The following is a 57,671-nucleotide window of genomic DNA, read 5'->3' as shown; positions in this document are numbered from 1 at the left end:
GCGGCACCGTCGACGCGTACTGCGAGACGTCGAACCGCGCCTCCTCGCTGCCGGCGACGGCCATTTCAGGCGCCGGTGCGGTGCGCATCGGCATGCCCGGCGCCTCCAGCGCATCGAGCTGGTCCAGGCTCAGTTCGGGCGGCAGTTCATCCCAGCGCAGCTGCTCGGCCGTAGGATAGGCGGCGGCGCGCACGGTCACGCGCCAGTTGTCGATGGCGCCGGTGGGACAAGGCGGAATGCAGGCAGCGCAGAAGTTGCACTTGCCCGGATCGACCACGTAGTTGCGGCCGTCGTGCGTGATCGCGCCGATCGGGCAGGTCGCCTCGCAGGTGTTGCAGCGGATGCAGACCTCGGGGTCGATCAGGTGCTGGCGGAACAGCTCCAGCGAGGCTGCTGCCGTGTCCATGGCCCGAATCAGTTGAAGCGCACGTAGGCGAAATCCACCGGCTGGCGGTTGATGCCCACCACCGGCGGCGCGATCCAGTTGGCGAAGCGGCCCGGCTCGGCCACCCGGCCCATGAGCGAGGTGACATAGGCGCGGTCGATCTCCGTGGGCAGCCACTCGGGGCTGCGGCGCGCCCACTCCCCGGCAGCAGTCACCTGACCCTCGGGCATGACGCTGGCGTCGGCGAACACGCCGATCTTGCGATGAAAGCCCTTGTGCGGCAGCTTGAAGCGGAAGGGGATGCCTGCCTTGGCCGGGATGCGGTTCCAGCGCTCCACCCCCGCGGCGACATCGGCGATCCAGTCGTCGCGCAGGCGCTCGTTCAGCGCGGTGAGCGCCGGCACGTCCACGCTGCCGATGCGCCCGCCTTCCAGCGTGGGCACCGGGTAGGTCGAGGCGCCGAGCCTGTGGTCATCGGCGATCCTTGTCTCCTCGAAGCGGCCCTTCAGGCCGCCGCTGTAGTAGTTGGCGGCGTTGGACGACACCTCCGAGCCGTACAGGTCGCTGGTCACGCTGAAGTGGAAGTTCAGGTAGCGCTGGACGGTGGGCAGGTCGATCACGCCCAGGGCGCGCAACCGCGCCGGATCGTCGGTCTTGTGTTCGACCATCGCGTCACAGGTGCGCTGTATCACGCGTGCCACGCCCGACTCGCCGACGAACAGGTGATGCGCCTCCTCGGTCAGCATGAACCTGCAGGTGCGCGACAGCGGATCGAAGCCGCTTTCGGCCAGCGCCGCGAGCTGGTACTTGCCGTCGCGGTCGGTAATGAAGGTGAACATGAAGAAGGACAGCCAGTCCGGCGTCTTCTCGTTGAAGGCGCTGAGGATGCGCGGGTTGTCCTGGTCGCCGCTGCGCCGCTCGAGCAGCGCTTCGCCCTCCTCGCGGCCGTCGCGGCCGAAGTAGCGGTGCAGCAGGTACACCATGGCCCAGAGGTGCCGGCCCTCCTCCACGTTGACCTGGAACAGGTTGCGCATGTCGTACAGGCTGGGCGCGGTGAGGCCCAGGTGGCGCTGCTGCTCGACCGAGGCCGGCTCGGTGTCGCCCTGGGTGACGATGATGCGGCGCAGCGTCGAGCGGTATTCGCCGGGCACCTCCTGCCACGCGGCCTCGCCCTTGTGCTCGCCGAAGTTCACCTGCCGGCCGGATTCGGGCGGGGCCAGGAAGATGCCCCAGCGGTAGTCCGGCATCTTGACGTAGTCGAAGTGCGCCCAGCCCTGCGGATCGACGCTTACCGCCGTGCGCAGGTACACGTCGTAGTCGGGCGAGCCTTCCGGGCCCATGTCCTGCCACCACTGGAGGTAGTTGGGCTGCCAATGCTCGAGCGCGCGCTGCAGGGTGCGGTCCTCGCTGAGATTGACGTTGTTGGGGATCTTCTGGCTGTAGTCGATGGACATGCCCGGCTCCTGGATGGGGAAAGCCCCAAGGCAAATGCAATAAATTGCAGCAGAAATCCTTGTGGCAGGTCCATATTCTGTCGCTCAATCTAACGTCAACAAGCAGTAAACTGCATTTTGCTGACTCAGATCAAATAGCGCCCGGCGGCTCCTTTCGCTGGAGCCGGGGCGCGGCGGGGAGCGGGCCGGGGGGCCTCAGGTGTCCTTGGAGACCGTGATGGTCGGAAACTTGGCGCTGAAGTCCTTGGCCTTGGTGGCGATCTTGATCGCCACCTGGCGCGCGACGGCCTTGTAGATGGCAGCCGCTTCGCTGTCCGGCTCCGCCACCACGGTCGGCTTGCCGCTGTCGGCCTGCAGTCGGATCTTGATGTCCAGCGGCAGGGCGCCGAGGTGGTCGGTGCCGTACTGCTCGGCGAGCCGGCGTCCGCCGCCTTCGCCGAAGATTGGCTCGGCATGGCCGCAATTGCTGCACACGTGCATCGCCATGTTCTCGACGATGCCCAAGATGGGCACGCCGACCTTCTCGAACATCTTGATGCCCTTGCGCGCGTCCAGCAGGGCGATGTCCTGCGGGGTGGTGACGATCACCGCGCCGGTCATGGGAACGCGCTGCGACAGCGTGAGCTGGATGTCGCCGGTGCCCGGCGGCAGGTCGACGATGAGGTAGTCGAGGTCGCGCCAGTTGGTCTGGCGCAGCAGCTGCTCCAGCGCCTGGGTGGCCATTGGGCCGCGCCAGATCATGGCGTCGTCCGCGTTCACCAGGAAGCCGATCGACATGACCTGCACGCCGTAGTTCTCCAGCGGCTCCATGGTCTTGCCGTCCTCGCTCTCGGGACGCGCTTCGATGCCCATCATCATCGGCTGGCTGGGGCCGTAGATGTCGGCATCCAGCAGGCCGACCGTCGCGCCTTCGGCCGCGAGCGCCAGCGCCAGGTTCACCGCCGTGGTGCTCTTGCCCACGCCGCCCTTGCCCGAGGCGACCGCCACGATGTTCTTCACGTTGGGCATCAGCTGCACGCCGCGCTGCACCGCGTGCGCGATGACCTTGGTGTTGACGGTGACCGACACGTTCTGCACCCCCGGGACCGCCTTGGCCGCGGCGACGAGCGCGCTGCGCAATTGCGGCACCTGGCTCTTGGCCGGGTAGCCCAGCTCCACGTCGAAGGAGACATCGCCGCCGTGCACCTGCAGGTTCTTCAGCTGCCGGGTGCTCACGAAATCGCGGCCGGTGTTGGGATCGGTCACGGCCGCCAGCGCAGCCGTCAATTGCTCAGTGTTGGGCATAGGGGGTAGGAGTCTTCAGGCGAGTGTACCGAGCGCCGGTGCCCGCGGACGCGAGCGACCCTTGGGGCAGCAGGCTGCTCCTTGCGCAAGCTCAGCTTTTGTGCGCAGGCCGATAAAATGCCGGGTTCCCCTCGAGAAACCGCTCATGCCCCAGCGCAAGCTTTTTGTCACCACCGCCCTGCCGTACGCCAACGCCAGGTTCCACATCGGCCACATCATGGAGTACATCCAGGCCGACGTCTGGGTGCGGCACCAGCGAATGCAGGGGCACATGGTGCACTTCGTGGGCGCGGACGACGCCCACGGCGCGCCGATCATGATCGCCGCCGAGAAGGCCGGCAAGACGCCGCATGAGTTCGTGGCGGAGATTGCCGCTAGCCGAAAGCAGTACCTGGACGGCTTTTTCATCCGCTTCGACAACTGGCACTCCACCGACAGCCCGGAAAACACCGAGCTGGCCCAGGGCATCTACAGGAAGCTGAAAGCCAACGGCTTGGTCACCAGCCGCACCATCGAGCAGTTCTACGACCCGGTCAAGGGCATGTTCCTGCCCGACCGCTACATCAAGGGCGAGTGCCCGAACTGCCATTCCAAGGACCAGTACGGCGACTCCTGCGAGGTGTGCAGCAGCGTCTATTCGCCCACCGACCTGATCCAGCCGTACTCCACGCTCACCGGGGCGACGCCGGAGCTGCGTAGCTCCGAGCACTTCTTCTTCAAGCTGTCGGACCCCAAGGTGGTCGACTTCCTGAAGGCCTGGACGCAGGACGGCAAGTTGCAGCCCGAGATGGCGCGCAAGGCCAGCGAATGGTTCGAGGCCGGCATGGCCGACTGGGACATCAGCCGCGACGCGCCCTACTTCGGCATCGAGATCCCGGACACGCCGGGCAAGTACTTCTACGTCTGGCTGGACGCGCCGATCGGCTACCTGGCCAGCCTGAAGAACCATTTCGACAAGGGGCAGGCGCGCGAGCACTGGCATGCGCCCTCGCGCACCTCCGCCAGCTTCGAGCAGTTCATCGAGGACCCTCAGGTCGAGCAGGTGCACTTCATCGGGAAGGACATCGTGTACTTCCACACCCTGTTCTGGCCCGCCATGCTGCAGTTCTCGGGCCGCAAGACGCCCAGCCAGGTCAATGTGCACGGCTTCCTCACGGTCAGCGGCGAGAAGATGAGCAAGAGCCGCGGCACCGGCATCGACCCGCTGAAGTACCTGGCGATCGGCATGAACCCCGAGTGGCTGCGCTACTACATCGCCGCCAAGCTCAATGGCAAGGTCGAGGACCTGGACTTCAACCCCGACGATTTCGTGGCGCGCGTCAACGCCGACCTGATCGGCAAGTACGTCAACATCGCCAGCCGCGCGGTGAAGTTCATCCCGGGCGGCAAGCTGGCCCGCGCCGACCTGTCGGCCCTGAATCCGGCGCGCCTGGTCGAGAGCGTGCAGCATTTGTACGAGACGCGCGAGTACGGCAAGGCGCTGCGCGAGGTCATGGCCTTCGCCGACGAAGTGAACCTGCGCTTCGATTCGGCCGCGCCCTGGAAGCTGGTCAAGGAGGGCACGGGCGCGGAAGCCGCCCTGGTGTGCTCGGAGTGCATCGAGGCCTTCAAGGTGCTGACCGCCTGCCTCAAGCCCGTGCTGCCGCAGCTCGTGGCTCAGGCCGAGGCCTTCCTGAACTGCGCGCCGCTGGACTGGTCCACCGCCGCCGCGCCGCTGGGCGAGGGCCACCAGGTGCTGGAGTACAAGCACCTGATGCAGCGGGTGGACGTGAAGCTGCTGGACCAGTTGTTCGAGCCGGCCGCAGAGCCGGCGCCCCAGGCGACGGTGCCGGGTGGCGAGGAGATCGCGCCCACCATCTCCATCGACGACTTCGCCAGGATCGACCTGCGTATCGCGAAGATCGTGAATGCGGAAGCCGTGGACGGCTCGACCAAGTTGCTGCGCCTGACGCTGGACCTGGGCGAAGGCCGGCACCGCACCGTGTTCTCCGGCATCGCCTCGGCCTACCAGCCCGCTGACCTGGTCGGCAAGTTCACCGTGGCGGTGGCCAACCTGGCGCCGCGCAAGATGAAGTTCGGCGTGAGCGAAGGCATGGTGCTGGCCGCCAGCCACGCCGACGAAAAATCCCAGCCGGGCATCTACGTGCTGCACCCCGATTCGGGCACGCAGCCCGGCATGCGGGTGCGCTGAGCCGGAGTTACGCCGGCGCCTGGGCCTGCTCCAGCACCCAGGCGCTGAACAGCTCCGCTGCCGGATGCGCCCCCAGCGCCCGCCGGCGGCACAGGTAGTAGCCGCGTCCGGTCGATGCCGATCCGGGCACCGGCATCGCCAGCCGTCCTTCCGCCAGGTCGGCTTCCACCATGCACATCTGCACCATCGCCACGCCCATGCCGGCGCGGGCAGCTTCCACCAGGTTCGTCACCAGGTCAAAGCCGGTGCCGCGCCAACGAGCGGGCAGCTCGCCGCCCACGGCCTCGGCCCAGAGCGACCAGTTGTCCGGATAGTTGGAGTGGTACAGCAGGGTCTTGGCCAGCAACTGCGGCGGCGTGCGCACGCCCTTCGCCAGCTTCGGTGCGCACACCGCCACGATCTCCCGCCCCACCAGGTACTGCGCCGCAACCTGCCGTGGCCACTGCTGCTTCACAGCGATCCACAGTTCCACGTCCTCCCGGAGGAAATCCTCGTCGTGGTGGTACTGACGGAACTCCAGTTCCACCTCGGGGTGGCGCACGCGAAAGCCCTCCAGCCGCGGCAGCAGCCACAGTGTCCCCAGGCTGGGGACCACGGACAGGCGCAGGCGCATGCGTTCGGACTGGCGACGCAGGTGCAGGGCGGCTTCTTCCAACGCCGCGACCGGCTTCTCGGTGCGGCGCTTCAGTTCCGCGCCGGCCGGCGTGAGCCGCACGCCGGCGCCCGAGCGCGCCAGCACGTCGACGCCCAGTTCCTGCTCCAGCCGCAGCACGGCGCGGCTGACGGCGGCCTGGGTGACGCACAGTTCTTCCGCGGCCTTGCGGAAGCTGCCGTTGCGAGCCACCGCCAGGAAGGCATGCAGCTCCACCAGCGAAGGGCTGCGGATGGGCATACAGCGATTACATCACGTCATCACCCCGGGCAAAAATGTCGTTGGACCGCCGAAGGGGGGAACCCTAAGCTGCCCGGCTGCACCAACCCGCTTCCATGAGCCGAATGAACACCCGCCACTTCCTCCGGGCCCTCGCCTGCGCGGCCGCACTGGCCGCTGCCGGTGCCGCCGTCGCCCAGCCTGCCTTTCCCGAGAAGCCGATCAAGCTGATCGTCCCCTTCGCGCCCGGCGGCTCCACCGACCTGGCCGCCCGCCTGGTGGCCGAATTCGCCAGCCGCGAATTGGGCCAGTCCATCGTGGTGGAGAACAAGCCCGGCGCGGGCGGGTCCACCGGCATGGAGTTCGTCGCCAAGCAGCCCGCCGACGGCTACACCCTGGGCATGGCGACCGTCAGCACCCACGGCGCCAATCCCGCTGTCTACGGCAGCCGCCTGAAGTACGACCCGGTGAAGGACTTCACGCCGGTCACCAATGTGGCCACCACGCCCAGCGTGTTCGCCGTCAATCCGGGCAAGGTTCCCGCCAGGGACATGAAGGAATTCATCGCCCTGGCCAAGGCCAACCCGAACAAGTTCAGCTTCGGCTCGCCCGGCACCGGCTCGCTGGGCCACGCCAACATCTCCCACTTCACGGCGCTGGCGCAGATCCAGCTGCTGCACGTGCCGTACAAGGGCGGCGGCCAGGCCATGAACGACGCCGTCGCCGGCCAGGTGGACGCGATCACCGACAACCTGCCTTCCGCGCTGCCGCACATCAAGGCCGGCAAGCTGCGCGCGCTGGCGGTGCTGTCCGAGAAGCGCTCGCCCGCCCTGCCCGACGTGCCGACCTACGGCGAACTCGGCTTTCCCCAGATGGGCGGCGGCGGCTGGTTCGGCATCGTGGCACCCGCCGGCACGCCGGCGCCGGTGGTGGCCAAGTTGAACGCGGCCATCCACAAGGCCATGAAGCAACCGGAGTTCGCCAGGAAGATGGACGAGTCGGGCGCGACCCTGATCCCCAGCACGCCGGCCGAATTCGGCCAGCAGATCCAGCAGGCCATGGACCGCTACCAGCGCGTCTCCAAGATCGCCAAGATCCAGGTCGACTGAGCGATGACACGGCCCTTCACGCTGACGCCACCCACCGCGCCGGCGGTGGCGCTGGTGTGCGACTCGCCGCACAGCGGCACCAGCTACCCGGAGGACTTCGGGCACGCGGTGCCGCGCGAGCTGCTGCGGCGCGGCGAGGACACCCACGTCGAGGCGCTGTGGGAAGCGGTGCCCGCCGCCGGCGGCACCCTGCTGGCCGCCCACTTCCCGCGCACCTACATCGATGCCAACCGCACGCTGGAAGACCTCGACCCCGCGCTGCTGGACGGGCCGTGGCCAACCCCGCTGGACCCCGGCGAGAAGACCCGTCTGGGCTTCGGCCTGGTGTGGCGCAATGTCAGTGCCGGCGTCCCCATCTACGACCGGGCGCTGACCGTCGCCGAGGTGCGCCATCGCATCGACCGCTACTACCTGCCCTACCACGCGGCGCTGAACGCCAGCATCGAGCAGTGCGCGGCCCGCTTCGGCGGCGTCTGGCACCTGAACCTGCATTCCATGCCGAACGACGCCTACCAGCGGCTGCAGATCGCCAGCCCGACGCCGCTGGCGGACTTCGTGCTCGGGGATCGCGACGGCAGCACCTGCGAGCCGGCATTCGTGGATCTGGTGGAGCGCGAACTGCGCGCGTGCGGCTACACCGTCGCCCGTAACGATCCGTACAAGGGCGTGCAGCTGATCGCCCGCATCGGCCAGCCGGCGCGCAATCGTCACAGCCTGCAGATCGAGATCCGGCGCCCGATCTACATGGACGAAGCCACCCGCGAGCGCCATGCCGGCTTCGCCGCCGTGCAGCGCGACCTCGCTCGCCTGGCGCAAACGCTGGCCGCGTACGTGAAAGATCGCTCAGCGTAAGCAAGTGCACCGCGGCGGCGCCGGCGGCCCTGCCCTGCTACAGTCGGGCAGATGTCAAGCAGTACCACGACATCCATCCGCCGCACGGGACTGGCCCTCCTTCTTGTCCTCTCCACCACCTTCGGCGGTTGCGCCGTGGTCACCGTTGCGGGCGCGGCGGTGAGCGTGGCCGCCACGGGCGCCAGCTTGGCCGTCGATGCCGCCGTGGGCACGGCCAAAGTGGTGGGTTCGGCCGCAGGCGCGCTGATTCCGGACTCGGACGACAAGGACAAGTAGTCACCCCGGCTTCGGGCGTACACTGCGCCCCATGGCCCCCGCGCCTGCCCTGCCCCTCTCGCGCCGCAGACGATTCATCACGCGGCTGCATCACTGCGGGCCCCCGGAGTCGGACTGAACGCCTTGCGTTTCCGTCCAACTTCCGGAGCTCTCATTGAACCTGTCCTTCGCTTTTAGGCCGCGCCTGCTCGACGCCCTGCGCGGCTACGACCGCGACCGCTTCGTGCACGACCTGGGCGCCGGGGTGACCGTTGGCATCGTGGCGCTGCCGCTGGCCATGGCCTTCGCGATCGCCTCCGGGCTGAAGCCGGAAGCGGGCCTGTGGACCGCCATCATCGCGGGCCTGGTGATCGCCACGCTCGGCGGCTCGAACGTGCAGATCGGCGGGCCGGCCGGCGCCTTCATCGTCATCGTCTATGGCATCGTCGAGCAGTACGGTCTGGCCAACCTGCTGATCTCCACCGCCTGCGCGGGCGTGCTGCTGTTCGCCCTGGGGCTGCTGCGGCTCGGACGCATGGTGCGCTACGTGCCGGTCAGCATCGTGATCGGTTTCACCAACGGCATCGCGGTGCTGATCGCCTGCTCGCAGCTCAAGGACTGGCTGGGCCTGTCGATCGCGAAGATGCCGGCCGACTTCTTCACCCAGCTGAAGGTCATCGCGCTGCACATCGGCAGCTTCAACCTCTACGCGTTCGCGCTCGGCGTTGCCTGCGTCGGGGGCCTGTTCCTGTGGCCGCGCCTGTGGGGCGAGCGCTCGCCGATCCAGGCCGCGATCGAGCTGCCCGGCATGCGCAGCACCGCGCAATTGAACCGGCGCGTGCCCGCGCCCGTGGTGGCCCTGGTCACGCTCACCTGGGTGGCCTGGTACTTCGAGCTGCCGGTGGAAACCATCGGCAAGCGCTTCGGCGACATCCCGCGCGGGCTGCCGCCCCTGGTGCTGCCCGAGTTCTCGTGGGCCACGGTCAAGCTGCTGGTGACGCCCACCATCACCATTGCGCTGCTGGGCGCGATCGAATCGCTGCTGTGCGCGCGCGTGGCCGACCAGCTGAGCACCTTGCCGCGCCACGACCCGAACCAGGAACTGATGGCGCAGGGCGTCGCCAATTTCGTTTCGCCCTTCTTCGGCGGCATGCCGGCCACCGGCACCATCGCCCGCACCGTCACCAACATCCGCGCCGGCGCGACCTCGCCGCTGGCGGGGGTCGTCCACTCGGTCACGCTGGCCGTGATCGTGCTGGCCGCGGCGCCGCTGGCGCTGCTGGTGCCGCTGCCGGTGCTGGCCGGCATCCTGCTGTTCGTGGCCTGGAACATGGGCGAGTGGCGCGAATTCGCCCACCTCGGGAAATACAGCGCGCACTACCGCCTGCTGATGCTGGGCACCTTCTTCCTGACGGTGGTGTTCGACCTCACCGTGGCGGTGCAGGCGGGGCTGGTGATGGCCTGCGCCCTGTTCGTGCGCAAGATGAGTTCCCTGTTCAGCGTGGAACTGGTGCGCCGTGAAGGCGCCATCATCCAGTACCGGCTGTACGGGTCGCTGTTCTTCGGGGCGGTCGCCCGGATCGACGAGGTCGTGCAGGCGGTGGAAAGCGGCCCCATGCAGCCGGTGGTGATCCTGGACGCCCTGCAACTGGTGCACCTGGACACCTCCGGGCTCGATTCGCTGCGCCAGTTGCACAAGGCCGTGCTCCTGCGCGGCGGCACCCTGCACCTCGAGAACCTGCAGCAGCAGCCACGCGAGGTGATCGAGCGCTCGGGCTTCGGGGCGGAACTGGTGGCCAGCCGGCCCTCCCCAGAAGTGTCGGCCTGAGCCCACGGGCCATCCGGGGGGCATGCATGAGGCGGCGGTAAAATTGCGCCAAACAAGGTTCAACCGCCATGTCCCTGCTCCTGCGCATCTTCCGCCGCCCCGACTACAACTCGGACATCACGCAGTTCATTTCCGAGCTGAAGGCCAGCAAGCCCGACCTCGAGGCCCAGCAGCGCGCCGGCCGCGCCCTGCTGTGGGACAAGCACGTCAGCCGCGAGGCCTGGGACGAATTCCGGGCCGCCCAGGTGCGGCAGAAACCCTACGTCTACCAGACCGACACACAATGAACCGCCACCGGGCCGCCCCAAGGCGCGAAGGCCCCCTTGGGGGGCAGCGCAGTACACGAAGTGACGAGCGTGGGGGCCAACAATGAGCCGCCGCCGGGCCGCCCCAAGGCGCGAAACCCCCCTTGGGGGGCAGCGCAGTACACGAAGTGACAAGCGTGGGGGCCAACAATGACCGAACCGGGTGAAGCGACGCTGCCCGAAGCGGCAGCGCCCGCCCTCGAAGGGATGCCGGAAGTGGTCGACCAAGTGGCACTGGCACGGCTTTACGGCGAACCGCTGTTCGCCATGCCCACCGACCTGTACATCCCGCCCGATGCGCTGGAGGTGTTCCTCGAGGCCTTCGAAGGGCCGCTGGACCTGCTGCTGTACCTGATCCGCAAGCAGAACTTCAATATCCTCGACATCCCGATGGCGGGCGTGACGCGGCAGTACCTCGCGTACGTGGACGAGATCCGCAGCCGCAACCTCGAGCTGGCGGCCGAGTACCTCCTCATGGCTGCGATGCTGATCGAGATCAAGTCTCGCATGCTGCTGCCGCCCAAGAAGACCGCCGAGGGCGAGGAGCCGGAAGACCCGCGGGCCGAACTGGTGCGCCGCCTGCTCGAGTACGAGCAAATGAAGATGGCCGCCGCCCGCCTGAACGAGGTGCCGCAGATGGGGCGCGACGTGCTGCGCGCCCAGGTCTACATCGAGCAGGCGCTGCAGCCGCGCTTTCCCGACGTCAACGTGATCGACCTGCAGGAAGCCTGGCGCGACATCGTCAAGCGCGCCAAGCTCGTGCAGCACCACAAGATCACGCGCGAGGAGCTCTCCGTGCGCGAGCACATGAGCATCGTGCTGCGCAAGCTCCAGGGCCGCAAGTTCATCGAGTTCGAGCAGCTGTTTGACCTGGGGCGCGGCGTGCCGGTCCTGGTCGTGACCTTCATCGCGATGCTGGAACTGGCCAAGGAAACGCTGATCGAGGTGACCCAGGCCGAGGCCTACGCGCCGATCTACGTGCGGCTTGCCTACCAGCCGGCATGAGCCGCACGGCCGTTCCGGGTTAGTCAACCAATGAGCGCCACCATCATGGACTTCGACGTCCTCATCGTCGGCAGCGGCCTGGCGGGCCTGTCGGCGGCCATGCACCTGGCGCCGACGCACCGCGTGGCGGTGCTGACCAAGCGCTCCATGAGCGACGGCTCCAGCGGCTGGGCCCAGGGCGGCATCGCCGCCGTGATGGCCGAGGACGACAGCTTCCAGGCTCACGTCGACGACACGCTGGTCGCCGGCGCGGGACTGTCCGACCCGACCGCGACGCGATTCGTCGTTGAGCACGCACCGGAGAGCGTGGCCTGGCTGCGCTCGCTGGGCGTGCCGTTCTCGCTGGAAAACGGCAACCTGCACCTGACGCGCGAAGGCGGCCACAGCGCGCGCCGCATCGTGCATGTGACCGACGCCACCGGCGCGGCCGTGCAGCAGACCATGATCGAGCACGTGCGCCGCACGCCCAACATCACCGTGTTCGAGCGGCACACGCTGGTGGACCTGATCACCAACCGCAAGATCGGCCTCCCGCCGGGCGAGCCCGCCACCTGCCTGGGCCTGTATGCCCTGGACGAGGAGCGCGACGAGGTGATCACCTTCCGCGCGCCGCAGACCATCCTGGCCACCGGCGGCGCGGGCAAGGTGTACCTGTACACCACCAATCCCGACACGGCCACCGGCGACGGCATCGCCGCCGCCTGGCGCGCAGGCTGCCGGGTGACGAACATGGAGTTCATCCAGTTCCACCCGACCTGCCTCTACCACCCGCACGTCAAGTCCTTCCTGATCTCCGAGGCGGTGCGCGGCGAAGGCGGCAAGCTGCAGTTGCCCGACGGCACGCGCTTCATGCCGCAGCACGACCCGCGTGCCGAACTGGCGCCGCGCGACGTGGTGGCCCGCGCCATCGACTTCGAGATGAAGAAGCACGGCCTGGATTGCGTGTACCTGGACATCTCGCACCAGCCCGCCGAGTTCATCCGCGAGCACTTCCCGAACATCCACGCGCGCTGCCTGGAGCTGGGGATCGACATCACGCGCCAGCCGATTCCCGTGGTGCCTGCCGCCCACTACACCTGCGGCGGCATCCACACCGACCTGACGGGCCGCACCGACCTGCGCGGCCTGCACGCCATCGGCGAGACCGCCTACACCGGCCTGCATGGCGCCAACCGGCTGGCAAGCAACTCCCTGGTCGAGTGCATGGTGTTCGCGCGCTCGGCGTCCGGGGACATCCTCGCCAATTCGCTGCCGGTGCCGCCGGCCCTGCCGGCCTGGGACGAGAGCCGGGTCACCGATGCCGACGAGGCGGTGGTGATCTCGCACAACTGGGACGAGCTGCGCCGCTTCATGTGGGACTATGTCGGCATCGTCCGCACCAACAAGCGGCTGGAGCGCGCCGCGCACCGCATCCGGCTGCTGCAGGGCGAGATCCAGGACTTCTACACCAACTTCCACGTCACGCGCGACCTGCTGGAGCTGCGCAACCTGGTGACGGTCGCCGACCTCATCGTGCGCTCGGCGCAGGCCCGGCACGAAAGCCGCGGGCTGCACTTCAGCCGCGACTACCCGGCGACGGCCGACGGGCCGCGCCCGACCATCCTGGCGCCCTGACCGGCCGCCGCCTGCGGCCTCCGTGCGGGCTGCGGCGGCACCTGCCGGCGGCCCGGCCCTGCGCCGGCCGAGTCTGCCTGCAGGGGCCGTCACCCCCTCAATTCGGGTAGGGGGCAATCGCATTCGCAGGAACGATCATGTACCTGCGTGTTGCCACAATCCACGCTCCTCCTTAGGAAGAACCCGTGTTCCGCACCCTGCTGAAATCCAAGATCCACCGCGTGGCCGTGACGCACTGCGAACTGCACTACGAGGGGTCCTGCGCGATCGACGAAAACCTGCTGGAAGCAGCCAACATCGCCGAGAACGAACAGATCCACATCTGGAACATCGACAACGGCGAGCGCTTCGTCACCTACGCCATCAAGGGCCAGCGCGGCACCGGGATGATCTCGGTCAACGGCTCGGCCGCGCGGCGCGCCGCGGTGGGCGACCTGGTCATCATCGCCGCCTTCGCGCAGGTGCACGAGGACCAGGTGTCGGCGCACGAACCCCAGCTCGTGTTCGTCGACGAAGCCAACCGCCGGGTGGACACCCGGCACGCGGTGCCGACGCAGCAGCTGGTCGAAGCAACCTCATGAGCGCGACCGCGCGCAAGCCGCTCACGCTGCACCGCCTGCGCGAGATGCATGCGGCCGGCGAGAAGATCGCCATGCTGACCTGCTACGACGCCGCGTTTGCGCGCGTGCTCGATGACGCCGGCGTGGATTGCATGCTGGTGGGCGATTCGCTCGGCATGGTGCTCCAGGGCCAGGCCAGCACGGTGCCGGTGACGCTGGAGCAGATGGTCTACCACACCCGGTGCGTGGCCGCGGGCAACCGTAGCGCCTGGCTGATCGGCGACCTGCCCTTCGGCAGCTACCAGGAAGGCAACGCACAGGCGCTGCGCAGCGCCACCGCACTGATGCAGGCCGGCGCGCACATGATCAAGCTGGAAGGCGGCGGCTGGACCGCCGACACGGTGCGCTTCCTGGTCGAACGCGGCATCCCGGTGTGTGCGCACCTGGGCCTCACGCCGCAATCGGTGCACGCCCTTGGCGGCTGGCGCGTGCAGGGCCGCGGCGAAGAAGCCGCGGCGACCCTGCAGCGGCATGCCAAGGAACTGGCCGACGCCGGCGCCGCGATGCTGGTGCTGGAACTGATGCCCAACGCGCTGGCGGCGGCCATCTCGCAGGCCTTGACCATCCCGGTGATCGGCATCGGCGCCGGGCCGCAGTGCGGCGGCCAGGTGCTGGTGCTGCATGACATGCTGGGCCTGGCGCCGGGCAAGCCCGCGCGCTTCGTGCGCGACTTCATGGAAGGCGCGGATGGCATCGCGCATGCGGTGCGACGCTACGTCGGGGCCGTGAAGGCTGGCAGCTTCCCCGATCCCGAATTGCATTGCTACTGAGGCCGAACCGCCATGTACATCGCCCGCACCCTCCAGGAGCTGCGCACCCACCTTGCGCAGCATCGCCATCCCGCCTTCGTGCCGACCATGGGCAACCTGCACGAGGGCCACCTGGCCCTGGTGCGCCGCGCCAAACCGCTGGGCGACGTGACGGTGGCCAGCATCTTCGTCAACCGCCTGCAGTTCCTGCCGCACGAGGATTTCGACAGCTATCCGCGCACCTTCGCGGACGACTGCGCCAGGCTCGAGGCGGCCGGCTGCGACCTGGTGTTCGCGCCGGCCGAACAGGAGCTCTACCCGCTGCCGCAAACCTACAAGGTTCATCCGCCGGGCGCCTTGGCCGACATGCTGGAGGGCGAGTTCCGGCCGGGCTTCTTCACCGGTGTGTGCACCGTGGTGCTGAAGCTGTTCGCCTGCGTGCAGCCGAGCGCCGCGGTGTTCGGCAAGAAGGACTACCAGCAGCTGATGGTGATCCGCGGCATGGTGCAGCAATTCGCGCTGCCGATCGAGATCGTGGCCGGCGAGACCCAGCGGGCTGCGGACGGCCTGGCGCTGTCGTCCCGCAATGGCTACCTGTCGGCCGCGCAGCGGGATGAAGCCGTGCAGTTGCCGCTCGCGCTCCAGCACATGGCGCGGCAGGTCAGCGAAGGCATGGAGATCGCGCGCGCCGAAGCGCAGGCCATGGCGGCGTTGCAGGCGCGCGGCTGGCAGCCCGACTACATGACGGTGCGGCGGCGCAGCGACCTGCAGGCACCGCAGGCGGGCGACTCGCGGGTCGCGCTCGGCGCGGCCAGGCTGGGAACCACCCGCTTGATCGACAACCTGGAGTTTTGACGGTTCACAGCAGCGCAGCGCGCTGCTGCAGGAAGCGGCGCACCGCCTCGTCGCGCTCCAGCCCGATCGCGCGTTCATACGCGGCGCGCGCCTGCGCGGCGTGCCCGGCGCGCGCCAGCAGTTCGGCCCGCGCCGCCCAGTACGGCTGGTAGTCGCGCAGCCGCGCGTCGCTGCCCAGCGCATCGAGCGCGGCCAGCGCCGCGGCCGGGCCTTGAACCTCGGCCGAAGCCACCGCGCGGTTCAGCGCCGTCACCGGCGACGGCGAGAGGGCCTGCAGCGCGTCGTACAGCCCCACGATCGCCGCCCAGGGCACAGGCGCGCCCGCGCGCCGCACGCTGTGCGCCGACTGCAGGGCGGCCTCGAGCTGGTAGCGGCCCGGCGATGCGAAGGCATTGGCACGGTGCAGCAGCCCTTCGGCCTCGTCGATCATCGCGGCGTCCCAGCGGGAGACCTCCTGCGCCGCGATCGGCACGTACTCGCCCCGCGCATCGCGCCGGGCGGCGCGCCGGGCATGGGCATGCAGCATGAGCGCCAGCAGGCCGAGCGCTTCGGCTTCGCCGGGCAGCAGCGCGGCGACCAGGCGCCCGAGCCAGATCGCCTCCTCGGCGAGGTTGCGGCGCCGCGGGTCCGCGCCCCCGCCATCGGTCCAGCCTTCGGCATAGGCGGCATAGATCGCCTCGAGCACGCTGTCGAGGCGCGGGGGCAGTTCGGCCGGCCCGGGCACGCGGAATCCGATGCCGGCCTGGCGTATCTTGGCCTTGGCCCGCACCAGCCGCTGGCCCATCGCCGCCGGCGCGACGAGGAAAGCCGAGGCGATCGTCCCGGCGTCGAAGCCGAGCACGGTCTGCAGCATCAGCGGTGCATGTGCCTGGCGGTCGATGCCGGGATGCGCGCAGGCGAACAGCAGCTCGAGCCGGCGGTCAGGCAGCGCGTTCGCATCGGCCGGCTCGGCGAGCTCCTCCAGCAACGCGAAATGCCGTGAAGCATCGTCGTCCTGCTGCCTGCGCCGCACCGCGTCGACGATGCGGCGGCGGGCCACGGTGAGCAGCCAGGCCTCCGCAGTGGCGGGCACGCCGCGCACCGGCCAATCGGCCAGCGCCGCGCCGAAAGCCTCCGACAGCGCGTCCTCCGCCCCGGCGACGTCGCCCGTGCGCGCCGCGAGGATGGCGACCAGCTTGCCGTAGCTGCGCCGCGCGGCCGCCTCCGCCGCTTCGGCCGCGGACGTCACATCGCCCACACCGGCCGCACTTCGACCGAGCCGTGGCTCGCGCCGGGGCAGCGCGCCGCCCAGCCGAGCGCGGCGTCCAGGTCAGTCACGTCGATCAGGTAGTAGCCGCCCAGCTGCTCGCGTGTCTCGATGAACGGGCCGTTCAGCACTTCGGTCTTGCCCTCGCGCACGCGCACGGTGGTCGAGGCGTCGGCCGGGCGCAGCCGGTTCGAGCCGCGCAGCACCTCGGCCTTGCGCAGCGCTTCGGTGTACGCGCCGTAGGCGGCCAGGCCCTGCGCGCGCTGGGTTTCGGTCAGCGACGCCCAGCCGGTGGGGTCGGAGTGGATCAGCAGCATGTATTCCATCGAAATCTCCTGGTGGATAACCATTGCGGCGCGCCCCCATGGCGCACCCGGACAATGTCGTTCGGCGCGGAACGATTTCGACAGACTGCGGCTGCAAGTGACAGGACACTAGGCCGCGCCGATGTTCGGTACGAGGCTGCCGGCCGGCTGCCCGGCCTTCAGCGCCGCCGTGAACGCGAGCATGCGCTCGATCGGCATGCGGGCGCGATCGATGATGGTCTCGTCCACGAAGATCTCGTTGGCCCCGGATTCCAGCACCTGCGCCAGCCCCGCCAGGCCGTTCATGGCCATCCAGGGGCAGTGCGCGCAACTCTTGCAGGTCGCGCTGTTGCCGGCCGTGGGCGCTTCGATGAACACCTTGCCCGGGTTGAGCGTTCGCAGCTTGTGCATCATGCCGTTGTCGGTGGCGACGATGAACTCGGTCGCGTCCATCTCGCGCGCAGCCTTCAGGATGCCCGAGGTGGAGCCGACCGCGTCCGCCAGCGCGATCACATCGGCCGGCGATTCCGGGTGAACCAGCACCTTGGCCGCGGGATGATCCTTCTTGAGGGCTTCCAGCTCGAAGCCCTTGAACTCGTCGTGCACGATGCACGAGCCGTTCCAGAACACCATGTCGGCGCCGGTCTCGCGCTGGATGTAGTGCCCCAGGTGCTTGTCGGGCGCCCACAGGATCTTGTGCCCCTTCTCGGCCAGCGCCCGCACGATGTCCACCGCGCAGCTGGAGGTGACCAGCCAGTCGGACCGGGCCTTCACCGCCGCGCTGGTGTTGGCGTAGACCACCACCGTGCGATCCGGATGCGCGTCGCAGAAGGCGCTGAACTCGTCGGCCGGGCAGCCCAGGTCGAGCGAGCAGGTGGCGTCCAGGTCGGGCATCAGCACGCGCTTGTGCGGCGACAGGATCTTGGAGGTTTCGCCCATGAAGCGCACGCCGGACACCACCAGCGTGCCGGCCGCATGGTCGCGGCCGAAGCGTGCCATCTCGAGCGAATCGCTCACGATGCCGCCGGTCTCCTCGGCCAGGTCCTGCAGGTCGGGGTGCACGTAGTAGTGCGAGACCATCACCGCATTGCGCTCCTTCAGCAGGCGGCGGATCCTGTCTTTGAGCGCGGCGCGCTCGGCGGCGGACGGCTCGACCGGCACGCGCGCCCAGGCATGCCGGGTATCGCAGGTATTGCCGGGCAGCGGGTGCTCGTACTCGACGTCCTTGATGGGAATGACAACTGCTGACATCGTTCGTCCGTGGTTCAGTTCGCGGCCTCGCTGAGGCGCATCGAGAAGTCGGTCGCCTTCACGTCCTTGGTGAGCGCGCCGATGGAGATGCGGTCGACACCGGTTTCGGCAAGGGCCCGCACGCTGTCGAGCGTGACGCCCCCGGAGATTTCGAGGATGGCGCGGCCGCGGTTGATCGCTACCGCCTCGCGCAACGTTGCCTGCGGCATGTTGTCCAGCAACACCATGGTCGCCCCGGCGGCCAGGGCTTCGTCCAGCTGGGCCAGCGTCTCGACTTCGATCTCGATGAACTTGGCGCCCGCCGCCGCCTGGGCCGCCGCGCGCAGCACCGCTGTCACGCCGCCGGCCGCCGCAATGTGGTTTTCCTTGATCAGCACCGCGTCGAACAGCCCGATGCGGTGATTGGTGCCGCCGCCGGTTCGCACCGCGTACTTCTGCGCCAGGCGAAGACCCGGCAGCGTTTTGCGGGTGTCCACGATATGGGCCCGCGTGCCGCGCACCGCGTCCGCGTAGACGGCCGTCTTGGTCGCCACCGCGCTCAGCAACTGCAGGAAGTTCAAGGCGGTTCGCTCGGCCGTCAGCAAGGCGCGGGCGCTGCCTTCGATTTCAAGCACGACCTGGTCGGCCGCGCAGCGTTCGCCTTCCCCGACCAGCCAGCGCACGCGCAGGCCCGGGTCCACCTGGCGCAAGGCGGCTTCCACCCAGGGGGCGCCGCAGATGACCGCGGCCTCGCGCGCCAGCACCCGCGCCTTGGCGCGCCGCGCCGGCTCCACCAGGGCGGCGGTCAAATCTCCAGGGCCGACATCCTCGGCCAACGCCCGGGCAGCATCCTGCTCTGCGATTCGCGCGATGGCTTCGCGCGTGAGTTCCGAATCTGTTTCCACCCGTGAAGCATAGCCAATGCGGCAAGTGCCCGACGACGCAAGGGAATCGCCTCTCTCCCACATGGCAGCGGGCCCCGGGCACAATGGCTGGGTGAATGCTTCTGCAAGCTTTGAAGAACCCAGCCGCGCGCAGGTCGATGCGCTCGCGGGTGCGGCCGTGCTCGAGTTCGGCACCTCCTGGTGCGGTTGGTGCCGTCGCGCCCAGCCGCTGATCCAATCGGCCCTTGCCGCACACCCCCTGGTGCGTCACATCAAGGTCGAGGACGGCCCGGGCCGTCCGCTTGGACGCTCGTTTCGCGTGAAGCTGTGGCCGACCCTGGTCTTCCTCAGGGACGGTCAGGAAGTTGACCGCGTCGTTCGGCCTGCCGACGAGGCGGCCGTGGCCGCCCCGCTCGAACAGATCACGGCCGGCTAGTTGGCGGCGAAGCAGTAGAAGAAGCCCGCGCTGCCGGTTCGCGCCAGCGCTTCGGTGCTGCACCCCGTGCGGTGCGACGAATTCCAGGAGACGTTGGCGACCGGGTCGGGGTTCGTGCCCCTGCCATCGTGGTGGCCCACCATGACCGCGCCCGCGCTGCTGGACGTCCAGTTGCTGCAGGTGGCATCGCCCGCCACCCGGCCGTCCGGGGTGGAGCCCGTCATGATGTCGTGCATGTTGGGCGTATCACCGGCGCCATTGACCACCGCGCCCTTCTCGTTGATGTTGGTCTCCTTGGTGAGCTTGTTCTTGCCATGGAGCTCGTCGAGGTTGGCGGCGATCTGCACGCCCTTGGCGTTGACCCACGGACCCTTGCCGATACGATCGCGCGCGTCCACGGCCGGCTGTCCGCCCGCTGCAGTGGTGCTGAGGTAGGCGCGCCAGTTCTTGTTGCCGGCGCCAACGTCGGTGGCCAGCTTCTTGCACCAGGCATCAGCCCCGGACAAGCCGCCCAGGTCCGCACCCTTGCCCGGGTTGGCGCTGGTGATGAAGAAGGACATGGGGTTGCCGGCCGGCTGCGACGAAGCGCAGGCGGCCACAAACGCGGCGGCAGCAGTGGCGGCAACGAGGTAGCGGGTACGCATGGTGCTTGTCTCCTTCGTGTTGTTGAAGGGGCCCACACTACCATCGACCGCGCTGCCCGCGCAGCAGGGAAACTTCTCAGCGCACCTCAGGCGCAGGGTCGCGGGCCATCAGCTCAGCCACGGCCGCGCGCGGCTTCAGTTCACCGCCGAGCAGGCGGGACACAGCACGTGAGATCGGCATCTCCACGCCGAGCCGCTCGGCGCGGGCCACCACGGCCCGGGCACACAGCACGCCCTCTGCCACATGCCCGAGCGAACCCGTCGCGTCCTGGACGGAACTGCCCCGGGCCAGCAGCAGCCCGACGCGCCGGTTACGGCTCAGGTCGCCGGTGGCGGTGAGCACGAGGTCGCCCAGCCCGGACAGGCCCATGAAGGTCTCGGCGCGCGCGCCCAGCGCCACGCCCAGCCGCGTCATCTCGGCGAGGCCGCGCGTGATCAGCGCAGCCCGCGCGTTCAGACCCAGTTCCAGGCCGTCGCACAGGCCGCAGGCGATGGCCAGCACGTTCTTGATTGCGCCGCCCACTTCGACGCCGGTGATGTCGTCGTTGGCATAGACGCGCAGCAGCTCGCCATGGAAGGCGCCCACCAACGCCTCGCGCACGGCCGGATGGCCGCTGGCCGCGACCAGCGCCGCCGGCCGGCCTTGGGCGAGCTCCAGCGCGAAGCTCGGCCCGCTCAGGATGCCGGCGCGCAGTGCGGGCGCCACCTGCGCCTGGATCTCGTGGCCAAGCAGCCCCTCCGAGCCCGTCGCTTCGAAGCCCTTGCACAGCCAGGCCACCGGCCGTTCGCAGGACGCGAGGCTGTGGAGCATGGGACGCAGGCCCGCCATCGGCGTGGCGATGATCGCCAGGTCGCAGCGGGCGGCCAGCTCGGGCACGGGCGTGCCCGAGGCGATCGCCAGCGACGGCGGCAAGGCAATGCCCGGCAGGTAGCGCCGGTTCTCGCGTTCGGCCTGAATGAGCGCGGCCTGCGCCGGGTCGCGCGCCCACAGCACGACCTCGTGCCGGGTTGCCGCGCTGGCGGCCAGGGCCGTGCCCCAGGCGCCCGCCCCGAACACGGCCAGCTTCATGGGTGCGCTCCGCTGAGCGGACTCAGGCGGAGGTGACGATCGGCGACGGGGCGGCGGCGCCGTCTTGTTGCAGCTGGATCTGCTGCTGCTCGTACATCGCCTGGAAGTTGATCTCGGCCAGGTGCACCGGCGGGAAGCCGGCGCGGTTGACCAGGTCGGCCACGTTGCCGCGCAGGTACGGGTAGACGATCTGCGGGCAGGCGATGCCCAGGATCGGGTTCACCTGGTCTTGCGGCACGTTGCGGATCTCGAAGATGCCGGCCTGCTTGGCCTCGACCAGGAACACCGTCTTGTCCTTCACCTTGGTGGTGACGGTGGCGGTGACGCACACTTCGAAGACGCCGTCAGCGGCCGGTGCGGCTTCGATGCCGAGCTGGATGTCGACGGAAGGCTGCTCCTGCTCCAACAGGATGGCGGGCGAATTGGGTTGCTCCAGCGAAGCTTCCTTCAGGTACACGCGCTGGATCTGGAATACGGGGGCGGCTTGCTGCTGTTCGGCCATGGCTTTCTCTCGGGTCAATGCAAAAGCCCGCCCGGCGTGAACCGAAGCGGGCTGGGATTCGGAAGCTGCCGATTATCCCTGAAGCAGCGGGACCAGCCCACCGCGGGCGTCCAAGGCCATCAGGTCGTCGCAGCCGCCCACGTGGGTGTCGCCGATGAAAATCTGCGGCACCGTGCGCCGGCCGGTGATTTCCATCATCCTCATCCGCTCCTGGGGATTGCGGTCGACGCGGACCTCATCGATGGCCTGGACGCCCTTGGCGACCAGGATCTGCTTGGCGCGCACGCAGTAGGGACAAACCGCGCTGGTGTACATCTTGACAGGCTGCATGAATCCTCAGGCTTTCTCAACCGGAAGATTAGCCTCTTTCCAGGACTTGAGCCCGCCCGCCAGAGCTTGAGCCTTCTCGTAACCCAGTCTTTTGGCTGTGGCGGCGGCGCGGCCGGCGCGCGCGCCGGTGGCGCACACCAGGATCACCGGCAGGGTCTTGTTCTTCACCACCTCCGGCAGCCGCTGCTCGAGTTGCGAGAGCGGCACGTTGCGGGCGCCGCCGATGTGGCCCTGGGCAAACTCTTCGGGTTCGCTGATGTCCACGACCACCGCGCGCTCGCGGTTGATCAGCTGCACCGCCAAAGCGCTGGTCAGGGCCCCTGCGCCCCCGCCCTGGATGGTGGGCCACAGCAGCATCCCGCCGGAGGCCAGCGCCACGCTGATCAGCATCCAGTTATCGATCAAGAATTTCACGTCGTTCCTTGTTAAACCCATGCCGGGTATGGGCCGGATTTTAAAATGCCGGGTTTTTTCCCATCTCCCGCAAGGCCAAGCCTCATGTTCAAACTCGTGCTGATCCGCCACGGCGAATCGACCTGGAACCTCGAAAACCGCTTCACCGGCTGGACCGACGTGCCCCTCACGCCCACCGGCATCGAGCAGGCGCGGGCTTCCGGCAGGCTGCTGAGGCAGGAAGGCTGGGAGTTCGACCTCTGCTACACCAGCGTCCTCAAGCGCGCCACCCACACCCTGTGGCATTGCCTGGACGAGATGGACCGCACCTGGCTGCCGGTGGTGCATTCCTGGCGCCTGAACGAGCGGCACTACGGCGCGCTGCAGGGCCTGAACAAGGCCGAGACGGCCAAGAAGTTCGGCGAGGACCAGGTGCTCATCTGGCGCCGCAGCTACGACGTGCCGCCGCCGCCGCTGGAGCCGGGCGACCCGCGCAGCGAACGCGGCGACGTGCGCTACGCCAACGTGCCGGAGCGCGAGGTCCCGCTGACCGAATGCCTGAAGGACACCGTGGACCGCGTGCTGCCCTTCTGGAACGAATCGATGGCGCCGGCCATCCGCGCCGGGCGCCGGGTGCTGGTCGCCGCGCACGGCAACTCCATCCGCGCGCTGGTCAAGTACCTGGACGGGATTTCCGACAGCGACATCGTCGGACTGAACATTCCGAACGGCATCCCCCTGGTCTATGAGCTCGATGCGGCCCTCAAGCCGCTGCGCCGCTACTACCTGGGCGACCAGGAAGCCATTGCCAAGGCCGCCGCCGCGGTGGCCAACCAGGGCAAGGCCTGACCGTCTGGAAGGCGCCTGCGGTCTCGGTGCCGGGCCGCAGGCAGCGCCCAGTCCGGGACTTTTTCCACGCGCCCAGCCAAACACGCGGGGAACCCCCAGGTAACGATTGCGTCATATCGTGGTCGCGGGTGTATATTTTCGAAGACTAGGATTGGATTCCCCTCAATGAGCCACAAACTCAAGATTGCCGGCTGGATTTCCGTGGGCGCATTGGCTGGCGCGCTGACGACGGTGTCGTTGCAGACGGTGGCCCGGGGATCGCTGGCGCCCCTGCCCCTGGAGGAACTGCAGCAACTGGCAGCCGTCTTCGGCATGGTCAAGAGCGACTACGTCGAACCGGTCGACGAGAAAAAACTCATCCAGGATGCGATCGCGGGCATGGTCTCCAGCCTCGATCCGCACTCGCAGTACTTCGACAAGAAGTCGTTCAAGGAATTCCGCGAAGGCACCTCGGGGCGCTTCGTCGGCGTGGGCATCGAGATCTCGCAGGAAGACGGCCTGGTGAAGGTGGTCTCCCCGATCGAAGGCTCCCCCGCGTTCCGCGCCGGGCTCAAGCCAAATGACCTGATCACCAAGATCGACGACACCGCGGTGAAGGGCCTGACGCTCAATGAAGCCGTCAAGCGCATGCGCGGCGAGCCGAACACCCGGGTGATGCTCACGATCTTCCGCAAGGAGGAGAACCGCACCTTCCCGGTGACCATCACCCGCGAGGAAATCAAGACCCAGTCGGTCAAGGGCAAGGTGATCGAGCCGGGTTATGCCTGGATCCGGCTGACGCAGTTCCAGGAGCGCACCGTCGATGACTTCGTCCGGAAGATGGAGGAAATCTACAAGCAGGAACCCCACCTGCGCGGCCTGGTGCTGGACCTGCGCAACGACCCGGGCGGTTTGCTCGATGCGGCCGTGGCAGTCTCGGCGGCCTTCCTGCCGGAGAACGTGGTGGTGGTCTCCACCAACGGCCAGCTGGCCGAAAGCAAGTTCATCTACCGCGCCGCGCCCGAGTACTACCAGCGCCGCGCCGGCTCCGACCCGCTGCGCCGCCTGCCGGCCGAACTCAAGACGGTGCCCCTGGTGGTGCTGGTCAATGAAGGCTCCGCATCGGCCAGCGAGATTGTGGCCGGGGCGCTGCAGGACCATCACCGCGCCACCGTGTTGGGCAGCCAGACCTTCGGCAAGGGCTCAGTGCAGACGGTGCGTCCGCTCGGCCCCGACACCGGCCTGAAGCTCACCACGGCACGCTACTACACGCCCACCGGCAAGTCGATCCAGGCGCGCGGCATCGTGCCCGACGTGCTGGTCGACGAAGCGGAAGAAGGCAACGTCTTCTCGATGCTGCGCACACGCGAGGCCGACCTCGAAAAGCACCTGTCCAGCGGCCAGGGCCCCGAGGTCAAGGACCCGGCACGCGAGAAGGCGCGCGACGAGGCGCGCAAGCGGGCCGAGGAAGAAGCCAAGAAGGGCCCGGTGGAGCGCAAGATCCCCGAATACGGCACCGACAAGGACTTCCAGCTGGTGCAGGCGCTGAACCAGCTCAAGGGCCGTCCGGTCCTGGTCAGCAAGACGCAGGTCATCGAAGACAAGAGCGACAAGAAGGAAAACTGATTTCCTTCTCGCGCTGACGAAGGCCGGCAAAACGCCGGCCTTTTTCTTTCGTGCAGCACAATCTGGTGCTTATTTGTGGGACAGGACACTAGGCCATGACGGACGACCAGTTGCTGCGCTACTCGCGCCACATCCTGCTCGAGGAAATCGGCGTCGAAGGCCAGGAGCGCATCATGGCGGGGCACGCGCTGGTGATCGGCGCCGGCGGCTTGGGCTCGCCCGTGGCGCTGTACCTGGGCACCGCCGGCGTGGGCTGGATCACCCTGGTCGACCACGACCACGTGGACCTGACGAATCTGCAGCGCCAGATCGCGCACGACATGGCGCGCATCGGCCAGCCCAAGGCCGAATCGGCCCGCCTCGGCATCGCCGCGATCAATCCGGAGCCGCGCGTGACCGCGATCACCGAGCGCATGGACGCGCAAGGGCTCGACCGGCTCGTGCCCGGGGCCGACGTGGTCATCGACTGCACCGACAACTTCTCCACCCGCCACGCGATCAACGCCGCCTGCGTGCGGCATGCCAAGCCGCTGGTCTCGGGCGCCGCCATCCGCTTCGACGGCCAGATCTCGGTGTACGACGTGCGCGATGGCGCCTCGCCCTGCTACGCCTGCGTGTTTCCGCAGGGCGACGACTTCGAGGAAACGCGCTGCGCCACCCTCGGGGTGTTCGCGCCGCTGGTGGGCATCGTCGGCGCGACGCAGGCGGCCGAAGCGCTCAAGCTGCTCAGCGGCACCGGGGCGTCGCTGGCAGGGCGGCTGTTGATGCTCGATGGCCGTTCGATGTCGTGGACCGAGATGCGCGTGCCGCGCAACCCGCATTGCACGGTCTGCGGCTCGCGCCCGCATCACCGGGCCTAGGGCCTGCCGGTAGCAGCGGACGCTGGCCGCTTGGCGGGTTTCGCGGCATCCGGCTGCGGGTGGGCACGCTCCCTCTCGGCCAAGGACTTCCCTTCCAGCCCCAGCAGCGAGCCCGCCGTGGCGCCCGGCCCGCCTGTGCCCCGTTTCGCCTGGTCTTCGCGCGCCTGCTGGCTGGCGCGCGCAGCCGCCGGCGACACGCGCGGGGAGGCGGCGCGGCGCAGGACCTCGCTGCAATTCGCATCGTGGCCCGGCCCGGTTTCGATGGTGGCGGCCAGTGCGAGCAAGGGATTGACCGCCGCCAGTGCCGCCGCCAGGGCAGCGCGGCCGCCCAGCACCGTCTTGTCGGGACCGGCCTGTGGCGCGCCGAGCGTGCCGCCCATCTGGATCGGGGCGCGCAGGCTCAGGATGCTGGTGTCCTTGGGATAGGGGCGCAGGTACAGGTCCAGCGCCTCGGTGCCGAAGTTCACGTGGCCGTCGCCCCAGATGACGGTGTCGACCGTGTCCAGCAGGAGGGCGCGGCTCGTCATCACGCCCTGCTTCACATCGAACGCGGTCGCCGCGCAGCGCACCGAGATGTTGCGGTCGCCGCCGATGAGGAACTTCAGGATTTCGCCGCCATCCAGGCCCGCGAACTCGAGCAGCAGGTTGCTGATCTGGCCCGGCCCCATCAGCAGCGACATGCTGCCGCTGGCGCTCGCCAGCATCTGCGCGGCCGAGTTTCCGCGCCCGGTCAGGTCGACGTCGGCGTGGATCCGGCCGAAGCTCGACTTGATCAGCTGCTCGTTGCGCATGAGCTTACGCAGCTCCAGGGACCTTCCGTCCAGATGCGCCTCGACCACCGCCGGGTCGGCATGGCTGTCGATCCGCATCCGCCCCGCCAGCGTGCCGCCCGCCATCCCCAGGTCCAACGGGTCCAGGTTCAGCACCCCTGACTGCAGGCGCGCCCGCACGGCGATCCGCTCCAGGGGCAACTGCCGGACATTGGTGACCCGCGCGGCGCTGTAGGTCACGTCCGCATTCATGGCCTTGAGGCGGCCGAGGTCAAGGGCCGCCTGTGGCAGGACCTTGCGCATCGGCTCGCGCGGCGGCTTGGGCGCGCGCGCCCTCCCGTCCGCCCGGCCCTGCGCCTGCTCCGCTCGTGGACCGCGCGGCCTGTCCTGCAGCCCGACCAGCGGCGCCAGGTCGTTGAAGTCCAGCCACCGGGACACGAGATAGCCGGCCAGGTGCGGGACTTCGCCCGTGGGGTCGAACGAGAGCTCGCCCGCCACGTCGGTGTTGCCGAGCTTGCCGGCCAGCCCCCGCACCTGCCACATGGCGCCGGCCCTGGAGACGCGGCCGCGCACGCTGTACTGGGGCGTTTCGGGCAGCACCACGCCGATGAGCTTGTACAGCTCGGCAAGGTTCCTGCCTTGCAGGTCGACGTCGGCATGGGCGCCGTCCAGCGTCTTCAGGCTGCCGATTGCGCCCCGCGCGGTCAGGCGGGTGGCGCCGGCCGCCGCGTCGATCTCCATGGGGAAGGCCTCGTGCCTGCCCGCGCTCAGCTGCAGCACGTTGCCGGTGCGGCCCTTCGCGGTGAACGGCTCGTTCCGCCATGTGCCACGGGCGTTGAAGCGCAGCGGCAGGGACTGCGGCGCCAACCCTGGCTCCTGCGGGCCTGCCGCCGGGTCCTCGATCGCGAAGTCGGCCCGGACGTCCACGGCATGCGCGGCCGCCACGAAATGCGCGATCCCCTGGTCGACTGCGAGGGCGCCGATGTCGGGAACCTTGCCCGGATCGCCGGTGTTGCGCGCGAGCGCCCAGGTACGCCGGCCATCGGCTTCCATCTGCAAGCCCAGTTGTGGTTTGCGCAAGGCCACCAGTGGGAGTTCGACGCGCCGGTACAGCAGCAATGGCAGCAGGCGCACCTCAATCTCCGCCGCCTCAGCCCGCACCAGGTAGCGGTCGCGCGCCCAGTCCGGGTTCGCCAAGGCCACGCCCTGCAGCAGGATGCGTGTGGTGCGCCCGATCCTCACGTCCAGCGCCGTGGTCGAGAACTCGCGGCCGGTGCGCTCGCTCACATACCGGTTGAGCGGCTCGCGCACGGCATTCCAGGGAAACAGGGCAATGATGAGCATCGCCACCGATACGAGCAGTACCAAGCCCGCCAGTGCCAATTGCCAGGGCGGCCTGCCGGCGATGCTTCGGCGCGCAGGATCCATGTGTCCCAGTGTGCGGAGCGTCTCCCTCGAGGCCCGGTCAGTGCCTCTTGCGAAACCCTGCGGGGCCGGGGGGTTCGGGCCGGTAGGAAACATCCTACGAATTGCGGACTCGACCGCTGGCAGAATCCAGCCGGAATGGGCGGGGACTCAACACTGGACGCACGGGCTCGGCCCGGATCGTGTGAACGTGTCCGGCACTGCAGACTGCCGTGGAACTGAAAACCTACATCGTCGAAGACAACGCCACGATCCGTGACAACCTGATCGGCGCCCTGGAAGAGCTCGCGCGCGTCAAGGCCCTGGGCTGGTCCGAATCGGAGAACGAAGCCAAGGCCTGGCTTGCGGGCAATGAGGGCCATTGGGACCTGGCCATCGTCGACCTGTTCCTCAAGCAAGGCAGCGGCCTCGGCGTGCTCGAGGCCTGCCGGTCACGCCCGCAGGGACGCCTGGTGGTGGTCCTGAGCAACTATGCGACGTCCGACGTGCGCAGGCGCTGCATGGAGCTCGGCGCCGACGCCGTTTTCGATAAGTCCAACGAGATCGATGCCCTGGTCGAGTACTGCATGGCGCACAACCCTGCGCTTCAGGGGCCGTGAATTCCGGGCACGCCGGATGCTGCGGCCGGCAGTGAACGCTGCGCGTTTCCCGGCGTTCTAATCGACTAGTCGATCAACTTGTTCTTCAGCGCGTAGTACGTCAGGTCGCTGTTGGAAGCGAGGCTCATCTTTTCCATGAGCCTGGTGCGGTAAGTACTGACGGTCTTCACACTCAGGGAGAGTGCCTTGGCAATGTCGCCCGCCGTTTCGCCCTTGGCGAGTTTGAGGAATACCTGGAACTCGCGTTCGGAGAGCTGCTCGTGAGGAGCGCCGCCCTCCTTCCGGTTAAGCTGTTGTGCCAGCAACTCGGCCACCGCCGGGGAGATGTAGCGCCGCCCGAGCGCGATGGTGCGGATCGCGTTGACGATCTCCATCGGCTCGCACTCCTTGTTGAGGTAGCCGCTTGCGCCCTGGCGGATGAGGTTCATGGCATAGTGCTCCTCGGGATAGCCCGAGAGGATCAGGATCCCGACGTCCGGCGCCTTGGCGCGGATCATGCCGAGGGCGTCGATGCCGCTTTGCCCCGGCATCGACAGGTCCATCACCAGCACGTCGAGCTCGGTGGTGCGTACCAGGTCGATCGCCTCGCGGCCACTGGCGGCCTCTCCGACTACACGCAAATCCACCTGCTCGGAAAAGAACTGCTTGAGTCCCGAACGCACAATGGCATGGTCATCCACAATGCCGACTCTGATCATGTCTGGCCTTCCTCGGTGTCAAGTTGCGGGTTCATTGTGCCCCACCAGCGCCTGCGTCACTAGCCGCGATTCTAGGCGCGACAAGAAAAGACAGGAGTGATGTCCATATGCGTTCATTCTCGATGTCAAGGACGACGGTCAACCTCGCGCTGGCGCTGCTGGCCGCCCTGTTCTTGATTGGCATCAACGAGACCGGTTTCGTCCAGTCCACGCAATCGCTCGATAGCATCGTCGAAGCCTCGCGCCAGCGCGCCTCGCTCAATCGGGTGCTGCAGCACATGCTCGATGCCGAAACCGGCTCGCGCGGCTTCCTGCTCACGGGCGATCCGCGCTACCTGGAGCCGTACAACGCAGCCATCTCCGACATCAGCCAGCAGCTCGATGGACTGCGCACGGCCTACCCCGCCGATTCCGAGGAGTCCGTCGTGCTGAGCCAGCTCACGCGCAACGTGCAGCGCAAGCTCACCGAGATGGACATGTCGGTGCGCATGCGCAAGCAGGGCAACGAGGACGTCTGGAAGTTCATCCTCACGACCGACGTCGGCAAGGAAGACATGGACGCGATCCGCACCCAGGCGTCCAAGCTCATCAGCGTATCCAGCGCCCGCATGGATGCGGGCCAGTCGCAGGTGCGCCGCTCCCTGATCCTCTCGCGCATCGGCATCGCCGCAGTGACCATGGCCGCACTGCTGGCCTTCTGGCTGTACCTGCGGCAATCGACCGCGCTCAAGGCCGCCGGCGAGCGGCAGCAGCAGGAGCTGGAGCGGGAACGCGACCTGCTGGAGCGGCAAGTTCGCGAACGGACCGCCTCGCTCACCGAGCTGGCGACGCATCTGCAGAATGTGCGGGAAGAGGAGCGCGGCCACCTGGCACGCGAGCTGCACGACGAACTCGGCGCCTTGCTGACTGCCGCCAAGCTCGACGTCGCGCGGCTCAAGTCGCGCCTCGGCCCCCAGACTGCGCCGGAGATGGCTCAGCGCCTGCAGCACCTCACCGACTCGCTGAACAGCGGCATCGCGCTGAAGCGTCGCATCATCGAGGACCTGCGTCCCTCGTCGCTGTCCAACCTGGGCCTGACCGCCTCGCTGGAGATCCTGGCACGCGAGTTCTCCGAACGCTCCGGCATCGAGGTCACCACCTTGCTGGAATCGGCCGAACTGGACGAGCCGCGCCAGCTCACCGTCTACCGGTTGGTGCAGGAGTCGCTCACCAACGTGGGCAAGTACGCCGAGGCCAAGCAGGTGGAGATCAGCATGCGCAACTACGGGGCGCACGTCGAGGTCGACATCCGGGACGACGGCAAGGGCTTCGACGTCTCCAGGACGCGCGGATCCACGCACGGCCTGGCCGGCATGCGCCACCGCGTGGAGGCGGCCGGCGGACGGCTCACCGTGTCATCCATGCCGGGCCGGGGCACACGCATTGCCGCTGTGCTGCCCAAGGTCCAGGCGCCTGCCGGCGCCTCGCCGGCGGCCGTGACCGCCTGACGGCGGTTCGCCCACAGCGGAGGCTTAGGCCGCGCTTTGGTGGTCCCGCTGGCCGCAGGCTTTCCGAAATTTCCTCTCCGAAGGTCGGCCGGGTCCTACATGGGGCGATCACGCCTGCCGACAGATTGACAGGCCGACCGCCGATCAACAGCGCGCGTGGCCCCCGTCTAACCTAGCCGCAGGTGACCCCTCGCGCAGGGCGCCCTGTCAACCGGAGGGCATGTGTGCATGGCATGCGTGCCCATAGCACCGAACGTCACGAGAGGACAACGAGATGAACATCATCAGATCGCTTCGCAGCGGAGACCCCACCTACGCCGAGGACCCGCGCGGAATGGCCACGCAGGCCTTGGACAGCACCCGTGAATTTGCGGGGACGGCGCTGGAGCGCGCAGGCGAGCGGATGCGCGACCTGCGCTATGGCGTCAGGGACATGGCCAACCGCGGGGCCAGCAGCATGGGCGAATACGCGCACGCCACTTCGCGCTACGTTTCCGACCAGCCGGTGCGCTCGGCGCTGATCGCCGCGGCGATCGGCGCGGCAGTGGCGGGCTTGGTGCTCGCGCTGCGCCGCAACCATCGCCAATACTGACTCCGACCGGACGCAGGGCGAAAGCCATGGCCATCGTCCATCCCATCTTCACGGTGCTCGTCAGCCGTCCCGAACTGGTGATGGACCATATCGCCGGCTACGCCGCGCTGGCGCAGGAAGAGGCGAGCGGCCTGGGCGTCCAGGTGAAGCGGCGCGCCGCCGCGTGGGGCGCCGTCGCGATCGGTGGCCTGGTGTTCCTGATCCTGGCCGGCGTGGCGGCGATGCTGGGCGCGCTGTTGCATGAATTCCACTGGGCGCTGGTCGTGGTCCCGGCGATTCCGCTGGTCATCGTGGTGGTCGGATGGATGATCGCCCGCCAGCCGATGCCTGCATCCGCCTTTACCGAACTTCGGGCGCAACTCGACGCCGACGCGCAGACGCTGCGAACGATAGGGGCCAAGTCATGACGCGCCAGGCGCTGGTGGGGGTGAGGGCCGCATGAGCGACGCGGCCGACAAACTGGCGCGCACCCGCCTGGCCATCATCGAACATGTCTATCGGAAGGAAATGCGCCGGGAACGGCAGGCGTTTGCTTCGGAACAGCAGAAGTCCGCGGAACAGCAGAAGGCAGAACGGCGACAGGCGTCGGGACAGCGGCAGGCGCCGGGAGAGCGTGGCGCCCAGGGTCCACGCGAGAAGCCTGCAGCGGCCGGCTCCGCGGGTGGGCGGCGGTTCCGGCGCGTGCGGAGCGCTGCGCGCAGCTATTGGCGGCATCACCCCGCGCGCATGGGGCTGCAGATGGCGACGCCGCTGCTGTCCCAGTATGCGCGTCGCCATCCTCTGGCCTACCTCGGGATTGCCGCCGCCGCCGGGGCGCTGCTGACGATCGCGCGGCCCTGGCGCCTGATCTCGGTCACCGGCATCCTGGTCGGGCTGGTGAAGTCGCCGCAGCTGGCCGGATTGCTGATGTCGGCCATGTCGGATGTCGACGACGACGAGGAGGATGCAGCGGCATAGCCCCTGCGCAACCCGGGCGTCGGTCCAAATGCGAACCGGAGTGTGGTGCCTCGCTCCGGGGCGCGCTTCAAGGGAGTGAGGCACCGCAAGAATGGGAGAAATGCCATGAACGTCAAAAGAACTTTCGTGATCGCGGCTATCGCCGCCGCCACCGCGGCCGCAACCGGCTGCTCGGTGATACGCGGACAGGAAACGGCCGGGGGCTACGTCGACGACGCCGCCATCACCACCTCGGTGAAGTCCAAGTTCGTGGAGGACAAGACCGTGGACGCCGGTGCCATCAAGGTCGAAACCCTCAACGGGACCGTGCAGCTTTCCGGTTTTGCGAAGACGTCGCAGGAACGCGCGGCGGCAGAGAAGCTCGCGCGGGACACCAAGGGTGTCAAGTCGGTGCAGAACAACGTGACGGTGCGTCCGTAAGCGGCCCGCGTTTCCGGCAGCGTCACCGGCAGGCATGGAGGCACACGGCCTCCTGCCTGCCTTCTTGCTATCCTGCCATCGATGAAAACCTTCCACTGCGATGTCTGCGGCCATGCGCTGTTCTTCGAGAACGTGCGTTGCCTGCGCTGCGGCAGTGAACTGGCATTCCTGCCGGACCGGCTGGCCCTGTGCGCGATCGAGCCGGAGGAAGACACGGCCCTGTTCCGTCGCAAGGCCAGGGACGACGGCGATGCCGCCAATGCAGCCTATCGCCTGTGCATCAACCACACCGAGCACCAGGCCTGCAACTTCGCCGTGCCGGCGTCCGATCCCAATCCGCTGTGCGTGTCCTGCCGGCTCACGCGCGTGCTGCCTGACCTGTCGATTCCCGAGAACCACGTGCGCTGGTACCGCATCGAAGTGGCCAAGCGGCGCCTGTTCTACACCTTGGCCAAGCTGGCCCTGGTCTCGGTGAATCCGCCGGCAGGCGGGCGCGATGGCCCGGTGTTCGAGTTCCTTGCCGACTTGCCCGGACAACAGGTGTTCACCGGCCATGCCGAGGGCCTGATCACGCTCAACATCGCCGAAGCCGATGACGAAGAAAGGGTGCGGCGCCGCGTGGCGCTGCACGAACCCTACCGCACGTTGCTCGGGCACCTGCGCCACGAATCCGGCCACTACTACTGGGATCGGCTGATCCGCGACGAGGGCCGCATCGACGAATTCCGAGCGGTCTTCGGCGACGAGCAGCAGCCCTATGGCGAGGCGCTCGATCGCTACTACGCCGCCGGGGGCGCCGAGCCCGGCTGGCAGGCCCGCCACGTGAGCGCCTACGCCACCTCGCACCCGTGGGAGGACTGGGCGGAAACCTGGGCGCACTACCTGCACATGGTGGACCTGCTCGAAACCGCGGCCTCGTACAACACGCGGCTGGCGGTGCCTGGCAGCAAGCAGGGCATCGAGGGCGTCATCGATCCCTTCGACGGCGGGGCGGGCGAGTTTCGCGCGCTGGTCCGCCAGTGGGTCCCGCTCACCCTGCTGCTCAACAGCCTGAACCGCAGCCTGGGCCAGGACGATGCCTACCCCTTTGCGCTGGCCGGTCAGTCGCTGGAAAAGCTTCGCTTCGTGCACGACGTGATCCAGCGCAAGCGGCGCTGAACCGCCAAGCCTTGTTCGAACCCGCCGTAGCGTGCAACATCACGTGGCCTTGATTTGACGCCACCACCTCGCCCGACAAGCCGCTCCGCCGCGGCTCAAAAAAATATCCGCCTGATGCGGGCCATCTCTCCGGGCGCACTCAATCAATGCTTGGCCAAGGGTTTGCGCATCGCGTCGAGAAATTCGAACGGAAGATCGAAGTTCGCTGCCACGTCGCATAGAAGCTCGATCATCACCGAGCGGAACTCTTCCGTGAGAGTGTTGAGATCCAGCTTCTCAAGGCGCTTAGCATCCAATTCCACTGCAACTGGCAAGGCGCTGCGACGAGCATCCACGTCGCCAATGTCCGGATTTAGGTTGTCGCGATCACCGTACCGCAGGATCAAGCTTACCGTCCTAAAGGGCGCGTCCTTTAAGAAGCCGTTGGCTTCAAGCGCCGGCTCAAGCGAGTTCCTTGCCGCAAGGGCCGCGCGGCCGTGATCCTTGATTCGACACTTGACGAGTGAGACTGCACCCACTACAAGATTTCTGACTTCGGTCATGGCTATCGGTTGGTTAAGTTCCCAGGCAACACGTCTTGACCAAACATAGAACGGTACCGCTCTATGAAGCGAGTCTCATGTGCGCGACCGCTCGCCTTGTCGGGCTGCCAGGCACGGACCTCGCTACTGAAGAACTTGTCGGGATATAGCAAGTTTAGTTCACGAACCTGCTGCTCTGCCCGCAACGACAGCCCCTGGCCATTCAAGCCACGAGCACTCTCGCCAATTTTCCACGCAGCGCCCGTTTCGTCTCGGATTGCGTAAACGTGTGTGGGATTCGGGTTCTTGAGGCTGTTGCCATGCACTGATGGCGCCGGATCGATTCGTCCCGTGCGCATCCACCTCAATGGACCAGCACCTTCATTGGAAGGCATCAAGGCGTAGAGGCGGTCGCCTTGGAATTTGAGCGGCGTGAAATCCCCGGCTACTTCTGCTTCAATATTTCCGGCTACCGCATTGATGCTCGGCGCACGTAAGCCCAACCCTGCGTTGATGCGGCTACGAGCAGCATGGATGACGGCAGGCCCAGCGGCACTGCCAGCCGTGATGTACATCTCCACCCAGGCGGCTTCGGACGGTGAGAGTCCGAAGCCAGCTTGCAGTCCTTGATTCAGAAGGGTAGGCGAGGTCTCGCCAGTGGCAGTCAACTTCGCATTGGCGAAGATCTGATCGACGGACAGTGTCACGAGCGCTGGAGACAACGTGGCAACGCCTGCGGCAACACCGTAGCCACTGAGCACCGTACCAGCGAGGCCCAAGGAACGAGGGCCCAGGTTATAGTCGATGATCGTCTTGCCAATCCGTGCGCCGATCCTCCCCTCGATGCCTGACAGACCAGACCCCACGTACGGATCTTCAATACTGCCTAGAGTGTCGATCGGCCCACCTGCTCCCGAGGTAACGGCAATGGACTGCGCCGTCCGGGCTGCTGCCCGGGCCTTCTCTATATCTGCAAAGATGTTAGGGAACGGGCCCACATCACCATCGTCATCAAGCAGCGAGGAGCCGCCTCCAGCGTCGCTCGTCGCCCGGATTCCAGAGTCACCGGCTTTGTTCTCCGCCACAACCCACACTGCATCGCGCCGCATGTTGTTGCCCAAGATCCAGTTAACCTGCTCGTCGCTAAGCTGATCATTGCCGCGATCCGGCAAATTCACAGCATCCACAATCCCCTGCCCCAACGCATTGCCAAACGCATCCACGGCAATCTGTGCTGCTTCAATATGCCCGCCGCGGACCACAGAACTCGCCAGACCCCCACCCGCGGTGACGAGTGCGGTTTTCATCAAGTTCGCCGCGCTGTATGACATGTTGCCCGCAGTTCCGGAGCTGTAGTAGCGCTGTCCGTCTTGCTCAGCCGATCCCGGCATGCGGTTGCCCTCGTCGTCGAATCGAGGCGAGTTCTCGGTACCTTTGACGCCGAGGTTGCCAAACGCTTCGCCGACAACGACCCCGATGCCTGCTCCAACCGCGGCTGCGGCAACGCTTCTCCAATCGAAACGCTTCTGAAGGCCGGTCGCGACCCCTATGCCTTGCGTCAGTGCAGCGGTTATCAAAGCACGCGCGATGATGTTTCCTGGGCTCGAGCCTGCCAGCGACGAGCCCGCTAGCCCGCCGCCAATCGCACCGCCTATCGCGCCGACTGCAACGCCCTTCCAGCTGAAGCTCTCCTGCACTCCAAGGGCCATGCCGGCTAGCTGACCCGCAATCGACCCGGCGGCACCGGAAAGAGCGCCAGCGGCGATTGACGCAAACTGCCCGAGACCTCCCATATGCGGCGCCAGCGCCCCATATGAGAGGACCGATACAACAATCGCCACGATGATGACGATCAGTTGCTTCCACCAACTTGCTTTCTTTGGCTTGGGTGCCGGCAGATTCGGCGTAGTGTCGCCCACTACCTTGCTCGGGTCGTACGGCTGGAAGGTGCCGCTCGCGTTCGACGCGCCGCTGACAATGTTCGGCAGCGAGAGCGTCTGCCCCGCCCTCAAGTCGGCATCGCCCTCCAGCCCGTTGGCCTCGGCGATCCTGAACCACAGGCGCACGTCGCCATAGGCGGTCTGCGCAATGCTCCGGAGCGTGTCGCCGCTCTTGACGGTGTACGCGCCCGGTGCCGCGGTGGGAAACTCCGGATTGATCGGGCGGTAGCCAAACAGGAACTCGTTGGTGTCCACCATGTTGGGGTCACCCTGCTTCGTCTTGGGCTGCAGCTCGCTCGGGGCCATGCCGTAGCGGGCCAACACTTCGCCATTGACGATCAGCTGGCGCAACACATTCCCGCCCTGGTTCACCGCCAGCACCTGGCCGCCCAGGTCGTTAACGAACCTGCGGTCGTAGCTGTCCTTGGTGCTGTCGTCCACCTTGACCAGGAAGCCGTTGGCGTCGTAGCTGTTGGTAGTGGTGCCCGGCTGCATCTTGTTGCTGGTGCCGCGCACCACGCCTTCCTTGTAGCCGTCGAACTTGGCGAGGTCGTAGGTGTAGGTGTTGACGGCGCCGCTGGCGGCGTCGTTCATCACGTACCTCAACAGGTTGCCGGCTGCGTCGAACTCCTGGTAGTCGACCGTGTACTTGTCGGTGAGGTGGCCCGCATCGTCGTTTTTCTGAGCTCGCGTGTAGCGCAGTCGCCCTTGCGCGTCGTAGTGATTGATGCGGCTTTCGGTGCCGGTGCCGGGCAGCGGCTGGCCGTCATCCTCGCCGCTGGCCATCTGGAAATACGACTTGGGCAGGGCGTCCTTGGGGCCGGTGTGGATGAGGCGGCCGGCCGCGTCGTACAGGCGCAGGTCGGTCTGGATGCCGTCGCGCACGATGGATTTGAGGCGCCCCATGCCGTCGTACCCGTATTCCTCGGTGACCAGGCCCAGGCCGGCGTTGTGGTAGACGGTGTGTTCGTGGCCGTAGATAACCTCGCCAGAGGACTCGTCGTAGCCGAGGACGTCCTGCACTCCGTCCTCGGGCAGGATCTTGGTGCCCTGGAAGGTGTCCGATGTCCGATTGCCGTTCTTGTCGTATCCGACGATGTGGCCGCGCGCGCGCAGATCATTGCCCGCGGCATCATACGAATCGACCAGCACCTGGCGATTCAAGGCGTCGTAGGCGTAGTAGCGCTCGTCGTTGTGATCGGTTTCCCCGTTCATCAGGTGCGTGAAGACATGGGTGCGGTTGCCCACCGCGTCGTAGTCGAACAGCGCGTAGGCACGCGTGTCGCCTACCCAGCGCACCCGTCCCAAGGCGTCATAGGCGATGTGGTTGTCCTGGTAGGTGACGCCGTCCTGGACGGTGTTCTCCAGGATCTTGTGGCCGGCCCGGTCGTACGCGTACCTGGTGGTCTTGCTCGAATAGGCGCCGCCGGCCGGCTGGCTGTCCACGATGCGCGTCACCTGGCCCGCGGCGTCGTAGCTGTAAGTGATGCTTTGGCCGCCCCCGGTCTGGCTGACCAGCTGCTGTGCGGCATCGTAACCATACTCATACACCGTCCCGCCGATCGTGCCGTGGCTCTTCAAGCGGCCGAAGTAGTCATAAGACCAGCTGCTCGCATTGCCCAGGCCGTCGACCTCAGCGATCTTGCGGCCCTGGTTGTCGTAGGCGGCCGACTGCTGCCGCTGGCCGCCGACGGTCACCGAGCTGACGTTGCCATGCAGGTCGTAGGTGTACTCGGTGACTTCGCCGTTGCCATTGGTCTGAGTGAGCTTGCGACCCGCCTGGTCGTACGTCGCCCTTTCCACGATGGCTCCGGTGCGCTCGAGGCGATATCCCAGTTTGCCGGATTCCGCGAACCAGCCTTCGCCGAAGCCGGAGCTGTAGATGACGAAGGCCGTGTCGCCGGCGCCCAGACGCGTGATCTCGGTCTGCTGGCCGAGCTTGTTGTAGGCGTAGGCGGTCTCGTGGCCCATCGCGTCACGCATCTGCGTGCGCTCGCCGAACACGTTGTAGTTGTAGCGAACCACCCCACCATCGGCGTGCAGTTCCTGTACGAGGTTCCCCGCGGCGTCGTATACCTCGCCGTTGAAGTGGTTCATCGCATCGAGCACGCCGACCTGATTGCCGAGGCGGTCGAAGAACACCCGCGTGACCGGCCCGCCGGCGTTGCCGTCTTCGTCCGGCTGATGCTGCTCGACCATGTGGTTGCTGGCGTCGTAGCGGTATGTCGTGACCCAGGACGATTGGCGTGGGTCGGTGATGCTCGTGACGTTGCCCCAGCGGTCGGCTGTCTGAAAGATCCTGGGCCGCTCGATACGGCTGGCACCATCCTGGCCTCGCGTTTGCGTGAGCACGGTACGCTGCGGGCCGCCGCTGATGGCCGCCGTGTCGGGCTGGGTGCTGCCTGTCGCGCTGTACTGGCCCGGCACACCGGGGACGGTGTAGCCGGGCTTGTATTCCGGGCTCTGGTCCACCAGGGTGGGCGTGGGACTTCCGTCTTCGACCCAAACTTGCACCTCGGTGTAGGTCGTCTGCGCCGTGTCGTAGTCGTAGGTGCGCACCTGGCCGTCGGACCCCATCTCGTAGCCCAGGCCATAGATGGGCGCGCCGCTTTCGTCGTAGCCGGTCACGACCGGGGCACCGTAGATCTTCGCGCCCGGCTCGCCACCGATGATGAAGTGCGACGGGTCTTCGGGAACCGTCAGGAAGTCGTCATCGACCTCCGTCGTGACGGTGTAGGGCACGGCCACAATGTTGCCGTGATCATCATAGGCATAGTGCTCGCCGAGGATGGGATTGCCCGTTTCGTCGTAGCCGACCACCACCGGCGAACCATAGACGATGGTTCCGCCGGTGATGAAGTGCGATGAATCTTCCGGCACGATGGTGCGAGTCACCTCTTCGGTGGCGGTTTCCGTCACCATGAACGGCACCGCTACGATCTTGCCGCTCGCGTCGTAGGCGTAGTGCTCGCCGAGAATGGCGTTGCCCGCTTCGTCGTAACCCACGACCACCGGCGCGCCGTAGACAATGGCGCTGCCGGTGATGAAGTGCGAAGGGTCCTCCGGCACCACGGTACGTGTGCTCGTCTCCGTGACGATTTCGGTGACGGTGTACGGCACTGCCACGATCTCCCCGCTCGCGTTGTATGCGTAGTGCTCGCCGAGGATGTGGTTGCCGGCTTCGTCATAGCCCACGACCACCGGCGCGCCATAGGTGACACGGCCGCCGATCACGTACATGGACGGCGGGTCGGGGTAGACGGTGCGGGGCACCGATTCCGTGGTCGTCCTGGTTTCGTATTGGGTTTCGTACTGCGTCTCGTAGTGATCGTCGTAGCCGACCAGGGTGCTCACGGTGCGCGTGCCCACCTGGACTTCGTGGGTGTAGGTCTCTTCGCGGTAGCGCGTCTCGTACACGTCCTCGTAGAGCGGGTTGCCGTTTTCGTCCGTGACCTGAAAGGGATTTCCGGCCTCGTCGTACGCGATGACCGGGGTGCGACCCACCAGTTCCTCGTAAGCCACCTGGCGCGTCTCGGTGCGCGTTTCGAACACGGGCTCAGTGGTTTCCGAGTAGATCGGCTCGTGGACCAGGAACTGCACCGGCACCTGCACGGCCACCTCCTCGGTGTGCGTCACGGTGTCGAACACGATGTACGGCACGGCGACGATCTCGCCAGCCGCGAAGGCGTAGTGCTCGCCGAGGATGGGCGCACCCGCTTCGTCGTAGCCCACGACCACCGGTGCGCCGTAGATCGGCTGGCTGCTGATGACAAAGTCGGCCGGGTCCGGCGGCTGCACCGTGTGCTGGACGGGGCGGGTGCTCACGTCCGTCACGGTGTAGGGCACACCGACGATCGCGCCACTCGGCCCGTAGGCGTAGTGTTCGCCCAGGATGGCGTTGCCCGGCTCGTCGTAGCCCACGACCACCGGCGCGCCGTAAGTGACCTGGCTGCTGACGATGAAACCAACCGGGTCCGGCGGCTGCACCGCGTGCTCGATCTGGCGAGAGATGGTTTCCGTCTCGGTGTACGGCACCGCGACCACGGTTCCGTTCGGCAGGCGCTCATAGTGCGCGCCCAGGATGGGCTGGCCGGATGGATCCGTGCCAACCACCACCGGAAAACCGTAGTTGAGCGTGCTCGAGATGATGAAGTTCGACGGAGGGGGCGGCGTGACCTCGTCCGTGACCGTGTGCGTGCCGCGGTACGGCAGCCCAACCACCTGACCGCTCGCATTGCGGCCGTAGTAGTGCCCGAAGATCGGTTGCCCGTTTTCGTCGGTTCCAATCACAACCGGTGGACCGTAGGTGAGCGTGCCCTGGGCGTAGCCGATGACGAAGTGCTCGGGATCCTCCGGATGCACGGTGACCGTTTCGGTATGCGAATCAAGGCGCAGCTCGTAGTGGCCCGTTCCCGCCTGCAGCGTGAGCTCGCCGATCGATTGGGCCGCGAGCGACGCTTCGCCCGGCACGGTGAGAGTGATCCAGTATTGGTAGTGTCCGGCGGGCATGCCCTCGAGCGAAGCACTTTGCAGCACGGCGCCAGATTCGTCGGCCCCGCCGCTCACCGGCAACGTAGACCAGCTGCCGGTGGCTCCGTAGGGACGATAGCGAACCTCGGCGTTCATCCTTGGTAGGCCGCTCCACGCGACGGCGTAGTGGCCCCCGCCCGACTCTTCCGACAGCGCGACGATGCCGACGCCTTCGATGTGCGGAATCCCCACGGGCGGGACCGGCTTCGGCGGGATCGCCGCGACCAGCGTCATCTGACCCGTCGCGTGCGCGTAAGGGAACGGGTCACCCGCCATGCACCACAAGAGCTCGTATTCGTAGTCGCCGCTCGGGTAGGGCGTGAGGTCGATGCCGCTGAACCCCGGGCCGGCAGTAGTAACAGACTTCGACGTCCAGTCCGTGCCGCCGGCCGTACGGCTGCGGAAGATCTGCGTGACGCCGTTGCCGGGGTCCTGCCAGGACAGCGTTCCTGCCGGCAAACCGGCTCGGCCGGCCGTGAGCGGCAAGCCGATCACGGCGAGCGATGCGTGTGCAATGTTCAAGGCGCCTGTGGCGGTCGTTCGCTCCTCTTCGCCGACATTGGCCACACGCACCTGGTACTCGTAGTCGCCGATCGCCAGGTCCGTCGTGTCGTAGCGAAAGGCATCGCCGAAGTTCACCAAGGACACATCGGCCCAGGCGCCGCCCAGCGGCCGGACCTGCAGGCGCACGGTCGCCGACTGATCGGGCGGTGCGGCGATTTCCACTGCGTTGGCTCCCGCCTGGCCAAGTACCTGCTGGTAGGCGCCCTGGACGTCCTTTTTCCAGACCTTGACACTGACCACGCGCAGGATGCCGCCAAAGTCGCCTATCGTCGGGTCGGACCACGACACGTCGGCACCGGAGGCGCCTTGCTCAGATGACAGCAGCACGGTGCGGGTCGCAATCGGCCCGTCCTGCGTGACGGCCGTGGCTTCGCTCTCGTCGCCGACCATCGTCACCGCACCGATCTGCACGTACTGGATCTCGACGCGGATGTCCCCGCTTCCCAGATCAGCGAGCGAATTCCACACCAGCTTAACGGAGTTGACCCCGTCCCAGGATCGGGCGCTTTCCGTTTCGGCCGGCAAGGCGGAGGACAAGACTGCGTTTTGCAGGAACGTGCGATGAATCGTCACCCCGCCCTGCACTTCCGCGCGCTCGGGCAGGATCTGTTCGATCACGTGCCCCGCAAGGTCGAACTTCTGGTCAGTGCGACGAATGCCGGCGCCGCCCATCTGCACGGCCTCCTCCGCGCTCTGGATCATGTCGATGCGCACGCCGCCCTGGCTGCGCAGGTCGGCGGTGGCATTGCCTTGCAGGTCGTACAGCGTGATGCGGCCGATGCCGTCGCCGGTGTTGGTGTTCCAGAGGCGCCCGGCGTTGTCGTACCTGAAGTACTCGACCTCCTCGCCGTTCACCGCTCGGGAGGTCACTTCGCCGAACGCGTTGTAGTTGGTGGCCGTACTCACCCACTGCGGCGCCGCACTCATGGTGTCCGGGTCGACCACATGGGTCTGCTGGCCGAGCGCGTCGTACTCAAAGATCCGGAACAGCGTGCGCGTGATGTCGTCGCTGCCGGTGACGCCCTGCCACTGCTTGGCCAGGTGGCCGAACGCGTCGAACGACGCGTAGTGTTCGTTACCGCCGGCGTCCCTGCTGACGATCGCTCGGCCCGCCTTGTCGTAGGCGGTGAGCGTGATCCGGTCCTCGGTATCGACGTTCGCGACATAGCTTGTCGCCGTCGCGGTCGCCGCGCCCTTGGCACGCTGCATCGAAACGATCACATTGCCGTAGGCGTCGCGCAGGAACTCGGTCAGCGGAGTCACCGTCGAGCCGCCCGTGGCGCCGCCGCGGGTGGGCTCGGCCACCGCCAGCACGCGGCCGAGCGCGTCGTAGTAGCTGCGAGTGACGGCGCCGGCGGCGTCCGTCGTCGCCGTGAGATTGCCGACCGCGTCGTACTCGTAGAACGTCGACAGGTTGCCACGCGTGCTCGTCGCGGAGCCCGGGTCGGCGTACACGACGTTGACGCGCGTTTCGCATTTTTTTCGTCCCAGTTTGTCATATTGGGCCGTCACCGTGCGGTCGTTCGGGTCCGTTCCCGCTAGAGGCGGCGAAGCGGGACGCTGGCTGCCGGTCCAGCCGGTCAGCGCGTTCGCATACTCGGTGCGAACCAGCAGGTTGCCGTAGTCGTCGAAATCCTGGCTGGTGACGAAGCCGGCGGCGTCGATCACCGTGCGCAGGCGTCCGGCCGCATCGTAGTAGCGGTTCTCGTACTGCCACGTGCCTGCCGCCGAGTTTTTCAGCTGGTTGACCTGGATGAGGTCGCCGAAGGCGTCGTAGGTGTTGTGGGTGGTGCGGCCCACGGTGAAGTACTGGTGCAGCGCATCGGCGGCACTGGAGTCGTAGTTGTAGACACCCGATTCGGTCACGTGGATGGCGCGGCCGACATGGTCGAATGTCGACTCCAGGAAACGGTCGCTCGCATGGCTGCCGGGAGCATTCACCACCGCAGCGATCTGGTCCGCCGAGAGTTCACCCGCGCGACCACCCATAGTGGTGGGCATTGCGTAACGGGTGAACCGCTCCACGTCGCCAAACACGTTGCGTTGGTAGCCCGTCACGTACCCCGCCGCGTCCACCTCCCAGATCAGGCGCCCGAGCTTGTCGTAAGTCTTGTGGCTGTTGTTGCCGGCGACATCCTGATTGGCCACCGCCTCGCCGAAAGCGTTGTAAGCGGTAACGGTGACGAGGTTGCGCCGGGTCTCGGTGCGCGTCGCCACGCTCCTGGCGCCGTTGGCGGCCGAGTCGGCCGTCCTGCTGTAGACGCCGACTTCAGGATGCACCACTCGCACTTGCCGGCCGGCGCCGTCGTACTGGTACTCGGTGGTGCGCTCTTCGGGCCGGCCCAGTGCCTCGGTGCGGAAGCGCAGGTTTCCGACTGCGTCGTAGGCCAGCCGGGTCACGACAGCAGCGGCGCCGGTAGATCCTTGGGAAATATGCTCGATCCCGTCCGCTCCGACCGTGATGTTGCTGACGGTCAGCTGCACTTCGGGCGACGTTTCCTTAACAACACGGCCCGCAGCGTCGTACTCATAGGTCCAGACGGCGCCCTTCTTGTTCCTGAAGCTGATGCGGTTGCCGACGCCGTCGTACTCGTAGTGCTCAGTGCCGGCGAGAGCGTCGGTGCTGTCGGTCATGCGTCCCGCCGCGTCGTATTCAAAGCTGCTGGAGCGATCGACGCCGCCACCGTAGGAGAACTCGGCCGTCCCGTCGATCCGACCCCAGGTGTCGTAGTCGGTGTGCTTGCGGTGGCCAAGAACGTCCGTCGAATCGGTGAGGCGGCCAGCGCGGTCGTAGCTGTAGTGCCCAATGCGGTCGGCCGAGCCCGTCGGCACTGTGGCCTTCAACTGGTCGAGCGTGGATGCATCGGTGAGTGAACCGACGTCGGCCAGCGCAGCGTGGCGCTGGACCAGGGTGACGTTGCCGAGCGCGTCGTAGCCCGTGGTGGTGACCTGCGCTTCCGCATCGATGGTGAGCACACGCCGACCCGCATTGTCATAGCCCATGCGCTGCGTGCGATCGTTCGCGGTTTGGGCGATGTGGTCGAGGTCTTCGATCCTGTAGTGATGAGCCGCCGACGGCGCGGCGACGCGCATAGCAAACGTGGTTTCACGGACCACGTTGCGGCTGTTGTCGTTCGCGTGCTCGGTCACGGTTCCCAGGGCGTCCACCGAGAAACGCAGACGCCCGGCCGCGTCATATGCATAGCAACTCACCCTGTCGGTACTGCTGCTGGCGACACCGTCAGGATTGCCCGCGGTGGTGTTGGCATGCGCTATTCGCTGCACGACCAGGCCGCTGCCGTCGTAGACCAGTTCTGTGACCGAATCGGCACCGTCGGTGGTGTGGGTCATGCGGCCGGCGCCGTCGTACGCCATGCGGGTGCGCTGGTCGCTTGCGCTTCTCAGGCCCGGCTCAAGTGCCGATAGCGCCTCCAAGGTCATGGCCGTTCCGGCGGGCAGCGGCGTGGTATAGGTAACGCGTTCGCTCAGGTTACCTGACTTGTCGTAGCGCAGCGCCGTGAGCGCGTTGTTGCCGTCGACGCTGTAGATGGCGCGATTCAGGCCGTCATAGACCGTGCGCTGCAGCCGATCGCTCGGATCCTCGGGCGGGTTCGGCTCCGTACCCGCCGTCCAGCCGATCACCCTCCTGGCATAGGCGCGCCGCTCGATGACGTTGCCCGCCTCGTCGTACTTGAATCTGACGACTTCACCCAGACTGTTGACCGTCGCCGTCGTGCGGCCGTGGCGATCCAGCACCCGGCTGACGGTCAACTCGACCGCCGCGTTTGCGCCGAGTTGGGCGCTCACCTCATCACTTGTCGGCCTGGGGCCGAGAGTCGAGGTGTCGACCGCGGCGCTGTAGGTCGTGGTGACGTCCAGCTGGCCTTCGACGTTGTAGCCATTCCTCGTCACGGCACCAGTGGGGCCCACGGTGAGTACAACCCGGTTCTCGGCGTCGTAGGTGTAGCGCGTCACGCCACCGTCCGGCCCGGTCACCGCGGTGACGTTGCCATTGGCGTCGTAGTCGTAGCGTCGCGTAAGCGCCAGTCCCCCTGGATCGACCGTCTCGCTCGTGCGACGTCCGAGCTTGTCGTACACGTACTGAGTGACCCGGTTGCCCGGATCGGTGACCTTGAGGGTGCGGCCCTGTGCGTCGTACTCGAATCGGGTGGCCAGCGCGAGTCCATCCGGGTCGACGATCTGGGCCGAGACCCGGCCGGCCAGGTCGTACTCGTACCTGGTCTTGCGGTTCTCGTTGTCGGTGACCAGGATCTGCTGGCCCTTGCCGTCGTACTCGAAGGTCGTGGTGAGGTCGAGCTTTTTTGGGTCGGTGTGCCTGACGTGAACACGGTTGGCGCCGTCGTATCCGAAGGTGACGACGCGCCCTCCCGCGTCGGTGGTCTGAACCAAGCGGCCGCCCCGGTCATAGTCGTTCTTGAACTCGCCTTCGGGAGTGCTGGTCGACTTGAGGTTGCCGTTGGCGTCGTAGACGTAGCTGGTGGTGTTGCCACGGCCGTCCTTGACGCTTGCCGTGCGGCCCAAGGCATCGAAGGTGGTGGTGACAGTGATCTCGCCGGAGGTCACCTTGAGCGTGCGGTGCACGCGGTCGTAGGAGTGGATGGTTTCGGAGCCCCGGGCGTCCGTTTCCTTGACGACGCGATCGAAGGCGTCGTATTCGACGTAGCGATTGGTCTCGAGGCCGTCTTGCAAGGCAAGGGCGCGCCCGATACGGTCGTACCACCGCCTGCGCTCGTTGTGATTCGCGTCCTCGATTCGGATGACGCGGCCGAACGCGTCGTAGTCCATCTCGGTGACGACTGCGATGCCGCCGAGATCCGCGGTGACGCGCGTCTGGAGCCCCCGTCGATCGCGGTCAATGTGGGTCTTGACTCGCGTCCCATCGCCGAGATCTTCAGACCGGTCCGTTTCTTCGCCGAAAGCGTTGTAGTCGATCTGCGTGATGTGCAGCAGCGCATCTGTGACGGTGTGCAGATGCCCTAGCACGTCGTAGCCGTAGCTGGTCGTGCTGTCCTTGTCGCTGGACACGAGCGCGTCTTTCAGCGCCGTCGCGTCGAGGCCGCCCGCCCATCCCGTCAGGGCGGGCTTGCCCACACGGTTGGCAAACTTCACGGTCGCCGACAGCTGCCCGAACGCGTCGTAACTGTTCTGCGTGACTTCGCCTTCGGCATTGACGGTGTAGGTGACGCGGCCGTCTGCGTCGTAGAAAAAGAGCGTCTTGAGGTTGTTGGCGTCGGTGGTGCTGGTGCGGCGGCCGGCGGCGTCGTAGGTATGGTGCAGGGCGTACTGGGCCCACGTCGACTCGACGTCGGCGCCAGCCTGGATCTTCTTCGCGCCCTCGGCAGAGAGTTCCGCGGTGACGCGCCCGAGCAAGTCGTACCGGGCCAGGAGCGAGCGCGTCTCGGGCCGGCCAACCGCATGTACCGTGGAGCTGAGATTGCCCGCGATGTCGTAGCTGTAGGTGGTTTGCGTGCCTTCAGGGTTGATTTCGAGGATGACGCGGTGCAGGGCGTCGTACCCCCAGATCGTGCTGCGGTCTTCGGGGTTCGCCAGCGAAGGCCGGAGGTCCTCGATTCGGGCGGAAGGGCTGATGATCCCTGCGGCCTTGTCGGCATAGCGGATCCGCTGTGTGAGCTGGCCGTAGGGGTCGTATCGCGATTCGGTGAGGTAGCCTTCGGCATCCACTTCTCCGACGACCTGGCCGCGCCCGTTGACGATATGAGTCGTCAGCGCGTCGTAGGCAGGGGCCGTGCTCGGCCCGTTGGGGAGCACCTTCTCAGGGCGCAATTGCGAGAGCGTTCCGCCAGCTCGCGTGGCAGGCTCAGTGGCCGTGATGTAGCGGTAGCGCTGGACCATGCGGCCCGCGTTGTCGTACGTGAATTCGGTGAGGTAGCCGTCCTCATCCAGGGTGGCCAGCAGCAGTCCATCCGCGTCGTAGAAATTGCGCGTCACGCGGTCCGGCGTGGGGCTGCCCGCAGCGTATCGGTTGATAGCGATGATGCGCGAGGCGCCGTCGTACACGGTTTCGGTGACGGCGCCGTTGGGTTCGGCAACACGCCACAGCCGGCCGGCCGAGTCGTAGGTTCGAGAAACCTGACGCCCGCCGCCGTTCGGCCTGATGGAATCCAGCGCGGGCGCTTTCGGCTGGCCCGTGGCGTCGATGAACTTGATCAGATCGACCGGCGCGGCGTAGACGATGGTCGCCGCGAGGCGGTCACTGCGGTCGTAGCTGTATTCCGTCAGGGTGCCGTCACCGTCGACCTCCGCCACTTTGCGGCCGTCGGTGTCCCACAAGGTGAAGCGACGCACCCCGGTGGCGTCCTCCGTCATCAGCAGGCGGTTGTCCGCGTCGTACGAAAACCGCGTTGTCGCCAGGTTGGCGTTGGCGCCGCCGCCCTGCGCCACGCTTACAAGGCGGCCGGCCTTGTCATAAACGCTGGTGGTGGACACACCGGTGGCCTTGTTCAGGACGATCGTGGTCGCAGACGAGTCGGCGTAGGTCGTCTGGGTCTGCCGACTCTCGGCATCCGTGGTGAGCCAGACCCGCCCAAGGCCGTCGTACAGGTAGCTCGTGCCTACGTTGTTGGCATCGATCGTGTTCAGCAGCAGGCCGGCCTGGTCATAGGTGTACCGGGTGACGGCGGCGCCGTTGGCGTTGCCATTGCCCCCCGCATCGAGCGCGGCCCATTGCGTGAGCTTGATCAACTGGCCCCGCGCGTCGTAGTCCATGTCGGCGCGGGTCGCGAGTTGCGGATTCTGTGCCGAGGCCCAGGCCCGGACGCTGGCGAGACTGATGCCGTCTGCGGGCGCCAGCGACGTGACGCCGTGGGCGGCACCGTTGTACTGGATCGTGGTGGTCCGCTCGCCAAAGCCGTTGTACCGGTGCTCGGTCACGCGGCCTTCGGGACTGACGACAAAAAGCAGGCGCGTGGGGATCTTCTCGTCATAGACGTAGCGCGTGACCTGAGCGCCAGCCGCCCGCCCGCTGCCTGCGCCGTCGGGGTCGGAGACGGTGTAGACCGTCTCGGCCAACAACTGATTCTTTTCCGTGTAGCGCCGCTCAATCGTGTTGCCCAGGGAATCACGCTGCAACGTCTGATTGCCGCCCTTGTATTCCATGACGATCGAACGACCCTCGCCGTCGGTTACGCGCAGCAGATCCCCGTTGGAATTCCACTCCAAAGCCGTCGTCGGCGTGCCGCTGCCGGTGCCGGACCCGGTGACCTTGGTGAGCTGCCCCTTGGCGTCGTAGTCGTAGAGCGTGACATGGCCCAGCGCGTCGGTGACGCTGGTTCGGCCGTTGGCATAGGCATAGGTGGTGGCGTCGCCGAGTGCGTCAGTGATCTTCCACACCCGATATTCGCTGCCCACCAGCGTGTACTGGATGTCGAGGCTGGTTTGGTCGTTCTGGGCGATGCGCGAAATGCGCTTGCTGGCACCGTCGTAGCTGTAGGTGGTGACGTACTTGTCGGCACCCCTGGTGTTGTCGTTGGGGCTCAGATCGACGCTAACGGTCTGCAGGCGACCGCTTGCGTCGTAGTCGTAGTACGTGCGCGTGATCGTAGAGGTCTTGTTCGGATCGGCCGGGTCGACGTGTTCGGTGGCAACCCAGTCGAGCTGGTTCTTGTCGTTGTAGTGATAGTTTGTGCGTTCGCCCGAGCTCTTCTGTGCGCTGCCCGATCGCACCCAGTTCAGGAACCCGGTCTTCCCGTCATAGTTGAACTGCCAGTAGTTGCCGTTAAGGTCGCGCCGCTCCAGCACGCGCCCCTTGCCGCCCTGTTGGTATGTCTCGGTGATCTGGGTGTCGCCGTCAGTCCAGACGAGTTGACCGCCGATCGATTCGACCGTGTCGTAGGCGCCGGAGCCTGCCGTGGAGACATACTTGCCTTTGCCGTCGATGGTGGTGTAAGCGTACGTGGCCTGTGCGCCATCCATCGCCGTGCGGATCACGGTGCTGCCGGCCGTGTTGACGGTGCCGACCAGCTGCATCTGGCAAAGGTAGACGCCGTTGGTCCAGTTATCGCCGTTGTCGTCGGTGAGCAAGCCCTGGCTGTTATAGGTGCGCAGCGCGACGGCATCCATGCCGTGAGCGACCAGGCGATCGTCCTGATCCTGCAGGACCAGGTTGCCGTTGGCCACGTTGACGTAGACCTGCTCCCCGTTGCGCCCCTGCAGCGCCTGCCCGAACACCCCCCGCTGCCCCACGGTGGCCATGGAGGTCAGGCTCAAGCCCAGACTGTTGCCACTGACGACTGCGACCATGCCGTTCTTCCTTTTTCTTCCTGTTGGGGTTCGTTCGCGGCTTGCACCCTTTCGCGGCCGCTCACTCAATACATCGGCACGATTCACGACACGTTTAGTTCACCGCTAAACCGTGAAGAGAATCGGCCGATATATTGGTCAGGAAGGTGCCGAAATGAACCAAGGTCCCGTGTCGAATAGCCCTGAAACCATCGCGTACGCCGCCCGAGAACTGCTGGATGCCGGCATGGCCGCCAGTCGGGCGAACGACTCCACCCGCGCCTTGTCGCTCTTCGCCCAAGCCGGTGCCACCGCGCCGGGCTGGGCGCTGCCGCATTTCCTCTCCGGCTCGGAATACGCCGCCCTGGGTCAATGGGCCGAGGCCGAAGTCGAACTCGCCAATGCGGTCCTGCTGGAGCCTGGCCTTGAGATCGCCCGCTACCAGCTTGGTTTGCTGCAATTCAGTTCCGGCCGTTCGTCCGCGGCACTGGTCACCTGGCAACCCCTGGCCGCATCAGTCGACTCGCCGTGGCTTGCCGATTTCGTGCAGGCATTCGCGGCGCTGGCCCAGGACGACTTCCCACAAGCCAAGGCTTGTTTCGGATCAGGCCTGCGCCGCGACGGCGTGAATCCTGCCGTCGCGTCCGATATCGAGAAAGTCCTGGCCGGCATGGCAGCGCAGCGGCCGCCGCAAGCCGCTGCAGGCTTTGCTCCATCCAAAGCCGCCCGGTCCGATGCCTCCTCGCACGTGCTGGTCGCAAACTACGACAAGTTCAAGCTGCACTAAATTGAAGCCGCCTGTTCAAATCCCCGTTCCATTCGGTCACTGGCTCATCGCCGGGGACGAACTCACCTGCCGACTGCCGCGGCGGAAGGTGACGGTACACGCGCCGCACGAGCTGCTAGCGATGCTGATGGAGCTGTGCGATGGCAGTCGCAGCTGGAGCGATGTGGTGGCGAGCCTGGGCAAGCGCTGGCCGGTAGACACCGTCACCGCTTTCATGTCGCGCCTCGTCATGGAGGCCGTCCTGGTCGAAGCCGGCGAACTCTGGGCCCGCTGGAGCGAGGTCGCGCAACTGCCGCAGCAACATGCCACGGTGGCGACCGAGGCGAAGATCGCGGCATTGCCGGCTCGCGCACAGTCGCGCCTGCTGCCGGGCGAAGGCCTATGGGCTGAGGCGGTGCGGTCACGGAAGAATGCGCTCGCCGTGACGCTGGACAAGCGCGAGAGTTTTCGCACCTTCACGGACGAGGCACTGTCGCAGGAGGCGCTGTGTTCCATCCTGTGGGCGGCGCACGGCGTCACTCGGGCGCCCGCCACGGCTGGAGTCCCGTGGCACCGCACTTCCGGATCCGGCGGCAACATGCACAGTGCTCGTTGGTTCGTCGCCGTACTGCGGGCGCTCCCGCTGGAAGCGCATGGCGGCACGGCACTCCCGCCAGGTGTGTACGAGGCGCGCTTCCATCAGTTGGGCGGCGTATCCTTGAAACGCGTTCCGGGCCATGCGCAGGACGCTTGGCGTTGCCTGCGCGACCCGCGGGTTCTGCGCTATGCGTCGGCATTGCTGCTTCCGGTCTATGACATCGCCATCCCCGCGCAGAAGTACGGCAACCGTGCCACGTTGTTCGCCCTGATTGAAGCTGGCCAATGCCTTCAGAACGCGCAACTGATGGCCACGTCCCTGGGCGCGGCCAGTGTGTTGCGCGGTGACACATCAGCCGAAGAGACTCTCGCGTTGGCCGGCCTGGACCGGCGTGGCGCGGCGTGTTGGGTGCCCGTGCCCGGCATGGTCGTCGGCGCGCGCCCTTCGGTCGACCAGCGCGCTCGGCAAGCCGCCGATGATCATTTGCGCGTCTCCCGCAGTATGCAGGCACCCGGATCCGGGGGATTTGCCTTCGCGGCCTTTGCGCCAGCTCCGCAGCTTGCGGGCAGCGGCCGTGCGGCCAGCGCCCCGGAAGCCATGACCAAGGCCGAAGCCGAAGCCTGGGAGCGGCTTGGGTGGGCCACGCCTTCCCGCGTGTTCGAAGCACGTGTGACCGAGCTCGAATCGCCCTTGCAACCGCAACACATAGTCGCCTACTCACCGCGTCAGTACGCATCGGGCGGCTTCGCGTTCAAGCCCTTCGTTGCACGCCGCGCGTATCTGTGGGGCGAAGCGCTCGACACCGAGTCCGGACGCTCACATGCAGTGCTGGCCGATTGTCTCCATGCGCTCGACAGCTTGCCGAGCAAACACCGGCGATACGCATACACCAACGCCAGCACATCCGGAGTAGCGGCGGGCATCCGCTTCGAGGATGCGCTGATGCGCGCCACGCTCGAACTCATTGAACGCGATGCCTTTGTATGTTCGTGGCTCACCGGCGCGGCACCCGCATGTGTCGAACCCGATTCATTGCCGCGCGAGGCGCAACGGCGGATCGCGGGCTTGCGATCCGAAGGCCTCGACATCACCGTGCTGGACCTCGCCAACGCCTGGTGCCCGGTGCTCGCCGTATTCGGGCAATCCCATTCGCTGCCGTTCACGGCCATCACCGCTGCCGCGGCATTCTCTCCCGAACATGCACTCCGGAAGGCCCTGGATGAAGCCGAAGGCCGCTTCGGCCATGCGCGCCATTTTCCGGCGGCGCAGCCCGGCGACAACGCAATGAGGGCCATTGAGCGCTACTACCGCGACGCACGTACCTATCGCCGCTCTGATTTCTTCGCCCAGGCAGCGCTCAGCACGCGCTTTCGGTCGGTTGGGCGTGGCTGTGCCCACAATTGGGATGCGCTTCAGTCGCGCCTGCGCGCAGAGGGGCTTCGTCTGTATGCAGCCGACATCACGCCCCAGGGTGCGGCCGCTGATCAGGGCCGTACGCCGTTGCACATCGTGCGCGCCTTCGTACCCGGCCTCGTGCCGATCTGGTTTCACCGTGGCACGCAGCCCCAAGGCATGCCCAAGTTCAATAGATCCGCCAGCGCGCGTGGAGGCAGGCCTGGTGGCCACTTTTTCCATCCCTTTACCTAGCAAAGCAAGGAGAAGCCCATGCGAAGCCAACTGAAGAGCAAGACACAGACCCGCAAGCCGTTCCAGTGGGGAATTTCGAGCACCACGATCAATTTCATGAAACCGAGCGAACTCGAGGCCGTCCGCGACGGTTCAGCCAACGACTGCTCCAAGGTCTCACCGCTGCCGCAACCTAAACGCAAGCCCGCGCGCCGCAGCAGAGCAGCCTGATCACCACAACCGGGCCGGGGCGGACCATTCCGCCTCACTCGGATCAAACCTGAGATGTACATCCTGCACTGCCTGGACCACGAGGGGCGCGAGGTTCGTTTGCGCTATTCCCCTCACGACAGCACGCTGACGGACGAAGATGGGCAGCCTTTGCTCACCGACACGATCACCCAGGGACACAGCGACGCACTTGCGATCTCCCCGCACGCACCAGGTCGGAAGACGGCCGGCCCGAAGACGCTCAAAATTCAACTGGGCATGCGCTGCAACTACAGTTGCAGCTACTGCAACCAGGCAAGCGAAGCGGGCGCGGGTCTGGTCACCAAAACCGCGGACGCAGATGAGTTCCTCGCCGGCCTAGATGCCTGGCTCCAAGGTGTACCCGAGCGCATCGAGTTCTGGGGTGGTGAGCCCTTCCTCTACTTCGCCAAGCTGCAAAAGCTGGTGCCCCAGCTACGTCGGCGTTTTCCGGATGCTGCCTTCAGCATCGTCAGCAACGGCAGCCTCCTCGACGAGGAGATCATCGATTTCATCGAGCGTCACGACATTTTTGTCGCGATCTCGCACGATGGGCCTGGGCACCACCATCGCGGGCCCGATCCCTTCGAAGACCCGAAGCAGGCGCGTTGGCTGCGTGAGTTCTGGCGCCGGCGCGGCGGCGCCAGACACCGCGCTGCATTCAACTTCGTGCTCACGCCGGCCAACGCGGACGTTGTCGCCACGCGGCGCTGGCTGGCCGAACGTGTGGGCGACAATTCACTGCTGGTCGACACCGAAGGCATCGTGACGGTTTACGACGACCGCACGGCGGGCGGCGTCGGTCACTGGACTGCTGAAGACTACAAGCGCCTCAGCGACAACTTGCGCGAAGGCTTTACCAACGGCGAAGCGCTGAAGATCCGGGACATTGCCCACCGTGCGCAGGACTTCATTGAATCCCTGCGCACCCGCAGGCCTTCATCCTCCCTGGGTCAGAAGTGCGGCATGGACCGTGAGGACAGCCTGGCCGTGGACCTCAAGGGCAACGTGATGACGTGCCAGAACACGGGCGCGCAGGGCAGGCATCGCATCGGAGACGTCACCGACATGGCTGGCGTGAGGCTCGACACGGCCACACACTGGTCCCATCGCGAGAGCTGCAAGCACTGCCCGGTGTTGCAACTGTGCAAGGGCTCGTGCATGTTCTTGCACGACGAGCTTTTCGCACAGTCCTGCGAGAACGAATACCAGTTCAACCTCGGGATCCTCGGTGGAGTGCTCGAGCACGTCGCGGGCCTCTCGTTGCAGTCGGTGTCCGGTGACATCAGGCGTCCGAAGGCCCCACGCGTCTTCAAGCTAACCAGGGAATAACCACTCGCCTATGTTCTTCCTCACCGGCTATCTGAACCACGCGGCCAGCATTCAGGCGGCCACGGCCGAATTCGGCATCAAGGCGCGCATGGACCTGGCCAACTTCTCGCTCGAACTTGGCAAAAGCGTGCAGCGCCGCGTCTGGAAGCCGCGCTTCGTCGGCGCCGCGCAGGGGCGCACCGCCTACATCGACCGGATGGGCCCCAATACGCGAGGCTTTGCCGGCTGGCTTCCCTACGACATGCGGCGCTGGCCCGTTGCCTCCGACAAGGCCGAGTTCAAGAAATTTGCCGCAAGCAAGGACGTTCCCACGCCCGCTGCCTGCACGGACGCCTCGGCGATCGGAGGTCCGTTCCTGATCAAGAAGTTCCGCTCTTCTTTCGGGGAAGGCATTCGTGGCCCCTTCCTCAAATTCGATCCGGGCCAGCTCGACCATGCGCTGCGCGACGGCGAGTACTACGAGAACTTCATCCTCGGCCACATCGTGAAGGCCTGGTACTGGGGCTCAACCTGGGGTGCGATTGAAGTCCGCCAGCCACCGGTAGTCACCGGTGACGGCCACACTCCGCTGCGCGCGCTTGTCCAGGCCAAGCTCGACAGCGCACCAGACCGCCCTCACGATTGGCAGGCGTTAAGTGACCTTGCCAGGTACTGCGGTGTGCAGTCGCTCGACGATGTGCCAGCGCCGAGTCGGGAAGTCCTCATCGATTTCAAGTATGGCTCGCGCTACGAGCCCACCAGCCGCGCCAACCGAAACGTCATCGACAAGCTCCGGGCTACGCCGCTTGCGTCCCAGTTCGAGCGCGCCGGCGAAGTCTTCTCCCACAGCATCACGGACTACGGCGACGCCTCGCTGTTCACGCTCGACGCGATGGTCGACTCAGAGGGCACCGTGTGGTTCCTGGAAATGAACTCCAACCCCATGGTGCACCCGGATCTCTACCCGCTCGTGCTGCGCGACCAATTCGACGCCGCTCGGGCACGATTGCCCTTGGCCGCGTGAGCCGAATCCGCCTTGCTCGTACGGACGACATGGACGCCCTGGTGTCCTTGTTCGATGCCTACCGGCAGTTCCACGGCAAGCCCTCCGACGAAGCAGCCGGACGAAGCTACCTGGGCGATCGCTTAGAACGGCAGGACTCCGTCCTGTATGTTGCGGAGGACGATCAGCAGCGACCGGTCGGGTTCGCGCAGCTCTACCCTTCGTTCTCGTCCGTCTCGCTGGCGCGCACCTTCGTCCTCAACGACCTCTACGTCGATCCGTCGTGCCGCCACGTTGGCATCGGCTCGGCGCTGCTGAAGGCGGTGGTGCAGCACGCCAAGGACGCAGGCGCTTTGCGCGTCACCGCTTCCACCGCTATCGAGAACACCACCGTGCAACGACTGAACGAGCGCAACGGAATGGTGCGAGACCGCTCCTTTTACGTCTACCACATCCGCACGTTCTGATACTCAGCAGTAATTGACGTTCTGGCCTCGCAACTGGCATTGGCCCAAACGGCATGCGCGCCGTCAGTGAGCCGCTTCGCCGATCGCTGCGTCGGGCTTGTAGCGCCGCAACAGCGCCAGCATGTCGCGCTCGATCCGGTGCAGGGCATCGGGCGTGTGGCCCTCGAAACGCATCACCAGCACCGGCGTGGTGTTGGAGGCGCGGATGAGGCCGAAGCCGTCGGGCCAGTCCACGCGGACGCCATCGATGGTGGAGACCTGGGCCGGTGCCTCGAAGCGGGCGCCGGCGGTGAGCTGGTCGACCAGCGCATGCGGCTCGCCTTCGGCGCACTTCACGTTCAGCTCGGGCGTCGAGTAGCTGGTGGGCAATGCGTCGAGCAAGGCGCTGGGGTCATCGTGGCGCGAAAGGATCTCCAGCAGCCGCGCGCCGGCATAGGTGCCGTCGTCGAAGCCGAACCAGCGCTCCTTGAAGAAGATGTGGCCGCTCATCTCGCCGCCCAGCGGCGCCTGGATCTCCTTCATTTTCGCCTTGATCAGCGAGTGCCCGGTCTTGAACATCAGCGGCACGCCGCCGGCCTCGCGGATGGCGGGTGCCAGGCGCTGCGTGCACTTGACGTCGAACAGGATGGTGCCGCCCGGCACACGTTCGAGCACGTCCTGCGCGAACAGCATCATCTGGCGGTCCGGATAGATGTTGTTGCCGCCGCGCGTGACGATGCCCAGCCGGTCGCCGTCGCCGTCGAAGGCCAGGCCCAGCTCGGCGCCATGCGCACTGATCGCGGCGATCAGGTCCTTGAGGTTCTCCGGCTTGCTCGGGTCGGGATGGTGGTTCGGGAAGTTGCCGTCGACTTCGCTGTAGAGCTCGATCACTTCGCAGCCCAGCGCGCGGAAGATTCCCGGCGCCGAAGCACCGGCGACACCGTTGCCGCAGTCCACCACGATCTTCATGGGGCGTGCGAGCTTCACGTCGCCGAGGATCCGGTCGCGATACGGCGCGAGAAGGTTGATGTTGCGCACCCGGCCCGGTTGCACGGCGGCGCCGGCCTCGGGCCCAGCCTCCATGCGCCGGCGCAGCGCCTGGATCTCCTCGCCGTGGATGGCGCGGCCGGCCATCACCATCTTGAATCCGTTGTAGTCCTTCGGGTTGTGGCTGCCCGTGACCTGGATGCCGCTCGCGCACACCGTGCTGGTGGCGAAATACAGCATCGGCGTCGTGGCCATCCCGATGTCGATGACGTCGACGCCCGAAGCGAGCAGCCCACGCACCAGGGCCGCGCTCAGCGACGGGCCGCTCAGGCGCCCGTCGCGTCCGACCGCCACCACCTTCTCGCCCTGCTCCTGCGCGATCGTCCCGAAGGCATGGCCGAGCGCCTCGGCGACTTCTTCGTCGAGCGTGGACGGCACGATGCCGCGGATGTCGTAAGCCTTGAAGATGGAGGCGGAAAAACGCATGGACCTGCTTCCCTGACTTGTCTTTGGAGCGAAAGATTGTAGGCGGCGACAGCGGGCGGATGGGCTCGAGCACCGCTGCAAAGACACACTGTTGAGTTACGGTTTGCGACTCGGAAAGCATGGCCGGGCAGCCTTTGGGGACATGTCCGAAAACGGCCAGCCGGGCGCCGGCCGCTACGTATGATTTCCCCATGTCCCCGAACCCGCCCCTGCTGCAAGCCGATGCCTGCTACCTCGCACTGAAGGCGCGCGACGCGCGCTTCGACGGGCGCTTTTTCACCGGCGTGACGTCGACCGGCATCTATTGCCGGCCAGTCTGCCGCGTGCGCACGCCCAAGCGCGAGAACTGCCTGTTCTTCGGCCATGCCGCGCAGGCCGAGAGCGCCGGCTTCCGCCCTTGCCTGCGCTGCCGGCCGGAGCTGGCGCCCAATTCGGTCATCTGGTCGATCCAGGATGCGAGCGCCATCCTCTCGCACCAGGCGGTGCGCCTGCTCGACGAGCCGGAAGCCTGGCGCGGCGAGTCGCCTTCGGTCGAAGCGCTCGCGCGCC

General features: G+C 66.8%; 47 protein-coding genes (2 of these 47 running past the window's edge). 29 read left to right on the top strand and 18 right to left on the bottom strand.

Annotation, left to right across the window (positions count from 1 at the left end; genetic code table 11):
* The 3 genes from boxA to apbC form a co-directional block, all read right to left on the bottom strand.
* Positions 1 to 406, bottom strand: partial view of a benzoyl-CoA 2,3-epoxidase subunit BoxA gene (boxA, locus tag UC35_RS16890; protein ID WP_061501731.1) — the 5' portion only. It extends 875 nt beyond the left edge of the window; the window shows 406 of its 1,281 coding nt (coding positions 1–406); the start codon lies at positions 404 to 406; the stop codon falls past the left edge of the window.
* Positions 407 to 414: 8 nt separating this feature from the next.
* Entirely contained in the window at positions 415 to 1,839 is a 1,425-nt protein-coding gene (boxB, locus tag UC35_RS16885; RefSeq protein WP_061501729.1) for a benzoyl-CoA 2,3-epoxidase subunit BoxB, read from the bottom strand.
* A gap of 195 nt (positions 1,840 to 2,034) precedes the next feature.
* Positions 2,035 to 3,123, bottom strand: a complete 1,089-nt coding sequence (gene apbC / locus UC35_RS16880; RefSeq protein ID WP_061501727.1) for an iron-sulfur cluster carrier protein ApbC — start codon at positions 3,121 to 3,123, stop codon at positions 2,035 to 2,037.
* 145 nt (positions 3,124 to 3,268) lie between these two features.
* Between apbC and metG the strand changes: the two genes are divergently transcribed.
* Positions 3,269 to 5,314, top strand: a complete 2,046-nt coding sequence (gene metG, locus UC35_RS16875) for a methionine--tRNA ligase (protein ID WP_061501723.1) — start codon at positions 3,269 to 3,271, stop codon at positions 5,312 to 5,314.
* Between the two features lie 7 nt (positions 5,315 to 5,321).
* Here the strand turns inward: metG and UC35_RS16870 are convergent, their stop codons facing one another.
* On the bottom strand, positions 5,322 to 6,206 hold the full coding sequence (locus UC35_RS16870; RefSeq protein ID WP_061501722.1) for a LysR substrate-binding domain-containing protein: 885 nt from the start codon (positions 6,204 to 6,206) through the stop codon (positions 5,322 to 5,324).
* Positions 6,207 to 6,310: 104 nt separating this feature from the next.
* On the opposite strand from UC35_RS16870, the gene UC35_RS23730 reads away from it, so the two are divergent.
* The 10 genes from UC35_RS23730 (at position 6,311) to panC (ending at position 15,377) form a co-directional block, all read left to right on the top strand.
* Positions 6,311 to 7,294, top strand: a complete 984-nt coding sequence (locus UC35_RS23730; RefSeq protein ID WP_145979514.1) for a tripartite tricarboxylate transporter substrate binding protein BugE — start codon at positions 6,311 to 6,313, stop codon at positions 7,292 to 7,294.
* A 3-nt stretch (positions 7,295 to 7,297) separates the two neighbouring features.
* Positions 7,298 to 8,146: an N-formylglutamate amidohydrolase gene (locus UC35_RS23725; protein ID WP_061501718.1), complete on the top strand. Its 849-nt coding sequence runs from the start codon at positions 7,298 to 7,300 to the stop codon at positions 8,144 to 8,146.
* 51 nt (positions 8,147 to 8,197) lie between these two features.
* Positions 8,198 to 8,422, top strand: coding sequence for a hypothetical protein (locus UC35_RS16855; protein WP_061501716.1), 225 nt, complete (start codon positions 8,198 to 8,200; stop codon positions 8,420 to 8,422).
* Positions 8,423 to 8,576: 154 nt separating this feature from the next.
* A complete protein-coding gene (locus UC35_RS16850; RefSeq protein ID WP_061501713.1) occupies positions 8,577 to 10,229 on the top strand; it encodes a SulP family inorganic anion transporter in 1,653 nt (550 codons plus the stop codon).
* Between the two features lie 80 nt (positions 10,230 to 10,309).
* On the top strand, positions 10,310 to 10,516 hold the full coding sequence (locus UC35_RS16845) for a DUF3460 family protein (RefSeq protein WP_061503893.1): 207 nt from the start codon (positions 10,310 to 10,312) through the stop codon (positions 10,514 to 10,516).
* A gap of 168 nt (positions 10,517 to 10,684) precedes the next feature.
* Entirely contained in the window at positions 10,685 to 11,539 is an 855-nt protein-coding gene (locus tag UC35_RS16840; RefSeq protein WP_061501711.1) for a segregation and condensation protein A, read from the top strand.
* 30 nt (positions 11,540 to 11,569) lie between these two features.
* Complete coding sequence (gene nadB, locus UC35_RS16835; protein ID WP_061501709.1) at positions 11,570 to 13,153, top strand: L-aspartate oxidase; 1,584 nt, start codon at positions 11,570 to 11,572, stop codon at positions 13,151 to 13,153.
* Positions 13,154 to 13,338: 185 nt separating this feature from the next.
* Positions 13,339 to 13,734 (top strand): aspartate 1-decarboxylase, encoded by a 396-nt coding sequence (gene panD, locus UC35_RS16830; protein WP_061501707.1) that lies wholly within the window; start codon positions 13,339 to 13,341, stop codon positions 13,732 to 13,734.
* On the top strand, positions 13,731 to 14,543 hold the full coding sequence (gene panB, locus UC35_RS16825) for a 3-methyl-2-oxobutanoate hydroxymethyltransferase (protein WP_061501705.1): 813 nt from the start codon (positions 13,731 to 13,733) through the stop codon (positions 14,541 to 14,543). The genes panD and panB overlap by 4 nt, the downstream gene beginning before the upstream one ends.
* A 12-nt stretch (positions 14,544 to 14,555) precedes the next feature.
* A complete protein-coding gene (gene panC / locus UC35_RS16820) occupies positions 14,556 to 15,377 on the top strand; it encodes a pantoate--beta-alanine ligase (protein WP_061501704.1) in 822 nt (273 codons plus the stop codon).
* 4 nt (positions 15,378 to 15,381) lie between these two features.
* Here panC and UC35_RS16815 read toward each other — a convergent pair whose 3' ends face one another.
* The 4 genes from UC35_RS16815 to nadC all read right to left on the bottom strand — a co-directional run bounded on the left by UC35_RS16815 (position 15,382) and on the right by nadC (position 19,063).
* Entirely contained in the window at positions 15,382 to 16,605 is a 1,224-nt protein-coding gene (locus UC35_RS16815) for an RNA polymerase sigma factor (protein ID WP_227820356.1), read from the bottom strand.
* A complete protein-coding gene (locus UC35_RS16810; RefSeq protein WP_061503892.1) occupies positions 16,602 to 16,949 on the bottom strand; it encodes a YciI family protein in 348 nt (115 codons plus the stop codon). Before UC35_RS16810 ends, UC35_RS16815 begins: the two co-directional genes overlap by 4 nt.
* A 108-nt stretch (positions 16,950 to 17,057) precedes the next feature.
* Positions 17,058 to 18,179 carry a quinolinate synthase NadA gene (gene nadA / locus UC35_RS16805; protein WP_061501700.1) on the bottom strand — a complete coding sequence of 374 codons (1,122 nt, stop codon included), beginning with the start codon at positions 18,177 to 18,179 and terminating at the stop codon, positions 17,058 to 17,060.
* A gap of 14 nt (positions 18,180 to 18,193) precedes the next feature.
* Entirely contained in the window at positions 18,194 to 19,063 is an 870-nt protein-coding gene (gene nadC / locus UC35_RS16800; protein WP_061501698.1) for a carboxylating nicotinate-nucleotide diphosphorylase, read from the bottom strand.
* A 61-nt stretch (positions 19,064 to 19,124) separates the two neighbouring features.
* Here nadC and UC35_RS16795 point away from each other — a divergent pair, with 61 nt between their 5' ends.
* Positions 19,125 to 19,478, top strand: a complete 354-nt coding sequence (locus UC35_RS16795; RefSeq protein ID WP_061501696.1) for a thioredoxin family protein — start codon at positions 19,125 to 19,127, stop codon at positions 19,476 to 19,478.
* Here UC35_RS16795 and UC35_RS16790 read toward each other — a convergent pair.
* The 5 genes from UC35_RS16790 to UC35_RS16770 all read right to left on the bottom strand — a co-directional run bounded on the left by UC35_RS16790 (position 19,475) and on the right by UC35_RS16770 (position 22,437).
* On the bottom strand, positions 19,475 to 20,122 hold the full coding sequence (locus tag UC35_RS16790) for a hypothetical protein (RefSeq protein ID WP_061503891.1): 648 nt from the start codon (positions 20,120 to 20,122) through the stop codon (positions 19,475 to 19,477). The two genes, UC35_RS16795 and UC35_RS16790, sit on opposite strands and share 4 nt — an antisense overlap.
* Positions 20,123 to 20,198: 76 nt before the next feature.
* Positions 20,199 to 21,191, bottom strand: coding sequence for an NAD(P)H-dependent glycerol-3-phosphate dehydrogenase (locus UC35_RS16785; protein WP_061501695.1), 993 nt, complete (start codon positions 21,189 to 21,191; stop codon positions 20,199 to 20,201).
* A gap of 22 nt (positions 21,192 to 21,213) precedes the next feature.
* A complete protein-coding gene (gene secB / locus UC35_RS16780; RefSeq protein WP_061501693.1) occupies positions 21,214 to 21,693 on the bottom strand; it encodes a protein-export chaperone SecB in 480 nt (159 codons plus the stop codon).
* 72 nt (positions 21,694 to 21,765) lie between these two features.
* The gene (gene grxC / locus UC35_RS16775) at positions 21,766 to 22,023 is read right to left on the bottom strand and encodes a glutaredoxin 3 (protein ID WP_061501691.1); all 258 of its coding nucleotides are present in this window, start codon (positions 22,021 to 22,023) and stop codon (positions 21,766 to 21,768) included.
* A gap of 6 nt (positions 22,024 to 22,029) precedes the next feature.
* Positions 22,030 to 22,437: a rhodanese-like domain-containing protein gene (locus UC35_RS16770; RefSeq protein ID WP_061501689.1), complete on the bottom strand. Its 408-nt coding sequence runs from the start codon at positions 22,435 to 22,437 to the stop codon at positions 22,030 to 22,032.
* 84 nt (positions 22,438 to 22,521) lie between these two features.
* Between UC35_RS16770 and gpmA the strand changes: the two genes are divergently transcribed.
* The 3 genes from gpmA to UC35_RS16755 all read left to right on the top strand — a co-directional run bounded on the left by gpmA (position 22,522) and on the right by UC35_RS16755 (position 25,730).
* Entirely contained in the window at positions 22,522 to 23,265 is a 744-nt protein-coding gene (gpmA, locus tag UC35_RS16765; RefSeq protein WP_061501687.1) for a 2,3-diphosphoglycerate-dependent phosphoglycerate mutase, read from the top strand.
* A gap of 165 nt (positions 23,266 to 23,430) precedes the next feature.
* Positions 23,431 to 24,870, top strand: coding sequence for a S41 family peptidase (locus UC35_RS16760; RefSeq protein WP_061501685.1), 1,440 nt, complete (start codon positions 23,431 to 23,433; stop codon positions 24,868 to 24,870).
* Between the two features lie 95 nt (positions 24,871 to 24,965).
* Positions 24,966 to 25,730, top strand: coding sequence for a HesA/MoeB/ThiF family protein (locus tag UC35_RS16755; protein WP_061501683.1), 765 nt, complete (start codon positions 24,966 to 24,968; stop codon positions 25,728 to 25,730).
* Here the strand turns inward: UC35_RS16755 and UC35_RS16750 are convergent.
* Positions 25,727 to 27,928 (bottom strand): AsmA family protein, encoded by a 2,202-nt coding sequence (locus tag UC35_RS16750; protein ID WP_082793335.1) that lies wholly within the window; start codon positions 27,926 to 27,928, stop codon positions 25,727 to 25,729. The two genes, UC35_RS16755 and UC35_RS16750, sit on opposite strands and share 4 nt — an antisense overlap.
* A gap of 209 nt (positions 27,929 to 28,137) precedes the next feature.
* Between UC35_RS16750 and UC35_RS16745 the strand changes: the two genes are divergently transcribed.
* Positions 28,138 to 28,524, top strand: coding sequence for a response regulator (locus UC35_RS16745; protein ID WP_061501681.1), 387 nt, complete (start codon positions 28,138 to 28,140; stop codon positions 28,522 to 28,524).
* A gap of 65 nt (positions 28,525 to 28,589) precedes the next feature.
* Here UC35_RS16745 and UC35_RS16740 read toward each other — a convergent pair whose 3' ends face one another.
* The gene (locus UC35_RS16740; protein WP_061501679.1) at positions 28,590 to 29,222 is read right to left on the bottom strand and encodes a response regulator transcription factor; all 633 of its coding nucleotides are present in this window, start codon (positions 29,220 to 29,222) and stop codon (positions 28,590 to 28,592) included.
* 107 nt (positions 29,223 to 29,329) lie between these two features.
* On the opposite strand from UC35_RS16740, the gene UC35_RS16735 reads away from it, so the two are divergent.
* The 6 genes from UC35_RS16735 to UC35_RS16710 all read left to right on the top strand — a co-directional run bounded on the left by UC35_RS16735 (position 29,330) and on the right by UC35_RS16710 (position 33,836).
* Complete coding sequence (locus tag UC35_RS16735) at positions 29,330 to 30,709, top strand: CHASE3 domain-containing protein (protein ID WP_061501678.1); 1,380 nt, start codon at positions 29,330 to 29,332, stop codon at positions 30,707 to 30,709.
* Positions 30,710 to 30,983: 274 nt separating this feature from the next.
* Positions 30,984 to 31,301, top strand: coding sequence for a DUF883 family protein (locus UC35_RS16730; protein WP_061501676.1), 318 nt, complete (start codon positions 30,984 to 30,986; stop codon positions 31,299 to 31,301).
* Positions 31,302 to 31,327: 26 nt separating this feature from the next.
* Positions 31,328 to 31,708, top strand: a complete 381-nt coding sequence (locus UC35_RS16725) for a hypothetical protein (RefSeq protein WP_227820354.1) — start codon at positions 31,328 to 31,330, stop codon at positions 31,706 to 31,708.
* A gap of 31 nt (positions 31,709 to 31,739) precedes the next feature.
* Complete coding sequence (locus UC35_RS16720) at positions 31,740 to 32,258, top strand: hypothetical protein (protein ID WP_061501674.1); 519 nt, start codon at positions 31,740 to 31,742, stop codon at positions 32,256 to 32,258.
* Between the two features lie 105 nt (positions 32,259 to 32,363).
* Positions 32,364 to 32,678 carry a BON domain-containing protein gene (locus tag UC35_RS16715; protein ID WP_061501671.1) on the top strand — a complete coding sequence of 105 codons (315 nt, stop codon included), beginning with the start codon at positions 32,364 to 32,366 and terminating at the stop codon, positions 32,676 to 32,678.
* A gap of 81 nt (positions 32,679 to 32,759) precedes the next feature.
* Complete coding sequence (locus UC35_RS16710) at positions 32,760 to 33,836, top strand: putative zinc-binding metallopeptidase (protein WP_061501669.1); 1,077 nt, start codon at positions 32,760 to 32,762, stop codon at positions 33,834 to 33,836.
* 143 nt (positions 33,837 to 33,979) lie between these two features.
* Here UC35_RS16710 and UC35_RS16705 read toward each other — a convergent pair whose 3' ends face one another.
* Together UC35_RS16705 and UC35_RS16700 are read right to left on the bottom strand one after the other, a co-directional pair.
* A complete protein-coding gene (locus UC35_RS16705; protein WP_082793333.1) occupies positions 33,980 to 34,378 on the bottom strand; it encodes an Imm39 family immunity protein in 399 nt (132 codons plus the stop codon).
* 2 nt (positions 34,379 to 34,380) lie between these two features.
* Positions 34,381 to 49,671, bottom strand: a complete 15,291-nt coding sequence (locus UC35_RS16700; RefSeq protein ID WP_082793331.1) for a LysM peptidoglycan-binding domain-containing protein — start codon at positions 49,669 to 49,671, stop codon at positions 34,381 to 34,383.
* Between the two features lie 154 nt (positions 49,672 to 49,825).
* Here UC35_RS16700 and UC35_RS16695 point away from each other — a divergent pair, with 154 nt between their 5' ends.
* Genes UC35_RS16695 through UC35_RS16675 form a run of 6 tightly spaced genes read left to right on the top strand, consistent with a single transcriptional unit; the run spans position 49,826 to position 55,670 of the window.
* A complete protein-coding gene (locus UC35_RS16695; RefSeq protein ID WP_061501663.1) occupies positions 49,826 to 50,437 on the top strand; it encodes a tetratricopeptide repeat protein in 612 nt (203 codons plus the stop codon).
* 1 nt (position 50,438) lies between these two features.
* Positions 50,439 to 52,661 (top strand): YcaO-like family protein, encoded by a 2,223-nt coding sequence (locus UC35_RS16690; RefSeq protein WP_158513929.1) that lies wholly within the window; start codon positions 50,439 to 50,441, stop codon positions 52,659 to 52,661.
* Between the two features lie 18 nt (positions 52,662 to 52,679).
* Positions 52,680 to 52,871, top strand: coding sequence for a hypothetical protein (locus UC35_RS23720; RefSeq protein ID WP_145979513.1), 192 nt, complete (start codon positions 52,680 to 52,682; stop codon positions 52,869 to 52,871).
* Between the two features lie 54 nt (positions 52,872 to 52,925).
* Positions 52,926 to 54,221: a radical SAM/SPASM domain-containing protein gene (locus tag UC35_RS16685; protein WP_061501659.1), complete on the top strand. Its 1,296-nt coding sequence runs from the start codon at positions 52,926 to 52,928 to the stop codon at positions 54,219 to 54,221.
* Positions 54,222 to 54,231: 10 nt separating this feature from the next.
* Complete coding sequence (locus UC35_RS16680) at positions 54,232 to 55,224, top strand: hypothetical protein (RefSeq protein ID WP_061501658.1); 993 nt, start codon at positions 54,232 to 54,234, stop codon at positions 55,222 to 55,224.
* A complete protein-coding gene (locus UC35_RS16675) occupies positions 55,221 to 55,670 on the top strand; it encodes a GNAT family N-acetyltransferase (protein ID WP_061501656.1) in 450 nt (149 codons plus the stop codon). The genes UC35_RS16680 and UC35_RS16675 overlap by 4 nt, the downstream gene beginning before the upstream one ends.
* A 63-nt stretch (positions 55,671 to 55,733) precedes the next feature.
* Here the strand turns inward: UC35_RS16675 and UC35_RS16670 are convergent, their stop codons facing one another.
* Positions 55,734 to 57,122 (bottom strand): phosphomannomutase/phosphoglucomutase, encoded by a 1,389-nt coding sequence (locus tag UC35_RS16670; protein WP_061501654.1) that lies wholly within the window; start codon positions 57,120 to 57,122, stop codon positions 55,734 to 55,736.
* 191 nt (positions 57,123 to 57,313) lie between these two features.
* On the opposite strand from UC35_RS16670, the gene UC35_RS16665 reads away from it, so the two are divergent.
* Positions 57,314 to 57,671 carry the start of a DNA-3-methyladenine glycosylase 2 family protein gene (locus UC35_RS16665; RefSeq protein ID WP_061501651.1) on the top strand. 1,154 nt of this gene lie beyond the right edge of the window, so only the first 358 of its 1,512 coding nucleotides appear in the window; the start codon lies at positions 57,314 to 57,316; its stop codon lies beyond the right edge, outside the window.

The sequence above is a fragment of the Ramlibacter tataouinensis genome (genome assembly GCF_001580455.1).
In the GTDB taxonomy this organism is placed as follows: Bacteria; Pseudomonadota; Gammaproteobacteria; order Burkholderiales; family Burkholderiaceae_C; genus Ramlibacter; species Ramlibacter tataouinensis_B.
Note: the sequence above shows the minus strand (reverse complement) of the source record. Positions and strands in the feature narration are given on the sequence as shown.

Excerpts from the sequence above, each read along its gene's own strand:
- boxB (WP_061501729.1), bottom strand. The coding sequence starts at position 1,839 with ATGTCCATCGACTACAGCCAGAAGATCCCCAACAACGTCAATCTCAGC.
- apbC (WP_061501727.1), bottom strand. The coding sequence starts at position 3,123 with ATGCCCAACACTGAGCAATTGACGGCTGCGCTGGCGGCCGTGACCGAT.
- metG (WP_061501723.1), top strand. The coding sequence starts at position 3,269 with ATGCCCCAGCGCAAGCTTTTTGTCACCACCGCCCTGCCGTACGCCAAC.
- UC35_RS16870 (WP_061501722.1), bottom strand. The coding sequence starts at position 6,206 with ATGCCCATCCGCAGCCCTTCGCTGGTGGAGCTGCATGCCTTCCTGGCG.
- UC35_RS23730 (WP_145979514.1), top strand. The coding sequence starts at position 6,311 with ATGAACACCCGCCACTTCCTCCGGGCCCTCGCCTGCGCGGCCGCACTG.
- UC35_RS23725 (WP_061501718.1), top strand. The coding sequence starts at position 7,298 with ATGACACGGCCCTTCACGCTGACGCCACCCACCGCGCCGGCGGTGGCG.
- UC35_RS16855 (WP_061501716.1), top strand. The coding sequence starts at position 8,198 with ATGTCAAGCAGTACCACGACATCCATCCGCCGCACGGGACTGGCCCTC.
- UC35_RS16840 (WP_061501711.1), top strand. The coding sequence starts at position 10,685 with ATGACCGAACCGGGTGAAGCGACGCTGCCCGAAGCGGCAGCGCCCGCC.
- nadB (WP_061501709.1), top strand. The coding sequence starts at position 11,570 with ATGAGCGCCACCATCATGGACTTCGACGTCCTCATCGTCGGCAGCGGC.
- panB (WP_061501705.1), top strand. The coding sequence starts at position 13,731 with ATGAGCGCGACCGCGCGCAAGCCGCTCACGCTGCACCGCCTGCGCGAG.
- panC (WP_061501704.1), top strand. The coding sequence starts at position 14,556 with ATGTACATCGCCCGCACCCTCCAGGAGCTGCGCACCCACCTTGCGCAG.
- UC35_RS16810 (WP_061503892.1), bottom strand. The coding sequence starts at position 16,949 with ATGGAATACATGCTGCTGATCCACTCCGACCCCACCGGCTGGGCGTCG.
- nadA (WP_061501700.1), bottom strand. The coding sequence starts at position 18,179 with ATGTCAGCAGTTGTCATTCCCATCAAGGACGTCGAGTACGAGCACCCG.
- UC35_RS16795 (WP_061501696.1), top strand. The coding sequence starts at position 19,125 with ATGGCAGCGGGCCCCGGGCACAATGGCTGGGTGAATGCTTCTGCAAGC.
- UC35_RS16790 (WP_061503891.1), bottom strand. The coding sequence starts at position 20,122 with ATGCGTACCCGCTACCTCGTTGCCGCCACTGCTGCCGCCGCGTTTGTG.
- UC35_RS16785 (WP_061501695.1), bottom strand. The coding sequence starts at position 21,191 with ATGAAGCTGGCCGTGTTCGGGGCGGGCGCCTGGGGCACGGCCCTGGCC.
- secB (WP_061501693.1), bottom strand. The coding sequence starts at position 21,693 with ATGGCCGAACAGCAGCAAGCCGCCCCCGTATTCCAGATCCAGCGCGTG.
- grxC (WP_061501691.1), bottom strand. The coding sequence starts at position 22,023 with ATGCAGCCTGTCAAGATGTACACCAGCGCGGTTTGTCCCTACTGCGTG.
- gpmA (WP_061501687.1), top strand. The coding sequence starts at position 22,522 with ATGTTCAAACTCGTGCTGATCCGCCACGGCGAATCGACCTGGAACCTC.
- UC35_RS16760 (WP_061501685.1), top strand. The coding sequence starts at position 23,431 with ATGAGCCACAAACTCAAGATTGCCGGCTGGATTTCCGTGGGCGCATTG.
- UC35_RS16755 (WP_061501683.1), top strand. The coding sequence starts at position 24,966 with ATGACGGACGACCAGTTGCTGCGCTACTCGCGCCACATCCTGCTCGAG.
- UC35_RS16750 (WP_082793335.1), bottom strand. The coding sequence starts at position 27,928 with ATGGATCCTGCGCGCCGAAGCATCGCCGGCAGGCCGCCCTGGCAATTG.
- UC35_RS16740 (WP_061501679.1), bottom strand. The coding sequence starts at position 29,222 with ATGATCAGAGTCGGCATTGTGGATGACCATGCCATTGTGCGTTCGGGA.
- UC35_RS16735 (WP_061501678.1), top strand. The coding sequence starts at position 29,330 with ATGCGTTCATTCTCGATGTCAAGGACGACGGTCAACCTCGCGCTGGCG.
- UC35_RS16730 (WP_061501676.1), top strand. The coding sequence starts at position 30,984 with ATGAACATCATCAGATCGCTTCGCAGCGGAGACCCCACCTACGCCGAG.
- UC35_RS16725 (WP_227820354.1), top strand. The coding sequence starts at position 31,328 with ATGGCCATCGTCCATCCCATCTTCACGGTGCTCGTCAGCCGTCCCGAA.
- UC35_RS16720 (WP_061501674.1), top strand. The coding sequence starts at position 31,740 with ATGAGCGACGCGGCCGACAAACTGGCGCGCACCCGCCTGGCCATCATC.
- UC35_RS16715 (WP_061501671.1), top strand. The coding sequence starts at position 32,364 with ATGAACGTCAAAAGAACTTTCGTGATCGCGGCTATCGCCGCCGCCACC.
- UC35_RS16710 (WP_061501669.1), top strand. The coding sequence starts at position 32,760 with ATGAAAACCTTCCACTGCGATGTCTGCGGCCATGCGCTGTTCTTCGAG.
- UC35_RS16705 (WP_082793333.1), bottom strand. The coding sequence starts at position 34,378 with ATGACCGAAGTCAGAAATCTTGTAGTGGGTGCAGTCTCACTCGTCAAG.
- UC35_RS16700 (WP_082793331.1), bottom strand. The coding sequence starts at position 49,671 with ATGGTCGCAGTCGTCAGTGGCAACAGTCTGGGCTTGAGCCTGACCTCC.
- UC35_RS16695 (WP_061501663.1), top strand. The coding sequence starts at position 49,826 with ATGAACCAAGGTCCCGTGTCGAATAGCCCTGAAACCATCGCGTACGCC.
- UC35_RS23720 (WP_145979513.1), top strand. The coding sequence starts at position 52,680 with ATGCGAAGCCAACTGAAGAGCAAGACACAGACCCGCAAGCCGTTCCAG.
- UC35_RS16685 (WP_061501659.1), top strand. The coding sequence starts at position 52,926 with ATGTACATCCTGCACTGCCTGGACCACGAGGGGCGCGAGGTTCGTTTG.
- UC35_RS16680 (WP_061501658.1), top strand. The coding sequence starts at position 54,232 with ATGTTCTTCCTCACCGGCTATCTGAACCACGCGGCCAGCATTCAGGCG.
- UC35_RS16670 (WP_061501654.1), bottom strand. The coding sequence starts at position 57,122 with ATGCGTTTTTCCGCCTCCATCTTCAAGGCTTACGACATCCGCGGCATC.